The 57,671-nt window shown below is 39.7% G+C and carries 53 protein-coding genes, 2 tRNA genes, 2 pseudogenes and 1 riboswitch (2 of these 58 running past the window's edge); of the genes and pseudogenes, 52 read left to right on the plus strand and 5 right to left on the minus strand.

What is annotated here, in order from left to right:
- The 6 genes from QNH17_RS01305 to tsaD all read left to right on the plus strand — a co-directional run.
- A tRNA-Met gene (locus QNH17_RS01305) sits at nucleotides 1–27 on the plus strand (it extends 47 nt beyond the left edge of the window).
- A 3-nt stretch (nucleotides 28–30) separates the two neighbouring features.
- Nucleotides 31–107, plus strand: a tRNA-Asp gene (locus QNH17_RS01310).
- Between the two features lie 188 nt (nucleotides 108–295).
- Entirely contained in the window at nucleotides 296–751 is a 456-nt protein-coding gene (gene tsaE, locus QNH17_RS01315; RefSeq protein WP_283877036.1) for a tRNA (adenosine(37)-N6)-threonylcarbamoyltransferase complex ATPase subunit type 1 TsaE, read from the plus strand.
- A complete protein-coding gene (gene tsaB, locus QNH17_RS01320) occupies nucleotides 748–1,446 on the plus strand; it encodes a tRNA (adenosine(37)-N6)-threonylcarbamoyltransferase complex dimerization subunit type 1 TsaB (protein WP_283877037.1) in 699 nt (232 codons plus the stop codon). The genes tsaE and tsaB overlap by 4 nt, the downstream gene beginning before the upstream one ends.
- A gap of 21 nt (nucleotides 1,447–1,467) precedes the next feature.
- The gene (rimI, locus tag QNH17_RS01325; RefSeq protein WP_283877038.1) at nucleotides 1,468–1,917 is read left to right on the plus strand and encodes a ribosomal protein S18-alanine N-acetyltransferase; all 450 of its coding nucleotides are present in this window, start codon (nucleotides 1,468–1,470) and stop codon (nucleotides 1,915–1,917) included.
- Nucleotides 1,914–2,936, plus strand: a complete 1,023-nt coding sequence (gene tsaD / locus QNH17_RS01330; protein ID WP_283877039.1) for a tRNA (adenosine(37)-N6)-threonylcarbamoyltransferase complex transferase subunit TsaD — start codon at nucleotides 1,914–1,916, stop codon at nucleotides 2,934–2,936. The genes rimI and tsaD overlap by 4 nt, the downstream gene beginning before the upstream one ends.
- A 281-nt stretch (nucleotides 2,937–3,217) precedes the next feature.
- On the opposite strand, the gene QNH17_RS01335 is transcribed toward tsaD, so the two are convergent.
- Nucleotides 3,218–5,137 (minus strand): ABC transporter ATP-binding protein, encoded by a 1,920-nt coding sequence (locus tag QNH17_RS01335; protein ID WP_283877040.1) that lies wholly within the window; start codon nucleotides 5,135–5,137, stop codon nucleotides 3,218–3,220.
- 177 nt (nucleotides 5,138–5,314) lie between these two features.
- Here QNH17_RS01335 and moaC point away from each other — a divergent pair, with 177 nt between their 5' ends.
- From moaC to QNH17_RS01365, 6 genes are all read left to right on the plus strand, one after another.
- On the plus strand, nucleotides 5,315–5,812 hold the full coding sequence (moaC, locus tag QNH17_RS01340) for a cyclic pyranopterin monophosphate synthase MoaC (protein WP_283877041.1): 498 nt from the start codon (nucleotides 5,315–5,317) through the stop codon (nucleotides 5,810–5,812).
- Nucleotides 5,813–5,847: 35 nt separating this feature from the next.
- Entirely contained in the window at nucleotides 5,848–6,510 is a 663-nt protein-coding gene (locus QNH17_RS01345; RefSeq protein WP_283877042.1) for a redox-sensing transcriptional repressor Rex, read from the plus strand.
- Nucleotides 6,511–6,822: 312 nt separating this feature from the next.
- Nucleotides 6,823–7,446, plus strand: a complete 624-nt coding sequence (locus QNH17_RS01350) for a YhbD family protein (RefSeq protein ID WP_283877043.1) — start codon at nucleotides 6,823–6,825, stop codon at nucleotides 7,444–7,446.
- Nucleotides 7,447–7,458: 12 nt separating this feature from the next.
- Nucleotides 7,459–8,181, plus strand: a complete 723-nt coding sequence (locus tag QNH17_RS01355; RefSeq protein ID WP_283877044.1) for a bactofilin family protein — start codon at nucleotides 7,459–7,461, stop codon at nucleotides 8,179–8,181.
- A gap of 18 nt (nucleotides 8,182–8,199) precedes the next feature.
- Entirely contained in the window at nucleotides 8,200–8,913 is a 714-nt protein-coding gene (locus QNH17_RS01360; RefSeq protein ID WP_283877045.1) for a cytoplasmic protein, read from the plus strand.
- Nucleotides 8,914–8,925: 12 nt separating this feature from the next.
- Entirely contained in the window at nucleotides 8,926–10,440 is a 1,515-nt protein-coding gene (locus QNH17_RS01365) for an MDR family MFS transporter (protein ID WP_283877046.1), read from the plus strand.
- A gap of 295 nt (nucleotides 10,441–10,735) precedes the next feature.
- On the opposite strand, the gene QNH17_RS01370 is transcribed toward QNH17_RS01365, so the two are convergent.
- On the minus strand, nucleotides 10,736–10,954 hold the full coding sequence (locus QNH17_RS01370) for a YdiK family protein (protein ID WP_283877047.1): 219 nt from the start codon (nucleotides 10,952–10,954) through the stop codon (nucleotides 10,736–10,738).
- Nucleotides 10,951–11,673: a CPBP family intramembrane glutamic endopeptidase gene (locus tag QNH17_RS01375; RefSeq protein WP_283877048.1), complete on the minus strand. Its 723-nt coding sequence runs from the start codon at nucleotides 11,671–11,673 to the stop codon at nucleotides 10,951–10,953. The genes QNH17_RS01370 and QNH17_RS01375 overlap by 4 nt, the downstream gene beginning before the upstream one ends.
- Before the next feature lie 372 nt (nucleotides 11,674–12,045).
- Between QNH17_RS01375 and groES the strand changes: the two genes are divergently transcribed.
- From groES to QNH17_RS01435, 11 genes are all read left to right on the plus strand, one after another.
- Nucleotides 12,046–12,333: a co-chaperone GroES gene (gene groES, locus QNH17_RS01380; RefSeq protein ID WP_026565252.1), complete on the plus strand. Its 288-nt coding sequence runs from the start codon at nucleotides 12,046–12,048 to the stop codon at nucleotides 12,331–12,333.
- A gap of 107 nt (nucleotides 12,334–12,440) precedes the next feature.
- Nucleotides 12,441–14,075, plus strand: coding sequence for a chaperonin GroEL (gene groL / locus QNH17_RS01385; protein ID WP_283877049.1), 1,635 nt, complete (start codon nucleotides 12,441–12,443; stop codon nucleotides 14,073–14,075).
- Between the two features lie 1,139 nt (nucleotides 14,076–15,214).
- Nucleotides 15,215–16,885 carry an ABC transporter substrate-binding protein gene (locus QNH17_RS01390; RefSeq protein WP_283879401.1) on the plus strand — a complete coding sequence of 557 codons (1,671 nt, stop codon included), beginning with the start codon at nucleotides 15,215–15,217 and terminating at the stop codon, nucleotides 16,883–16,885.
- A 53-nt stretch (nucleotides 16,886–16,938) separates the two neighbouring features.
- Complete coding sequence (locus QNH17_RS01395) at nucleotides 16,939–17,895, plus strand: ABC transporter permease (protein WP_283877050.1); 957 nt, start codon at nucleotides 16,939–16,941, stop codon at nucleotides 17,893–17,895.
- 11 nt (nucleotides 17,896–17,906) lie between these two features.
- Nucleotides 17,907–18,830 carry an oligopeptide ABC transporter permease gene (gene opp4C, locus QNH17_RS01400; RefSeq protein ID WP_283877051.1) on the plus strand — a complete coding sequence of 308 codons (924 nt, stop codon included), beginning with the start codon at nucleotides 17,907–17,909 and terminating at the stop codon, nucleotides 18,828–18,830.
- Between the two features lie 10 nt (nucleotides 18,831–18,840).
- A complete protein-coding gene (locus tag QNH17_RS01405; protein WP_283877052.1) occupies nucleotides 18,841–19,818 on the plus strand; it encodes an ABC transporter ATP-binding protein in 978 nt (325 codons plus the stop codon).
- On the plus strand, nucleotides 19,815–20,780 hold the full coding sequence (locus QNH17_RS01410) for an ABC transporter ATP-binding protein (protein WP_283877053.1): 966 nt from the start codon (nucleotides 19,815–19,817) through the stop codon (nucleotides 20,778–20,780). Before QNH17_RS01405 ends, QNH17_RS01410 begins: the two co-directional genes overlap by 4 nt.
- A gap of 346 nt (nucleotides 20,781–21,126) precedes the next feature.
- Nucleotides 21,127–21,239, plus strand: a riboswitch (SAM riboswitch).
- 104 nt (nucleotides 21,240–21,343) lie between these two features.
- The gene (locus tag QNH17_RS01415) at nucleotides 21,344–22,723 is read left to right on the plus strand and encodes an LVIVD repeat-containing protein (RefSeq protein WP_283877054.1); all 1,380 of its coding nucleotides are present in this window, start codon (nucleotides 21,344–21,346) and stop codon (nucleotides 22,721–22,723) included.
- 313 nt (nucleotides 22,724–23,036) lie between these two features.
- Nucleotides 23,037–23,141, plus strand: coding sequence for a Fur-regulated basic protein FbpA (locus QNH17_RS01420; protein WP_283879402.1), 105 nt, complete (start codon nucleotides 23,037–23,039; stop codon nucleotides 23,139–23,141).
- Between the two features lie 231 nt (nucleotides 23,142–23,372).
- Nucleotides 23,373–23,654, plus strand: a complete 282-nt coding sequence (locus QNH17_RS01425; protein ID WP_349632558.1) for a hypothetical protein — start codon at nucleotides 23,373–23,375, stop codon at nucleotides 23,652–23,654.
- A 642-nt stretch (nucleotides 23,655–24,296) separates the two neighbouring features.
- A complete protein-coding gene (locus tag QNH17_RS01435) occupies nucleotides 24,297–24,752 on the plus strand; it encodes a DinB family protein (protein ID WP_283877055.1) in 456 nt (151 codons plus the stop codon).
- A 219-nt stretch (nucleotides 24,753–24,971) separates the two neighbouring features.
- Here QNH17_RS01435 and QNH17_RS01440 read toward each other — a convergent pair whose 3' ends face one another.
- On the minus strand, nucleotides 24,972–25,943 hold the full coding sequence (locus QNH17_RS01440) for a quinone oxidoreductase family protein (protein ID WP_283877056.1): 972 nt from the start codon (nucleotides 25,941–25,943) through the stop codon (nucleotides 24,972–24,974).
- A gap of 235 nt (nucleotides 25,944–26,178) precedes the next feature.
- Here QNH17_RS01440 and QNH17_RS01445 point away from each other — a divergent pair, with 235 nt between their 5' ends.
- Nucleotides 26,179–26,511: a winged helix-turn-helix transcriptional regulator gene (locus tag QNH17_RS01445; protein ID WP_283877057.1), complete on the plus strand. Its 333-nt coding sequence runs from the start codon at nucleotides 26,179–26,181 to the stop codon at nucleotides 26,509–26,511.
- 680 nt (nucleotides 26,512–27,191) lie between these two features.
- On the opposite strand, the pseudogene QNH17_RS01450 reads toward QNH17_RS01445, so the two are convergent.
- Nucleotides 27,192–27,296: pseudogene (locus QNH17_RS01450) on the minus strand (EamA family transporter); the annotation flags it as partial.
- Between the two features lie 408 nt (nucleotides 27,297–27,704).
- Between QNH17_RS01450 and QNH17_RS01455 the strand changes: the two are divergent.
- The 28 genes and pseudogenes from QNH17_RS01455 to celB all read left to right on the plus strand — a co-directional run.
- A complete protein-coding gene (locus QNH17_RS01455; RefSeq protein ID WP_283877058.1) occupies nucleotides 27,705–28,811 on the plus strand; it encodes an ABC transporter substrate-binding protein in 1,107 nt (368 codons plus the stop codon).
- Nucleotides 28,801–29,634: an alkaline phosphatase family protein gene (locus QNH17_RS01460; protein WP_283877059.1), complete on the plus strand. Its 834-nt coding sequence runs from the start codon at nucleotides 28,801–28,803 to the stop codon at nucleotides 29,632–29,634. Before QNH17_RS01455 ends, QNH17_RS01460 begins: the two co-directional genes overlap by 11 nt.
- A gap of 160 nt (nucleotides 29,635–29,794) precedes the next feature.
- The gene (locus tag QNH17_RS01465) at nucleotides 29,795–30,649 is read left to right on the plus strand and encodes an ABC transporter permease (RefSeq protein WP_283877060.1); all 855 of its coding nucleotides are present in this window, start codon (nucleotides 29,795–29,797) and stop codon (nucleotides 30,647–30,649) included.
- Nucleotides 30,646–31,521 (plus strand): ABC transporter permease, encoded by an 876-nt coding sequence (locus QNH17_RS01470; RefSeq protein ID WP_283877061.1) that lies wholly within the window; start codon nucleotides 30,646–30,648, stop codon nucleotides 31,519–31,521. Before QNH17_RS01465 ends, QNH17_RS01470 begins: the two co-directional genes overlap by 4 nt.
- A complete protein-coding gene (locus tag QNH17_RS01475; protein WP_283877063.1) occupies nucleotides 31,518–32,531 on the plus strand; it encodes an ABC transporter ATP-binding protein in 1,014 nt (337 codons plus the stop codon). The genes QNH17_RS01470 and QNH17_RS01475 overlap by 4 nt, the downstream gene beginning before the upstream one ends.
- Before the next feature lie 15 nt (nucleotides 32,532–32,546).
- A complete protein-coding gene (locus tag QNH17_RS01480) occupies nucleotides 32,547–33,329 on the plus strand; it encodes a DeoR/GlpR family DNA-binding transcription regulator (protein ID WP_283877064.1) in 783 nt (260 codons plus the stop codon).
- A 93-nt stretch (nucleotides 33,330–33,422) separates the two neighbouring features.
- Nucleotides 33,423–34,286, plus strand: a complete 864-nt coding sequence (locus tag QNH17_RS01485) for a Cof-type HAD-IIB family hydrolase (RefSeq protein ID WP_283877065.1) — start codon at nucleotides 33,423–33,425, stop codon at nucleotides 34,284–34,286.
- Between the two features lie 27 nt (nucleotides 34,287–34,313).
- Nucleotides 34,314–34,667, plus strand: coding sequence for a DMT family transporter (locus QNH17_RS01490; RefSeq protein ID WP_283877066.1), 354 nt, complete (start codon nucleotides 34,314–34,316; stop codon nucleotides 34,665–34,667).
- A gap of 4 nt (nucleotides 34,668–34,671) precedes the next feature.
- The gene (locus tag QNH17_RS01495; protein ID WP_283877067.1) at nucleotides 34,672–34,992 is read left to right on the plus strand and encodes a DMT family transporter; all 321 of its coding nucleotides are present in this window, start codon (nucleotides 34,672–34,674) and stop codon (nucleotides 34,990–34,992) included.
- A 20-nt stretch (nucleotides 34,993–35,012) separates the two neighbouring features.
- A pseudogene (dsdA, locus tag QNH17_RS01500) lies at nucleotides 35,013–36,353 on the plus strand (D-serine ammonia-lyase).
- Between the two features lie 691 nt (nucleotides 36,354–37,044).
- Entirely contained in the window at nucleotides 37,045–38,652 is a 1,608-nt protein-coding gene (gene dcuS, locus QNH17_RS01505) for a DcuS/MalK family sensor histidine kinase (RefSeq protein ID WP_283877068.1), read from the plus strand.
- On the plus strand, nucleotides 38,649–39,407 hold the full coding sequence (locus QNH17_RS01510) for a response regulator (RefSeq protein ID WP_283877069.1): 759 nt from the start codon (nucleotides 38,649–38,651) through the stop codon (nucleotides 39,405–39,407). The genes dcuS (QNH17_RS01505) and QNH17_RS01510 overlap by 4 nt, the downstream gene beginning before the upstream one ends.
- Before the next feature lie 334 nt (nucleotides 39,408–39,741).
- A complete protein-coding gene (locus QNH17_RS01515; RefSeq protein WP_283877070.1) occupies nucleotides 39,742–41,214 on the plus strand; it encodes an anion permease in 1,473 nt (490 codons plus the stop codon).
- Between the two features lie 25 nt (nucleotides 41,215–41,239).
- Entirely contained in the window at nucleotides 41,240–41,494 is a 255-nt protein-coding gene (locus QNH17_RS01520) for a hypothetical protein (RefSeq protein ID WP_283877071.1), read from the plus strand.
- Nucleotides 41,427–42,272, plus strand: coding sequence for a fumarate hydratase (locus tag QNH17_RS01525; RefSeq protein WP_283877072.1), 846 nt, complete (start codon nucleotides 41,427–41,429; stop codon nucleotides 42,270–42,272). Before QNH17_RS01520 ends, QNH17_RS01525 begins: the two co-directional genes overlap by 68 nt.
- Before the next feature lie 12 nt (nucleotides 42,273–42,284).
- Nucleotides 42,285–42,845: a Fe-S-containing hydro-lyase gene (locus QNH17_RS01530; protein WP_283877073.1), complete on the plus strand. Its 561-nt coding sequence runs from the start codon at nucleotides 42,285–42,287 to the stop codon at nucleotides 42,843–42,845.
- A 24-nt stretch (nucleotides 42,846–42,869) separates the two neighbouring features.
- Nucleotides 42,870–44,579, plus strand: a complete 1,710-nt coding sequence (locus QNH17_RS01535; protein WP_283877074.1) for an FAD-binding protein — start codon at nucleotides 42,870–42,872, stop codon at nucleotides 44,577–44,579.
- On the plus strand, nucleotides 44,579–45,538 hold the full coding sequence (locus QNH17_RS01540; RefSeq protein WP_283877075.1) for a succinate dehydrogenase/fumarate reductase iron-sulfur subunit: 960 nt from the start codon (nucleotides 44,579–44,581) through the stop codon (nucleotides 45,536–45,538). The genes QNH17_RS01535 and QNH17_RS01540 overlap by 1 nt, the downstream gene beginning before the upstream one ends.
- On the plus strand, nucleotides 45,535–46,413 hold the full coding sequence (locus QNH17_RS01545; RefSeq protein ID WP_283877076.1) for a CoB--CoM heterodisulfide reductase iron-sulfur subunit B family protein: 879 nt from the start codon (nucleotides 45,535–45,537) through the stop codon (nucleotides 46,411–46,413). The genes QNH17_RS01540 and QNH17_RS01545 overlap by 4 nt, the downstream gene beginning before the upstream one ends.
- A 33-nt stretch (nucleotides 46,414–46,446) precedes the next feature.
- On the plus strand, nucleotides 46,447–46,782 hold the full coding sequence (locus tag QNH17_RS01550) for a molecular chaperone GrpE (protein ID WP_283877077.1): 336 nt from the start codon (nucleotides 46,447–46,449) through the stop codon (nucleotides 46,780–46,782).
- A 318-nt stretch (nucleotides 46,783–47,100) separates the two neighbouring features.
- Nucleotides 47,101–48,294 (plus strand): NADP-dependent malic enzyme, encoded by a 1,194-nt coding sequence (gene ystJ / locus QNH17_RS01555; RefSeq protein WP_283877078.1) that lies wholly within the window; start codon nucleotides 47,101–47,103, stop codon nucleotides 48,292–48,294.
- Between the two features lie 145 nt (nucleotides 48,295–48,439).
- Nucleotides 48,440–50,044 carry a DcuS/MalK family sensor histidine kinase gene (dcuS, locus tag QNH17_RS01560; protein WP_283877079.1) on the plus strand — a complete coding sequence of 535 codons (1,605 nt, stop codon included), beginning with the start codon at nucleotides 48,440–48,442 and terminating at the stop codon, nucleotides 50,042–50,044.
- Nucleotides 50,037–50,744 carry a response regulator gene (locus tag QNH17_RS01565; protein ID WP_283877080.1) on the plus strand — a complete coding sequence of 236 codons (708 nt, stop codon included), beginning with the start codon at nucleotides 50,037–50,039 and terminating at the stop codon, nucleotides 50,742–50,744. The genes dcuS (QNH17_RS01560) and QNH17_RS01565 overlap by 8 nt, the downstream gene beginning before the upstream one ends.
- A gap of 122 nt (nucleotides 50,745–50,866) precedes the next feature.
- Entirely contained in the window at nucleotides 50,867–51,835 is a 969-nt protein-coding gene (locus QNH17_RS01570) for a 2-keto-3-deoxygluconate permease (RefSeq protein WP_256358533.1), read from the plus strand.
- A 221-nt stretch (nucleotides 51,836–52,056) separates the two neighbouring features.
- Nucleotides 52,057–53,772 (plus strand): NAD-dependent malic enzyme, encoded by a 1,716-nt coding sequence (locus QNH17_RS01575; RefSeq protein WP_283877081.1) that lies wholly within the window; start codon nucleotides 52,057–52,059, stop codon nucleotides 53,770–53,772.
- A 332-nt stretch (nucleotides 53,773–54,104) separates the two neighbouring features.
- A complete protein-coding gene (locus QNH17_RS01580) occupies nucleotides 54,105–56,030 on the plus strand; it encodes a BglG family transcription antiterminator (protein WP_283877082.1) in 1,926 nt (641 codons plus the stop codon).
- Between the two features lie 263 nt (nucleotides 56,031–56,293).
- Nucleotides 56,294–56,602, plus strand: a complete 309-nt coding sequence (locus QNH17_RS01585) for a PTS sugar transporter subunit IIB (RefSeq protein WP_026565245.1) — start codon at nucleotides 56,294–56,296, stop codon at nucleotides 56,600–56,602.
- Nucleotides 56,603–56,619: 17 nt separating this feature from the next.
- Nucleotides 56,620–57,671, plus strand: partial view of a PTS cellobiose transporter subunit IIC gene (gene celB, locus QNH17_RS01590; RefSeq protein WP_283877083.1) — the 5' portion only. It continues 289 nt past the right edge of the window; 1,052 of the gene's 1,341 nt are visible here — the first part of the coding sequence; its start codon is at nucleotides 56,620–56,622; the stop codon falls past the right edge of the window.

A 57,671-nucleotide genomic window follows, 5' to 3' on the forward strand; every position in this document is an offset into this window, starting at 1 on the left:
TCGCAGGTTCAAATCCTGTCCCCGCAATTTGGTCCGGTAGTTCAGTTGGTTAGAATGCCTGCCTGTCACGCAGGAGGTCGCGGGTTCGAGTCCCGTCCGGACCGCCATTTATATTGTAAAATGAGTACGAAACAAGGTTTCGTCTTTTTTTATGCCCTTTTTTGCTCAATTGTAAAAAATCAGGTAAACTACATATGGAATAGGCACCCTTAGGAGCAATCCTAAGGTTTTTTTTGCAGATAAATAAGGTAAAATGAAGATATGTGCCACGATGTTAAAATAAAAAGGTGATTGAATGAAACAATTTGAACGAATTACAACAGATTCTGAGGAGACTTCCCTATTTGCCGAAAGATTTGCTGGACGTTTACAACCAGGGGATGTCATCGCACTGGAAGGTGATTTAGGTGCAGGAAAGACAACCTTCACAAAGGGGTTGGCTAAAGGCTTAGAAATTAAGAAGACCGTCAACAGCCCGACATTTACCATTATTAAAGAATATAAAGGAAAATTGCCATTATATCATATGGATGTCTATCGGGTTGCGGATGCCTTTGAAGACCTAGGATTTGATGAATACTTTGAAGGGGACGGAGTGACGGTAGTGGAATGGGCCCATTTGATTGAAGAGCAGCTTCCCGAGGAAAGACTAACCATCTTCCTGTATCGTGAAGAAGGGGACCGGAGACGAATGGTTTTCAAACCACAAGGAAGAAGATATGAGCAATTATGTAAGGAGACATTTTCATGACCATATTAGCGATTGACACTTCTAATTATGCATTAGGAGTTGCGCTTTTAGACGAAAACCAAGTACTTGGTGAATATATCACTAATTTAAAAAAGAACCATTCAGTTCGAATTATGCCTGCTATTCAAACACTGATGAAAGATTGTGAGCGGGTGCCTGCTGATATAACGAAGATTGTGGTAGCCAAAGGACCAGGCTCCTACACAGGTGTTCGAATTGGGGTTACCATTGCTAAAACGTTAGCATGGACCCTAAACATACCACTTGTCGGTATTTCGAGCCTTGAAATCCTAGCAGCAGGTGTCAGCCGTTATTTTAATGGATTTGTTTCGCCTCTATTTGATGCTAGAAGGGGACAAGTGTATACCGGATTATACCAAAATGAAGGTAGTGAATTCCTAACGATTCAAGAGGATCGCTTGGTTATGTTAGCGGATTGGGCAGAGTCTCTAAAAGGGGCAGGTAAATCAATCTTATTTATCGGGAATGATTTATCACTCCATCAGGCAACAATCGCTGACCATTTGGGATCTCAGGCTGTTTTTGCAACGATTACGGAGCATAATCCTCGTCCATCTGAGCTTGCCCTTCTTGGCAGGGATAAACCTGGGGAGGACATACATTCTTTTGTTCCAAATTATATCCGTTTAGCTGAAGCAGAAGCGAAATGGTTAGAAGCGAAAGGAAAAATATGAAATGGATAGGAATAGAGAGTTATGGTAGATTCATTTGTTTTTCGTAACATGAGGGAAGAGGATATTGACCAAATCTTAGAAGTAGAGCATGCATCCTTTACGACTCCATGGAGTCGTGAAGCTTTCTATAATGAATTACACAATAATCGATTTGCTGTTTATATTGTCTTAGAAGAAAATAATAAAATTCTTGGATACTGCGGGGCATGGATTGTCATTGACGAAGCCCATGTCACGAATGTAGCAATCCTGCCTGAATTTAGGGGCCGAAAACTGGGGGAAGCTATATTGCGAAATATGATGTCAGTAGCCCGGGAGATGGGAGCAAAGAGCATGACACTTGAAGTGCGTGTGTCCAATCATGTGGCACAATCTCTATATCGAAAGCTAGGCTTTCAAAATGGAGGAATCCGTAAAAATTATTATTCTGATAATCAGGAAGATGGTTTAGTGATGTGGGTAAATTTATGATAAAAGATCAATGGATTATGGGAATCGAAACAAGCTGTGATGAGACTGCTGTCGCAATCATTAAAAATGGCCGTGAAATTGTTGCCAACGTTGTGGCATCGCAGATTGAAAGTCATAAACGTTTTGGTGGTGTTGTGCCGGAGATTGCTTCCCGCCACCATGTTGAGCAAATTACCATTGTTACGGAGGAAGCATTAAAACAAGCAAATATTACATTTGCTGAAATTGATGCAATTGCTGTCACAGAGGGACCTGGGTTAGTCGGTGCCCTGTTAATCGGGGTAAATGCTGCGAAGGCATTAGCTTTTGCTCAAAATAAACCATTAGTTCCCGTTCACCATATTGCGGGGCATATTTATGCAAATCGTCTGGTAACCGAAATGAAATTCCCGCTCCTTGCTCTCGTCGTTTCAGGCGGGCACACAGAGCTGGTTTATATGAAGGAACATGGTCATTTTGAAGTGATTGGAGAAACAAGGGACGACGCCGCAGGGGAAGCCTACGACAAGGTAGCGCGAACATTGAATATGCCATACCCTGGCGGACCTCATATCGATCGTTTGGCGCAGACTGGAAATCCGACGATTAACTTACCTAGGGCATGGCTGGAGGAAGGCTCCTATGATTTTAGTTTTAGCGGTTTAAAGTCTGCAGTTATTAATACGGTCCATAATGCTGAGCAACGCGGTGAAGTGATTGCCCCTGAAGACTTGGCTGCAAGTTTTCAAGACAGCGTCATTGAAGTGCTAGTCACAAAAACAGAAAAGGCTGTCGCGGAATACGGTGTGGAGCAAGTTTTAGTTGCCGGCGGGGTTGCCGCGAATAAAGGACTTAGACAGGCATTAGAGAAGGTTTTTTCACAGAAACCTGGGATTGATTTAGTCATCCCGCCATTATCGTTATGTACAGATAATGCTGCAATGATTGCTGCGGCGGGTAGTGTGATGTTTGAAAAGGGAATTCGAGCAAATTTGACGTTAAACGCCAATCCTGGACTTGATATTGGATTATATAATTAAAAACTCTTCTGGATAAGAAGAGTTTTTTTGTTGATAAGATTTTTTGAACATTCATTGAAATAAACTTAAATGTGGATAAGTGGACAGTTTTCTGTGTATAATGTGGATAAGTAGGGTTATAATTGTGGATATTGTGGAAAAGTAAAAAATGCATTGAAAATACTCTGTTTACAATGTGAATAAGATTGTGGAAAAGTGAATAATTTTTATAAAAGTGCATGTATCGAATGTTGTCGATATATGTCTTATTAGAAAGAAAAAAACCGAGCGATGCTCGGTTTTTACTCTGCCAGCTCCGCCCAAGCTTCCATTAGTTGCTCGAGTTCCGCTTTGGCTTTTTCATTTTTTAAATTGATTTCTAGTACTTTTTCATGGTTTTGAAAGATATCAGGATCACAGAGTTGCTGTTCGAATTCCTGAATTTGTTCTTCCAGTTCTTCTATTCTTTGTTCCACTTCTTCTAATTTTCGTTTCCGCTGGCGTTCTTGTTTCTTACTTTCCTTATCCTGTTGATAAGTATTTTTCTCAAATGTCTCCGATTGTGCAGATCCTTTTTGAAAATCCGCTAGTGCTAAGGCAGCAAGTTCTTCCTGCTCTAATTTCTTCTCTACATAATAATCATAATCCCCTAAATACTCTGTACTGCCATGGCGGCTCAGTTCTAAGACCTTTGTGGCAATTCGGTTAATAAAATACCTGTCATGTGAGACAAAAAGAATCGTGCCTGGGTAATCGATTAATGCATTCTCAAGAACTTCCTTGCTATCTAAATCCAAGTGGTTGGTAGGCTCATCCAAAATTAAAACATTGGCTTTTTCTAACATAAGCTTAGCCAAAGCAAGTCGAGCTTTCTCTCCGCCGCTTAAAGTGGAGACAATTTTCAAGACATCGTCACCGGAAAATAAGAAATTACCAAGAACCGTTCGAATCTCTTTTTCGTTTTTTAACGGATAATCATCCCAGAGTTCATTCAAAACACGTTTGTTGGAGGTTAATTCCGCCTGTTCCTGATCGTAATATCCGATAGAAAGGTTTGTTCCATAGAGAATGGTTCCATCTAGGGCCGGCAGCTTTTTAATAATGGTTTTTAATAAGGTTGATTTACCGATTCCATTTGGGCCCACTAAGGCAATGCTTTCTCCTTTATAGGCACGAAAAGAAATGGCTTCTGAAACCTTTTCACCCTTATAACCGACAGCAAGGGAATCAACCGTTAACACATCATTACCGCTTTGTTTTTCAATTTCAAACGAGAAATTTGCCGACTTTTCATCCCCTAAAGGCCGGTCCATCAGCTCCATCTTCTCTAACTTTTTACGACGGCTTTGGGCACGTTTGGTCGTTGATGCACGTGCTAAATTCCGGTTGATAAAATCCTGAAGATCCGCCACCTCTTGCTGTTGTTTTTCAAAAAGCTTTAAATCACGCTCATAATTTGCCGCTTTTTGATCAAGGTAGGAACTATAGTTGCCTGTAAAGCGTTGGATTTGCTTGCGGGAGACCTCATAGACCTGCGTAACCACCTTATCTAAAAAATAGCGGTCATGGGAGACAATTAAAATAGCCCCGTGATAACTTTGCAAATATTGCTCCAGCCAGGAAAGTGTATCAATATCAAGATGGTTGGTCGGCTCGTCCAATATTAAGATATCGGGCTTGGTTAATAGCAGCTTACCAAGGGCAAGACGCGTTTTCTGCCCGCCGCTTAAGCTGGATATCATTAAGGTCTTGTCTGGAAAATTTAATCCATGCAGGACCGAACGAAGCTCTGCCTCGTATTGATATCCACCCTGCTCTTTAAATTTCACTTGAAGATGGTCGTACTCTTTCAGGATTCTCTCGTACCTTCCATTGTCTTCAAATACACGGGGATCGGCCATTTGTTCTTCAAGGGTCCGGAGTGACTTTTCCATTAAACGCAGCGGTTCAAAAACAGTCAGCATCTCGTCCCATATTGACAAATTGGACTCTAAACCAGTATTTTGTGCTAAATAGCCAATCATTACTTCTTTTGGTTTGATGATTTCACCGCCATCATGCGACAAGTGGCCAGCAATAATCTTCAATAATGTCGATTTTCCTGCACCATTGCGCCCAACTAGAGCCACACGGTCTCGAGTTTGTAATTCTAATTTAATATTCGATAAAATAAGGTCAGCACCATAATATTTTTGTAGTTGATTAACCTGTAACAAAATCATCTCATTCACCTCTATTACATAGGTTAAGTGTACCTTATTCCCGGAATGTCGGCAATCAACTGCGAAGCAGATTAGCTTGATGAAAGTCTTAAAATCGACAAAAACCTTGAATTTCGTTCAAAGTTTCACAGACAGATAAGGAAAAATAGTGTATGATTTGAAGGGAGGATTTTTTATATGGCAGAATTTACGCATTTTAATGAAGAAGGCCGAGCAAAAATGGTCGACGTCAGTGATAAGCCCGAAACAGCGCGGACGGCAATTGCTCATTCCAGTATTATTGTTAAGAAAGAAATTTACGATAGAATTACGAATAACGAGATAAAAAAAGGCGATGTCTTAGCAGTGGCTCAGGTAGCTGCGGTCATGGCAGCAAAGAAGACGTGGGATTTGATTCCGATGTGTCATCCGATTCCCTTAACAGGTGTTAATATTTCTTTTTCCTGGGAACAGGAATCTGAAGAGAATTTTCGTTTAAATATTTCTGCAGCCGTTAAAACCAAGGGGAATACAGGAGTGGAAATGGAAGCGTTAACAGCTGCTTCTGCGTGCGCTTTAACGGTTTATGATATGTGCAAAGCCGTTGATAAAGGTATGGTGATTGGACCCACTTACCTTGTCGAAAAAACGGGTGGTAAAAATGGTGATTTTAAGAGACACGAAAAAGTTAAATGATTTTTAACTAAATTATCCATGGGGTGTGGGAGATTATGAGTAATGAAACAATGAAAATACCACAGGCGACAGCCAAACGGCTGCCCCTTTATTACCGATTTCTTAAAAACCTGCATTCTTCCGGTAAGCAAAGGGTTTCATCAGCCGAACTAAGTGAGGCTGTAAAGGTAGACTCAGCCACAATTCGCCGCGATTTTTCTTATTTCGGGGCATTGGGGAAAAAAGGTTATGGATATAATGTCAATTATTTGATTTCTTTCTTTCGTAAAACCTTGGACCAGGATGAACTGACAAAGGTTGCCTTAATAGGAGTAGGGAATCTGGGCACCGCATTTTTAAACTATAATTTTTTAAAAAATAATAACACAAAAATAGAATGTGCCTTTGATGTGGATCCAGAAAAAATGGGAACGACGATACGTGAAGTCCCGGTTTATCATATGGATGAATTGGAGAAGGTTTTATCTGAGGGAGATATATCCGTTGCGATATTAACGGTGCCAGCTCCAGTTGCACAGATGATTACTGATCGACTTGTGAGTTCAAATGTAAAGGGGATATTAAACTTTACGCCAGCACGCTTAAATGTTCCTCCACAAATTAGGGTCCATCATATTGACTTAGCAGTGGAACTGCAATCGCTTGTTTATTTTTTAAAGCATTATCCGACGGTGGAATTCGAGGAAGAAGAACAATAATTAGTTAAGAGCTTTTCACAAATTTGTGGAAAGCTCTTTTTTGTGTTTAAAACGCGATTTAGATATGTATTAAAAAGTGCGATGTCCTCACCCCTATTTTACTCATAAGTTAAAGAAAGCTAGAAGAGAAAAGGTCTTTCGCGTTAATCAACGTGAAGGGCTTTTTTTTATGAATCATGAGTATCCCCCTAGCTAAAGTAAAGCTAGGGTTATTTTTCTGTTTTTGATAATTAGGACAACCTAATATTTACAATTGTACTTTACAAACGTAACAGTGTTATGTTACATTGTTTCTGGAAAGGGGTTTTCATTATGAGTGAGGAGTTAATCTCAAAGAAAGACCTATTAGAATTAGCAGGAATATCCTATGGGCAGCTATATAGATGGAAACGAAAGGACTTAATCCCGGAAGAATGGTTTGTACGCAAGTCTACGTTTACAGGGCAAGAAACATTTTTTCCTAAGGAAAAGATCTTAGAAAGAATCGAAAAAATCCAAACGATGAAGGAGAACTTATCCTTAGATGAGCTAGCGGATATGTTCTCTCCAAATGTAGCAAATTTAAATTATAGCAAAGATCAATTAATAAGACGTAACATTGTTTCGACAGCTGTTGTCGATTTTTACTTAGAACATGAAAAGGGCAGTCTGGATTTTAATTTTACGAGGATTCTAGAAGTGTTTGTATTAGAGAAATTGCTTCAATCAGGTGAAATAAACCTAGATGAAGGGAAAATGGTCTTGCAGGTGTTAAAGGACCATGGAGCATTAATTAAGCAAAAAAGCTGTGAGTTAGTGATTACTAGGAAGTTGGGGATGTCATCCTGTCTATTACTCATAAATGCAGAAGAATTTCACTTTGAACGTGGTACGAAGGTAGTCACTGCACTGTCGCTGATGAAGTGCATGGAAGAGATTAAAGCGAAATTATTATAAAGGAGAATGACGATGGATACGAAAAGCAGAGGGGACTTGGTGATTAATGGCTTTGGTGCATCCAACGGGGGGCAGTTCCGCGTTGTTAAATTAAATGGCAGAGGGACGATTAACAGTGATTTAGAGTGTATGGAACTTGATTGTAATGGTTCAGGTATTCTATATGGCAATGTTATCTCTGAGAAAGTAAAGGTGAACGGGAATGGGAGGTTCAGAGGGAATCTCGAGGCCCAAAACCTATCGATTGATGGATCAGCACGGATCGATAAAAACCTAACAGTGGAAAAAATAAAGATCTCTGGTAAAGGAATGATAGGCGGCAGGGTCAAAAGTGAGGAAATAAAAATTCAAGGGACCTTTACGGTAAGTGAAGATTGTGAAGCGGAAATTTTTATAGCAGAATCGCAGTTTACGATTGGCGGACTTCTAAATGCCGACTATATCGACATAAAGATGTTTGGAGAATGTAAAGCAAAAGAAGTCGGCGGGCAAACGATTACGGTAAAGCAGAAAGGTTCATCCTTAGTCGGTAATTTGCTTAAATCCTTTTATAAACCACAGCTGGAAGCGGAATTAATCGAAGGGGACAAAATTGAACTCGAGAATACTACCGCTAAAATCGTCCGTGGAAACCAGGTAAAGATTGGTCCAAATTGTCAGATTGGTCTAGTTGAGTATACAGAGGAATTTTTTATGGATAAAAAGGCCGTTGTTGCTGAAAACAGAAAGATTTAATTAGGAGGGAAAAGCGAGATGATGGAAAGGAACGGAAATCTTATTATCAATGGATCGGGAAGCTACCCTGGCGGCCGTTATGATAAAATCAGTATCCGCGGGGAAGGGACCATAATGACTGATGTGGAATGTTCAGCTTTCAATGTTTATGGCACAAGTGAAGCCGCTGAAAATGTGAAAACAGGCTCAGTAAAAGTATTTGGTGAAGCTGAGGTCAAAAGGAATATGGAAGCCAAGGATACACTTGTAATGGGAACGATGATGGTCGGCGGCAATGCTCACATGAAAAAAATCAAAATTTTAGGATTGCTGGAAGTCGGCGAAGGACTTACTGGAGATGAGGCAAACATTAAAGGTAGTATTGCGGTGAATGGTGATGTAGAATATGAGACATTTGACTCAAGTGGTGGTTTTGAGATTAAAGGCTTACTAACGGCGGATACCATTAAGGTTGGTCTTCGGTTTGGGCAGAGCAGTGCCGAGGAAATCGGCGGCGGGAAAATCACCGTGAAAAAAAGGAGTAACACACTGCTGCCCTTTGGAAAAGAGATTGGGTTCCTTAGTGCAAAAGTGATTGAAGGGGATGACATTTATCTTGAAAATACAAAAGCAGATATTGTCCGCGGTAACAAGGTGAAAATTGGCCCCGGCTGTCAAATTGGAGTGGTAGAATACAGGGACGATTTTACACATGATTCAAAGGCAGCGGTAAAAATAACGACAAAGATATAAGGGAGAAATGTGATGGTAACGAAAGAGAGTAAATTAGGATTAGTGGTTGCGGGGTTATTGCTGGGGATTTTGATGGCATCGATGGATAATACGATTGTTGTTACAGCGATGGGAACGATTGTTGGCGATCTTGGGGGACTAGAAAGCTTTGTCTGGGTTGTTTCCGCGTATATGGTCGCTGAGATGGCGGGGATGCCTATCTTTGGTAAGCTATCAGATATGTATGGGCGAAAAAGATTCTTTATTTTTGGATTGATCCTGTTTATGGCTGGTTCGGCATTGTGCGGAACAGCTGAAACAATCACGCAATTAAGCATTTATCGGGCGATCCAGGGAATTGGCGGCGGAGCGCTGGTACCGATTGCCTTTACGATCATGTTTGACTTGTTTCCTCCTGAAAAGCGTGGGAAAATGGGCGGTCTGTTCGGAGCAGTATTTGGTTTATCGAGTATTTTTGGGCCATTGCTTGGGGCGTATATAACAGACTATATCAGCTGGCATTGGATTTTCTATATTAACATGCCTCTAGGGATTCTATCACTAATCTTTATTACCATCGCTTATAAAGAATCTCCAATTCACAAAAAACAAATTATTGATTGGTCGGGAGCTATAACCTTGGTTGGAGCGGTTGTTTGTTTAATGTTTGCGCTTGAACTTGGGGGACAGAAATATGACTGGGATTCTACGGTGATTTTGAGCTTGTTTGGTGGATTTGGGCTTCTGTTTTTAATCTTTTTATTTGTGGAGACTAAAGCGAAGGATCCTATTATATCGTTTTCGATGTTTAGGAACCGCTTGTTTGCAGGCAGTACGATTGTTGGTTTATTTTACGGGGCAGCCTTTATGGCAGCAACAGTTTACATCCCGATTTTTGTGCAAGGGGTGTATGGTGGAACGGCCACCAACTCAGGGTTGATATTATTGCCAATGATGCTCGGTTCGGTCGTTACCGCACAAGCGGGCGGTTTCTTAACAACGAAGATGAGTTACCGAAACATCATGTTTATCTCCGGAGTGATATTGATTGGCGGCTTATTGTTATTGAGCACGATTTCACCGGATACAAAGAGAGCGGTATTGACGCTTTACATGATAATTATCGGTTTAGGGGTCGGCTTCTCCTTTTCGGTGTTAAGCATGGCAGCGATTCATCCGTTTGGAATGGAACAAAGGGGCTCTGCCACATCGACAAGTAACTTTATACGTTCCTTAGGAATGACGATCGGGATTACGATTTTTGGTACGATTCAACGAAGTGATCTTAAAGAAGGATTGGAAAATGCTTTTGCTGGAATGGGACCGATGCCTAAGGGACAAAGTTTCGGAGATTCGCGGGCCTTATTATCGGAGGAAGCAAGAAAACTAATTCCCTCACCAATTCTCGACAAAATCACAGATGCACTCGCAAATTCCATCGTCCACACATTCACATGGGCACTCGTCCCAGCAGGTTTAGCTTTCCTATTTATCTTTATCCTTGGGAAAGAGCGGATGGTCATTAACAAGGGGCAAGTGTCGAAATAAGTGTTGAAAAAGTAACTGATTCAAATTAGGTGAAAAAAAGCCTTTTTGAGTCAGTTTTTTCGTGAAAAGCAAATTATTTGTGATGTGAGACTTACTTATGAGCATTGGTCCTGGATATTAGTAAAGTTTTTGCCTGTTTTTTTATGGGGTTTTCAAGTTGTGATTGGTTCTATCGGCGAATTTACTTGTCTAATCAGCGAATAGGAGAGTTTAATCGGCGAATTTGGACTTCCAATCAGCGAATTGAAAAAAGGTGTCAGGCACCATGTGAAGAATTCACATGAGGCCTGACACCTTAATTTTTTTTCTGATTCTTTTTCTTTAACTGATCTTTGTATTTGATGTGAAAGATGATCATTTTTAGGCCTGAGCCAAAGTCAAAGGTGGCTAATAATATAAGGAGGTAACTGAAAAACCCCCAGCCGTTGCTTTGAACATGATCAATGGCGAAGTAAGTAAATAAGCCGCCAAGTAGAAAGTATATCAATCCGGAAAACAGTGGTGATCGTCTCATAGAAATCCTCCGATAAAGTTTTGAACAGCCTCGGCTTGTCTTTGCAGCCGTTCAATATCGTCTTTATATATAGACTGAACCAAGACAACCATGGTATTCATCGCGACATGGGCAAATATTGGCACGAAAATGGATTTAGTCATGACATAAAGAAAAGCGAACGTAAAGCCCATCGCGGAATAAAGCAAAATGTGCTGGAATTCCATATGTGCAGCAGCAAAAATGACCGAACTAATAAGTGCAGAGATAAAGAAGTTATAGCGATTATGAAGCGATCCGAAAATGATTTTACGAAAAACGATTTCCTCTAAGATGGGTCCAATGATACTCGTAACAATAATCGCCAAGGGAAAAGCCTCGATAATCTTCAGAATCCCTTTTGTGTTTTCAGAACCCATTTCTACCCCTAATAGATTCTCAATGATTGCCGCAACATATTGGGCAAAAAGCGCAAGGAAGATGCCGGCAAAGGCCCAGATCACTGAATGGCCAATTGAACCTTCCTTTTTGCGAAAGCTGTGATCGTTCATTTCCTTCCGCAGCATTAAAAGAATGATTAATAAGGCAATTGTAAAACTAGCGAGGAGCCATGAAGGAACCGCAAGGCTTTGGTTAATCCCAAAATATTTAAATCCATACAAAAACAGTGGTACACCGATTAGACTGGAAAACTGCATGGCGATGTAAACAATTATGATCATCCAATAATTCCGTTTCAAATATCTAGTCCCCTTTAGATTCCATTTTATAAACTTTGCCGAGTAGGTCATTATAATCATCCATTTTCAAGGATGCCAAATCGCTCAAACCTTAATTTATACTATTCTTCATTTTACTCTTAAAACCAGGATTGTTTCAATTTAGAAACCTTTTTAAAAAAAAGGTATAGAATATCGTGGTTTTAGCATACTTAATAAGGTTGTCAGAAGGGATCATTCGACGGTTTCGCTTTTCGATTTTTTTTGTAAAATTTTATGCTTCACACTTGCAAAAGATTTTGAGATTCATTATTATAATAATTGTGTTAGCACTCATTAATAGAGAGTGCTAATAAGTCAGAATTACATATATCTTTGAGGAGGTTGTTTGATTTGTTAAGACCATTAGGTGATCGTATTATCATTGAGCTTGTTGAATCAGAAGAAAAAACTGCAAGCGGGATCGTATTACCGGATTCAGCGAAAGAAAAGCCTCAAGAAGGAAAAGTTGTTGCCGTTGGTACTGGCCGCGTACTTGAAAGCGGAGAGCGTGTAGCACTTGAAGTTTCTGTAGGTGATCGTATCATCTTCTCAAAATACGGCGGTACAGAAGTTAAATATCAAGGTACTGAATACTTAATCCTGCGCGAATCAGATATTCTTGCAGTCGTTGGCGCTTAATTAGAAAAAGTGCAGCGCCCTCTAATAGCTAATACGAGGGCGTTCGAGCCTGACAAATAGATAAGTTTACAATAAACAGTTAAACAATATGAGGAGGTTTTTAAACAATGGCTAAAGAGATTATGTTTAGTGAAGATGCACGCCGCAAAATGCTTAGTGGTGTTGATGCTCTAGCAAATGCAGTAAAAGTTACTCTTGGACCTAAAGGACGCAACGTGGTTCTTGAGAAAAAATTCGGTTCACCACTAATCACAAATGACGGTGTAACAATTGCAAAAGAAATCGAATTAGAAGATGCATTCGAAAACATGGGTGCAAAACTTGTTGCTGAAGTAGCAAGCAAAACAAACGATGTTGCCGGTGACGGTACAACAACTGCAACTGTTCTAGCTCAAGCGATGATTCGCGAAGGCTTAAAGAACGTAACTGCTGGTGCGAACCCAATGGGTATTCGTAAAGGGATCGAAAAAGCTGTTGCAACTGCTGTTCAAGAATTAAAAGCTATTTCTAAACCAATTGAAAGCAAAGAGTCAATCGCACAAGTTGCTTCTATCTCTGCTGCGGACGAAGAAGTTGGCCAATTAATTGCTGAAGCAATGGAGCGCGTTGGCAACGACGGCGTTATCACGATTGAAGAATCTAAAGGCTTCACAACTGAATTAGATGTAGTAGAAGGTATGCAATTTGACCGTGGTTACACTTCTGCTTACATGGTAACTAACACTGATAAAATGGAAGCTGTTTTAGAAAATCCATATATCTTAATCACTGATAAAAAGATTTCTAGCATTCAAGAAATCCTTCCAGTTCTTGAGCAAGTAGTCCAACAAGGCAAGCCGCTATTATTAGTTGCTGAAGATGTTGAAGGTGAAGCACTTTCTACTTTAGTAGTTAACAAGCTTCGCGGAACATTCAATGCTGTTGCTGTTAAGGCTCCTGGCTTTGGTGATCGTCGTAAAGCAATGCTTGAGGATATCGCAGCATTAACTGGCGGTGAAGTGATCACTGAAGAGTTAGGCCGTGAACTTAAAACTACACAAATCGGTTCTTTAGGCCGTGCGGCTAAAGTTGTTGTAACAAAAGAAAATACAACAATCGTCGAAGGCGCAGGAGATACTAATGAGATCGCTGCACGTGTGAACCAAATCCGTGTTCAATTAGAAGAAACTACTTCTGAATTTGACCGTGAAAAATTACAAGAGCGTTTAGCTAAACTAGCTGGCGGTGTGGCAGTAATCAAAGTTGGTGCTGCAACTGAGACTGAATTAAAAGAGCGCAAACTTCGTATCGAAGACGCATTAAACTCTACTCGCGCTGCAGTTGAAGAAGGTATCGTATCTGGTGGTGGTGTAGCCCTTCTTAACGTATACAGCAAAGTAGCTGAAATCCAAGCTGAAGGCGACGTAGCAACTGGTATCAACATCGTATTACGTGCGATGGAAGAGCCTGTACGCACAATCGCTCACAACGCTGGTCTTGAAGGATCTGTTATCGTTGACCGCTTAAAGCGCGAAGAAATCGGGACTGGTTTCAACGCTGCAAACGGCGAATGGGTAAACATGATTCAAGCTGGTATCGTTGACCCAACTAAAGTAACTCGTTCTGCATTACAAAACGCTGCATCTGTAGCTGCTATGTTCTTAACAACTGAAGCAGTTGTTGCTGACAAACCAGAGCCAGCTGGCTCAGGCATGGGTATGCCTGACATGGGCGGCATGGGTGGAATGGGCGGCATGATGTAATTAACATCTTAAAGCCTTGAAGAAGTGAGGTTTTTAATTAGAGAAGGTCTTTCATCAGTTTACTCAACTGGTGGGAGGCCTTTTCTTCCATATTGGCGGTCATATGAGCATAGATATTCATAGTCGTATTAATATTTAAATGTCCTTCCACTGTTGTATTTCTTTAATTCCTACTCCAGCTTTGAATAATAGTGAAGTGTGAGTATGACGGAATGAGTGAGGTGTAATGTTTTTTTAGATTCCTGTTTTTTCAACAGTCGTTTAAGTCGGGTCTCAACTAATTTTCTTAATTTTGGGTGTCCATCTCCACGAGAGAAAATAAATCCGTTATCCTGGTAACCAGACCGTTTTTTAATTTAATTTCATTCTGTTTAATCCGGTGCTTATTTAACATGTTAATCAGCATTTCATCAATCTTGATTATACGGACAGAACCCTTTGTTTTTGGTGTTAAATAAGACTGTTCCGAAGTCCTTTTTCATATTTCAAAATATGTTTGTGAAATACCTAGTTACTTTTGCTTGACTAAGAATTAGTTATGACTTTAAGTAATTCCAATATTTTTCAAAATATAGGTTGACAATTTCTCTAGCGGGCATTATATTTGTGTCTATAAAGAAAAAAGCCGAGTAAACTAGTAGGTTAAGTATGGATAAATGATTTCGATAAGCATATTATTCTGCACTTCACTTTTAGTCTATATTATTTTCATAGAATACCTTTGTAAAAATAAATTATTTTGCCGGTCGGACTACTGAAGGCTCCTATCTCAATTAAATGAGATTAGGAGCCTTTTTTGTTAGTTTTACCAGAATAGAAAGAAAAAAATGATGAAATATGCCGATTGGACCGCCAAAGGCTTTTCAAACAAATAGGCGCCTTTTTTATTAAAATCACGTCCAGTGATGTGGAAAGTATATGACTCATTGGTGGGAGGTGACATGTAGAGATCATATTTACATTAGAAGGACTTGCAGTTTTTATTGGTCATTTTTTCAAGAGGGCATTAAACACATCTATTTAGCCAGTCATTCAAGGAGAATGACTGACTAAATAAATGGTTGTTTAAAAGACAAAAAACAGGGGTGAAATAAGTGAAAAAGAGTTTTAAAAGTTTCTTAAGCATCATTTTTCTAGTGATGATTCTTTCAGCTTGTGCTCTAGACTCATCAAGTTCAAAACAATCTGCTGTACCAGAAAAGAAAGTAAATACGCCTGCAAAGGACACAGGAGTCAAAGAATTTAAGGCAACAAACCTTTCAGCATTACCTGAAAAGGCCAAATCCCGAAAGGATTTATTTATTGCAGGAATATCAGCCCCCGGCGGTGTTTTTTTACCGTATTTCTATGAAAATGGATGGGATGGGAATGCCACGAGTCCCATTTTTGCTCCATTGGTTGACCTGGATAAAGAAGGTAAGCCTGTTGGAATTCTAGCTGATAAGTGGGACGTATCCAGTGACCAGCTTACATATACATTTCATTTAAGAAAAGGATTAACATTTAGTGATGGCTCTCCTTTAACAGCGGATGATGTTGCCTTTACCTTAACATTGCTGCATGACCCAGCATATGAAGGATACCAAGATATATCTCTTGCTGCCATTAAAGGCGGTAAGGAATACAAAGAAGGAAAAGCAAAAACAATTGAAGGTATCAAAGTAAAAGATAAGCAGACTATTGAAATTACAACCACGGAAGTAAACGCGAAGGCGCTTCTTCTATTAGGCGGTCAAGTGTTATCAAAAGCCTATTATGGCAATGACTATGAATATGGAAAACTTGATTATTTAAAGGATCTTTATTCAAAACCGCTTGGTGCAGGTCCATACAAATTTATCAAATATGTCCCAGATCAAGAAATCCGTTATGAAGCAAACGAACATTATTATGCAGGGAAACCAAAGACAAAAAATTTAATCTTTAAAGTCATCGATACTTCGACCTCACTTCAATTATTTGAAACAGGAGAGCTTGATTATGCTAGCTTCTCTGCAGATGACGATACAGTAGGACAATTGCAAAGCTTAGGATTTGCTAATGTCCGAGTAGGTCCAGTTAACGACTTTGGCCTTATTTATGTAAATAATTCTCGACCACAATTTAAGGATAAGGAAGTTCGACAGGCGCTTATTTATGGTTTGGACCGTCAAAAGATTGTAGATGTCAAATTTAAAAATTATGGTGAAGTAGCTAATGTACCAGTTTCAAAGGTTTCATGGGCTTATAACGATGAAGGTATTAATAAATATGAGTTTAATGCTAGCAAAGCAAAAGAATTACTAGATCAAGCAGGTTGGAAGGTAGGAAAAGATGGAATTCGTGAAAAAGACGGAAAACCATTTGTTATTCACTACCTAACGAGAACGGCGGAAGACCCCATCATCCCTATTGCTAAGGAAAACTATGAAGATATTGGTATTAAATTTGAACCTGAGATTATGGACTTTAATGCATTAATAGCAAAGTTAAACAAAAAAGATTATGACTTTGCGTCCGTATCGACTTCACAAATTTTAGATCCAAGTGACCCTGTAGAAGAATTTGCTACGAATAACCCGAATAATGCTGCCGGTTATTCGAATCCAAAGGTAGATGAACTTATCAAAAAGGGGCTCAATACATTAGATATAGAAAAACGTAAAGAAATCTACCATGAGTTATATAAAGAATTGAGTGAAGATCCGCCTGTCATTTTGGTTCATTACCGTCAAAGTGCAAGAGCCATTAGTGGTCAAATCCAAGGTTTAATTCCTGATAATTACACAGGCATCGGTGCTAGCTTACCAAACATTTCGATTAAAAAGTAATGATTGAGTGCCTGGCCAAAAAGCTAGGCACTTTCAATGTTGGGGGAGTTTAAATGAAACAGTATGTATTACAGCGATTTTTACAAATGATCGTGATATTATTTGGAACATCTTTTATTATATTCTTCTTGTTTGCTATTCTTCCGGGTGACTTCATTGATTCCAATATTAGTTTGACACCGCAAAGGGCTCAAGAATTAAAGTCCCTTTACGGCCTGGACCAACCTATATTACACAGATATTTAAACTGGCTCGGAAATGCTCTTCATGGTGATTTCGGCTACTCATTAAAACATCAGGATAAGGTCCTATCACTTTTAAATAAATATGTCTGGAATTCTTTTTTTGTTGCCATTTTTGCTCTCATATTAACGTGGTCTATTGCTTTATTAACGGGTGTATTATCTGCGATCAAGCAATACTCTTGGTTTGATGGTGCCGTAACATTTTTGGTGTTTGCAGCGATGTCGTTTCCATCCTTCTTCATTAGTTTGCTCTTTATTAAATGGTTTGGAGTGGACCTTCAGATATTGCCGATTGGAGGAATGATTGATACGGGCAGTGATAATACAGGATTTTCCTATTTACTTGAAGTGGGAAAACATATGATTCTTCCAGTAACCATCTTAACCCTTTTAAGTGTCGGATCTTTGACCCGATATTTTAGAACAGGAATGCTTGAAGTGATTCGCCTGGATTATATTAGGACAGCTAGGGCAAAAGGCTTGAAAGAACGTGTCGTTATTTTTAAACATGCTTTAAAAAATGCGATACTTCCAGCGATTACACTTCTTGCATTTGAACTGCCCGGTCTTTTTTCCGGAGCGATTATCATGGAGCAAATCTTCAATTGGCCGGGGGTTGGAAGAATTCAACTAGAATCTGTAAGTTTCCGCGACTATCCCGTTTTAATGGCCTTTACAATGTTTTTATCTTGTCTGACTATCATTGGAAACTTTTTAGCAGATGTTACCTATGCAGCGGTTGATCCAAGAATTCGGTTGAGATAGGAGGAAATAAAATGGAAACACACAGTTTACTTGTAAAACAACAAATTTCGAAGTCAAAAGTTAAATCGCCATCTTTATGGAAGCAGACTTATCATCGCTTAAAGAAGAATAAAATGGCGATGGTCAGCCTTTTTTTTCTGGTATTTATGTTTTTGCTTAGCTTCATCGGGCCGTACTTCTCACCTTACATACTTGACAGAACCGACGTAGCCAATATGAACCAGCCGCCTAGTGCATCACATTGGCTAGGGACGGATAGTTATGGGAGGGATGTTCTGACAAGATTAATGATGGCAGGACAAATATCGTTAACGATTGGGATTGCCGCCATGTTCTTATCCATTATCATTGGCAGTTTATTAGGTGCCATTTCAGGTTTTTATCGTGGAATTGTCGATCTAGTGATTATGAGATTAGCTGATATATTGATGTCCATTCCTGGTTTACCACTCCTGTTGATGATGGGAGCCATACTATCTGAATGGAAGGTACCAGCTGAATATCGACTTTATCTCATCATGATTATGCTCAGCTTCGTTGGGTGGCCAGGTCTTGCCCGCCTAGTGAGGGGGCAAATTTTATCTTTAAAGGAGCAGCCTTTTATGCAAGCAACAGAGGTGCTCGGTTTAAGTGACCGTCGTAAAATATTCCATCATCTTATACCAAACACGGTCCCTATCCTCCTAGTTGTAGGGACCTTAAATGTGGCAGGTTCGATACTAAGCGAATCGGTTCTTAGTTATCTCGGGCTCGGTGTTGTTCCCCCCACACCGTCTTGGGGTAATATGATGGATGCAGCCAATAATTTTATGGATTTCAGAAAACGGCCTTGGCTTTGGATTCCACCAGGGACAGCCATATTCCTAACAGTGGTTTCGATCAATCTGCTTGGAGACGGACTAAGAGACGTGCTTGATCCAAAATTAAGAAGGTAGGTGAGGGGTTATGAGTGAAATGTTGTTAGAAGTAAATCATCTTGTCACGAACTTTCACACAGAAAACGGCATTGTTCAAGCAGTGAATGACGTTAGCTTCTCCATCCGTGAAGGTGAAACTGTTTGTATCGTTGGCGAGTCTGGCTGTGGTAAGAGTATAACCGCATTATCTTTGATGCAGCTCATTCCTGAAAACGGAAAAGTGGAAGGTGGAGAAATTCATTTTGCTGGTAATAATTTATTGCAATTAACGAAAAAGGATATCCGCCGTCTCAGAGGGAATGAAATTGGCATGATTTTTCAAGAGCCAATGACTTCTTTAAATCCCGTCTTTACGATTGGAGAACAAATGATTGAGTCGATTATGGAACATCTATTACTCAGTAAAAAGAATGCATATAAAAAAGCAAAAGAGCTGATCACGATGTTGGGAATTCCCAATGCAGAAAAAATGATTCAACTTTATCCTCATGAATTAAGTGGAGGGATGCTGCAGCGGATTATGATTGCTATTGCCCTTAGCTGTAACCCGAAACTAATTATTGCGGATGAACCAACAACTGCACTTGATGTTACGATTCAAGCTCAAATTTTGGATTTACTAAGAGACGTTAAAAAAGAGTTTAACACATCTATATTGTTAATAACCCATGATTTAGGGGTCGTAGCTGAAATGGCAGATTATGTCGTTGTCATGTATGCAGGAAAAGTAGTAGAAGAAGGACCTGTTCTTAAACTTTTCGCCGACCCGAAGCACCCTTACACAAAGGGCTTACTCAAAGCTAAACCTGTGATAGGCGAACGAAAGGAACGACTATATACAATAGCAGGTCAAGTACCTAATTTAACAGATTTAAAAGATGGATGTTATTTCGCTGATCGATGTGAGCATGTCAAGGAAATTTGCCGTAGGAAACAGCCAGTTTTAACGGACGTAGGTCAATATCAAAAGACGGCGTGCTGGCTGTATAAGGAAGGTGCAGGATGAGTGATACATTACTAGAGGTTAATAATCTAAAAAAATATTATACTTCATCAAAAGGTTTGTTTAAAAATTTTAGCGATTCAGTTAAAGCAGTTGATGGAGTAAGTTTTACGATTAAAAAAGGGGAAGTCTTCGGCCTGGTAGGTGAATCAGGAAGCGGTAAGTCTACCATAGGCAAAACCATATTACGCATTCAAGATAAAACAGCAGGAGAAGTAAAATATAAGGGACAGGACATCTTTGAACTTTCCAAAAAAGAACTACGTCATTTACGTGTCCAAACACAACTGGTATTCCAAGATCCATTTAGTTCATTAAACCCAAGAATCAGGGTAGGTGATGCTATTGGTGAAGCCGTGGTGGAGCACGGGATTGTTTCAAAACAAGAGGTCCGCGAGCATGTGTTAGAGGTTATGGAAAAGTGTGGTTTATCCCCTTTCCATTTTGATCGGTACCCACATGAATTTTCCGGAGGTCAAAGACAGCGTATTGTCATTGCCCGTGCTATGGCCTTAAATCCAGAATTCATTGTGATGGATGAACCTGTTGCATCTCTTGATGTATCTATACAAGCTCAAATCATTAATCTTTTTAGTGACCTCCAAAGGGAAAATGGGCTTTCATATTTGTTTATTTCCCATGATTTAAGTGTGGTCGAACATTTATGTACGAAAATTGCCATTATGTATTTAGGTAATATTGTGGAATTAGCATCAAAAGAAGAACTATTTAATCAACCACAACACCCTTATACCAAAGCACTCCTTTCAGCAGTTCCAATACCAGATCCAACGGCTAAAAGAGAACGTATTTTATTAAAAGGGGATATTCCAAGTCCCATTTATCCGCCTTCCGGTTGTAAATTTCGAACAAGATGCCCAGCAGCAACTAATTTGTGTTCGGGAAAAATACCAGAATATCGTGAAGTAGACAGAGACCATTTTGTTGCATGTCATTATGTTTAACGATGTTTAAACATTCAATAGAGATAAATTCAGGGCTAACCTGATCTTGTCTTTTTTTGGCTTAAATCCTTCACACTGGTAATGATGAATAGGAGGAGCCGTGTGCATTAATAGTGCAAGCATGGTTCTGTGGAGGAGGGAAAGTACAATTTACCGCAAGGTAGAAAGGCTCCGGAATAGGTTGAATGGATTAGAATCGGGATTTAGAAGTAATATCGATTACCTATTAAGAATGTTGTCTAATGTCATTTACTAATCCAAAAGATGTAAAATAAAAAAATATTAGAGTAATAAATTGACAGTTTGGGAAAGTATTGTCATAATACAAAGTAATTTGATAGGAATACTCTTATTAAGAGCGGTGGAGGGAATTAGCCCAATGAAACCCGGCAACCTCCTTACTGAATGGACAGTATGGAAATGGTGCTAAATCTAACAGCGAACGCTGAAAGATGAGAGGAATCGGATTTATTCGAAAAGCCTTCTGTTCTTTCACGAGTTCAGAAGACTTTTTTTACTGCCTCTTAAGAGTTCCAGTCAAAACCATATAGGGAGGAATTCATTTGAAAAGAAAATTTTTAGTAAGCTCATTACTTGTGACAGGACTGACGCTGTCATCCATCTTGCCTGTTTCATATGCACATGATGAATTAGGTGACATTAATATTGAGAAGGGTCAGCGTAATCTGGATGAAATCCGTTCTGTACCTGTCACAGAAGGAAGCAAAAATGTGAAGTATCTACATGAGACTGCTGCGGTTCCATTAAAAGAAATCAGAGATGGCGTGCAAAACAGAACTGCTGACGTCTATGCCCATAAAGGGTTTGCCTACACAGGTACCCATACGGCGAATGGTGGAAACGGCGGGGTGCGTGTCTTCGATCTGAAAGATCCATCCAACCCGAAAGAAGTGGCTGTGTTTGCTCATAATGATATCCCTGGCACTTGGCAGGAAAAAGTCATCGTCAAAACCGTTAATACAAAAGATTTTCAAGGAGATCTAGCAGTTGTTTCTGTTCAGCAGCTTGATGTGAAGAATCCGGATTCTAAGGGTGGATTCCTCCTGTATGACGTAACAAATCCATACGAACCTAAGAAGTTAGGATTCTATGAAGTGACGAAGAAAACAAAAGGAACACATGAATTATATTTAACTACGCAAGGAAATCGAGTACTTGTCCTAGCTGCAAACCCGTATGCGGATTACTATTCTCATGGCCTAGAGAAGGACTTCCAGCTTGTTGATGTCACGAACCCTTCTGAACCGAAAAAACTTTATGAGTTTGATCCGCGATCACTACCGGAAGTGAGCGAGGATTTTGACGGTTACAATTGGAACGCTCCAGATGGCAAGAAGCGTCCGGTATTCAACCATAGCGCATATGCAGATGAAACGGGGAAAACGGCATTTCTTTCATTTTGGGATTTAGGAACAATCATCCTCGATATCTCTGATCCTGAAAATGTGAAATATGAAGGAAGAACAACGTTTGCCTCTAATCAACAAGGCTCTGCACACTCGGTTGCACTTGCAAAAGGCGGCACGGTACTCGTGGAGACAAGAGAGGTTTACGCACCGATTAAACTAGGCTACGAAAAATCATACGGATATACACGACTCTTTGATATCAAGGATAAAAACGATCCGAAATTATTAAGTGAATTCAAAACAGACCTTACAGAAAATATCTCAGAAGACCCTAGCAAACAGGTTACGTTTGCTAAGACTGTTCATGATCCGAAAGTACAAGGAAACACATTGTATCTTTCGCATTATGCGGGAGGAATAAGAGCAGTCGATATCTCGAACCCAAGTGAACCTGTACAAATCGGGAAATATGTTCCTGCAGATGCCTACATATGGGGAGTGTTTGTAGATCAAAACTACGTACTTGCCTCTGATATGGGGAGTGGGCTAAAAGTTTTACAGAAGAAAAATTAAAATGAAGCTTAGTTGAACCAAAAAAACTAATCATAAGATCATCGGAAAACCGAAGGCTCCAGCTCCTACTTACCGTAGAAGATGGGGCTTTTATTTTATAAAAAAATGGTAAATATTTGAGAAGTCCTTGTGGTAGAAGTTCACAGAGAGACCCTTAAAGGGAGCGAAATTATTTATAACTGCTCTCTTGTTAGACAGCTATGCTAAATTTGTGTCCAAGAAATAAATTTAAAACAATCATTCTTATCAAGAGAGTCAGAAGTAAAGGTCGATAAAGGGGTGTATTAAAATGGGAAACATCATACGTTAAGTTATCGAGCAAAGAAAGCATGACTTAATCAGTAAACTAATGGATCAAGGCATCTATAAAAAGAACGACCAACAATTGTTTCAACTTACATTAAAAGAGTTCGAATAGGAAGTTGGACGTTCAATAGGGTTAATACGGATATTGAAGATAATATCTTAATTATTTAGGAGACAATTTCTAAATATCCCCTTTAAGTAAGGAGGGATATTCTACCCTAATAACTAAAAAGAATTGTTTACATGAAAAAAATTCTCCAAATAAGGGTGCATTTCTTCAGGAAGGAAAGGAAGGTTTGTAAAACAAACCTAAACCCCGCTAACAATTTAAAGGAAAGGGAACTTGTACATTACAGATGAATTTGACAATGTAAACCCAGATGAAGTGAACAAAAATTTAGGGGAAACGACAGGTACGAGCAGTACGCCACCGAAAACAGACAATGTACCAGCAAACGAAACGGTAAGTAGTAATGAAGATGTTAGTAAGGTGGATACCAATCATAATGGAAGTGTTACGATCGCTGAAGCCAAAGCTGCTGGCTTTAAAATGCCAATTACGCGTGACTCATGGCTCTATAAATATATGGACGATCGGGATGGTGATGGACTAGTAGGTGAGTAAACAAATCGGCTATATACACATATAACACAAAAATGAAGAAAGGCTGCTATTTTTGGCGGCTTTTTTCTTGTTGTTCTAACGGTGCAGGTTAGCTCGAGAAGGTACGTTATAAAATTTTAGGTAATTTATGGTCTAAAAGGAATTCCCTCTTTTATAGTTGAATTAATATGTATTAGATACATTTAAATGAAAGGAATGAAGTTACTGATACAAATAATTATCCTAGGGAGGAAATAAAGATGTTAGCGAAAATAAAAATAGGTAAATTGAAAACGGAAAATAAGAATCCAAATATACCGTCTTACTTGAATGCCCAAACGGTGATCAATTATCTATAGAATTTGATCATTCTTTAGAAATGGGCGGGTATATGCCTATAAAAGTTCATTGCAATGGAATAAGTAAAGGTGCAAAACTTGCCTGGTATACTCGACATGTTGAGAAGATCACAGTCGATGTTTTTTTAGAGACTATTGCAAGTGAAATAGATAAGAAATATAACTTATAAAATGCAAGAATAATTGAATGGGTATCCTTATTGGATCAGCTCTTTTTTTATGAAAATGGCTCTGTGAAATAAAGGATATTAATGACTTTAGACCAATATTGTTTTTTTGATACATATTGAAGGGGTGTATGAGTGTGGAAGATATAATTAATGCAATAAACCATTGGATACAAGCATTACCAAAGAAATACAACTCTATGTCTGATACAGAAATATCAAATCGCCCATTACCAAATAAATGGTCTAAAAAAGAGATATTAGGACATCTTTGTGACTCTGCAATAAATAATATTGATAGGTTTGTAAAAATTCAATATACGGAACAACCTTATGTCATCCAATCGTATAATCAAGAACAATGGGTCGCAGTGCAGAATTATCAAGAAAGACCACTTGATGAAATACTGACTCTTTTTCAAATCCTTAATAAGCAAGTGATAAATATCATTATGAATATTCCTGCCGAGAAATTAACCTATCTTTGTGATATTGGGAATACCCAAAAAACATTACAATGGCTTATACATGACTACCTTAACCATATGGAGCATCATATTAACAAGCAAATCTTAATTAAAGGAAACGACTAAATCTTAATTTAATTGAACTAACGGGGCATTACTGGGAGCTACAGTAATGCTTTTTTCTTCTTCAAGTAACGAACAGGATAGTTAAAAAAATTTTTCTCTTCAGAGAACGAAAAAACCCAATTTCCTCAATTTTTTAAATGGGAAATTGGGTTTATAGAATTTTGGAATTACCTTAGCTCAAGTACGGTTTCTTAATGATAGGCATCCTATATATATTACTTAGATAGTAAAAATGATTTTTCCAATTGCTTTTCTTGAAGTAAGACGTGAAAAAGCCTGACTCCATTGTTCTAGAGGGAACGTTGAATCAATCACTGGTCGAATTTTTCCTTCCTCAGCTAACTGAATTATATGTTGAAGTGCTGATTGAATAACCTCTTCTGGGATAGCGTAAATGCTGAATCCAATAAGCTTTGTCGCTTTCGCTAAAAGATCCATTAGATTAATTGTTGTTTCCATACCAGCTGCATACCCAATACTTACAACACGACCAGCTTCTGCTAAGGAATGAAGGAGCAGATTTGTTCCATTACCGCCCACTGGATCAAGTGCTAAATTGATACCCCGACCATTTGTCGCACGAGTAATGCCTTGGACAATTCCTTCTTGTGAGAGATTAATAATCGCTTCTGGTTGAGCCGTTGAAGCTTGTTTTGCTTTTTCATTCGATGATACTATAGCAATTGGTTTAGAACCTAATGCTTTGGCAAGTTGAAGTGCTGCATAGCCAACCGATCCTGTTGCTCCTGCTACTGCAACCCATTCATCTTTTTGGATTTCACCAGAGTAGGTTAATGCTAAATAAGCAGTTAAATAAGCAACAGATAAAGCAGCTCCTTCTTCAAAGCTAAAGTTCTTTGGAAGGGGAACTAGTTGGTTTTCAGGTACAACCATCAGCTCTTGGTGTGTACCGTTTTTGCTCACACCAAGCACTCCACCTTGAATAATTACTTTTGATCCTTTAGGAAACTTTGATGAATATTCTACAACTCCTGCCCCTTCATTTCCGAGAACAAGTGGAGGATTTTTAGCAAATGGTAGATGACCTGATTTAACTGTTAAATCAAGAGGATTTAACGCAGCAGCATATACCCTAACTAAAGCTTCCCCTTGATTGGGTGTTGGTTTGTCTCTTGTTTCAAGTACGATTTCAGCTTTTTCTCCAAATTTTTCAACAACTAGAGCTTTCATTTTATCAATGCCTCTCCCTATTTCATAAGTTTAATGATGTTTAATTGGATACATTGTTATCCATGTGACACACGATATTAATATTCATAATCAACTTGCTAAAAACTGATGTAGGTTTGCTAAAGTGATTATAATGTATAATAATTTTTAATATAAGTACGCACTATAAAGTGGCATAGTACCCATTAGGAAACTATTGATGAAAACAATTAAGTAATGGAGAAAAGATCAATATATGAACATAAAAAAAACTGATCCAGTAGAAGCTACCTTAGAATTAATAGGGGGAAAGTGGAAGCCGTTAATCATTTGGCGACTAACGGATAAAACTATGAGATTCAATGAATTAAAAAAATCGCTTCCAAACGTTACGCAAAAAATGTTAACTGAACAACTACGTGAAATGGAATCTCATGGACTTATTCATCGAAAGGTTTATGCTCAAGTACCTCCTAAAGTAGAATATTCACTTACAGAACTAGGAGAGAGTCTAGTGCCCTTTCTAGAATTCATGTGTCAATGGGGAACTAATTATCTTAAATATGTGAAGAATAAAGCAGAAAGTTAAAAGTATGGCTATATTGATTACTGATAATTCTCGATTATGCCAATGACAATATTTACCTTAATAATTTAAAGTTGCTGCGGCCCCCTTTTTATTATGAACGCAAAGATTGTGAAACAATGTACTTAAACAAACGGGTGCGTTAGGTGAAGAAGGATTGTCTACTCAAAAACGTTGATTTTAAGCCTTTTCTTATACACCGTTTCTTTCTATTTTATATGAAAATGAATGGGCGGCATGATGTAATTAGTGCTTAAAAACCTAGTTATATCAACGTTTTGACCGGTAGACGGACAAATTTGTCCGCATAAAGTACAAAAATAAAAAACAACTTTTGCGAGAAGACCTTTCGACATTTTGTTAAACTGTTGGGAGGTCTTTTCTTTTATATGAAAAGTAGCCTAGAAGTGTATCAAAAGTGTACGAAAATGGACCGTTTTTAATCGGTCCGGCAAGCGTTATCGATCTGCAAATTATTGTCCGGTGACAGGTCCGCTTAAGGTTTGATACGATTTTTTTAAATCATACATAGGAGTTGTACAGCATGTCGGAAGTAACGAAGTAAATGGCGATTAAAGAAAGATTTTGGTGTTTCATCGAAACAAAATAGCCGGATTTGGTGAGTATTCATTGAATGAATTAAGGAATATCACCAGTTAGTGATGGAATTACTTATGGAACATACTCACCGCAAAACCTGCAGCATAAGCGAGCTTTACGAAAGTGGATAATGCACCGTAACAGCAACCACCTAATAAAACAATAAATGAGTATTGCCAAGTTTTCATTGTCACTTCCCCTTTCAATCTATTAAAAACTATGATGTATCCATTAATTGGTTTTGAAATCCTCTGTTACTTTTCTAAATAAAAAAGCCACATAGCATAGAGATTCCTCTAGAAAAATCCAAAAACAAATAGATTTTAGTATACAAACTACTTTTATTACTAAACCAAATAGATAATGAATGTAACGTTCTTGTTGGAACTTATTCTGCAAAAAGAAGGACGCTGTGGATTTTTTTCTAAAAAGAACGTTTGACTGGGGGCATAAATAATATCCTTTGCTTTCTTTAACATTGAATTTACATTTTCTTAATGTGGGATTAATGTGGGATTAACATTGTGGGATTATGATTAAACCGTAACAAACAGCAAACAACGTTATAAATTCCACATTGAGGAGAGATACTTTTTATGAATGGAAAGAAGTGGTTCAAGTCGATTCGAGCTGTGATGTTGGGAATAAGTGTACTAGGATTAGCCGCATGTGCAGATACAAAGGAACCGGTTGCATCAAGTATTAAGGATCCCAACTCGTTAACCATGAAAGAAATCGAAACAAAGGCCAAAAAAGAAGGGGAAGTCAATAGTACCGGTATGCCTGATTCATGGGCCAACTGGGGAGAAACATGGGATGAAGTAATGAAAAAATACACATTGAAACACAATGATACAGATTTATCGAGTGCTGAAGAGATTGCTAAAATGGAATCGGAAAAAGAGAATGCTACCGCGGATATCGGTGATGTAGGGATGTCCTTTGGACCGGTTGCTGAACAAAAGGGATTAACACTACCATATAAAACTTCCTATTGGGATGAAGTGCCGGACTGGGCAAAGGATGATAACGGGGACTGGGTTGTCGGCTACCAAGGAACCATTGCCTTCTTAACAAATAAAGAATTAGTGAAAAATCCGCCAAAATCATGGGATGACATCCTAAAAGGAAACTACAAAGTAACCGTTGGAGATGTGCAGCGTGGAACACAGAACCAAATGGCCGTTCTTGCAGCCGCTATCGCTTACGGTGGCGATGAAAAAAATCTTCAACCGGGAATTGCCTTTTTTACGAAGCTTGCGAAGCAAGGACGTCTTAGCTTAACAGATGCCAAGCCTGCTAACATCGAAAAAGGGGAAGTAGAAGTGGCCCTTGTTTGGGATTTCAATGCCCTTGGTTATGCAGAACAAATCAATCGTGATCAATTCGATGTTACCATTCCGAAAGAAGGTTCAGTCGTAAGCGGCTATACCACGATTATTAACAAATATGCGAAGCATCCTTATGCCGCAATGGCCGCTAGGGAATATATCTTAAGTGACGAGGGACAAATTAACCTGGCTAAAGGATATGCCCGTCCTATCCGTGATAACGTAAAGCTCCCTAAAGAAGTAGCGGATAAAATGGTACCAAAAGATGAGTACAAGAATGCCAAACCAATCAAAGATTTCAAAGCTTGGGAAGAAACGGCTAAAACCCTTCCGCAGCTTTGGCAGGAAGAGGTGTTAGTCCATGTCAAATAAAGTAATAGCTATTGTTGTGGATGGGATGAGATACGATAAAGCCTGTGAGGCTCTTGGATATATTCAACATCTGGTAGAAACCAATCAGGCGGCACTATACAAGATTAAATCGGAGCTTCCTAGTCTTTCCCGTCCATTATATGAAGTGTTGCTTACTGGTACACCGGCATCGATGAACGGCATTACCTCGAATCAAGCTGTGCAGCTTTCCACCGAGAAAAGTCTCTTTCATCTGACGAAGGAGAACGGGTTAAGGAACGGAGCAGTAGCCTATTACTGGGTAAGTGAACTGTATAATCGCGCTCCATTTGTGTTTGTTGAAGACCGCGAGCAAGAGGATTCTTCTAAGCCGATTCAATACGGGAAATTTTATTGGGATGATGATTATCCAGACAGCCATGTGTTAATGGATGCGGAAGCTTTGCGCCGAAAGCATGACCCACATTTTTTATATATTCATCCGCTTGGTGTTGACGTAAAAGGGGAAGCTTTTGGTTCGGAATCCAAAGAATACCGTGAACAAATCTTAAAGATGGGAAGCTTGCTCGCACAGCTTTTGCCAATTTGGATGAACGAAGGCTACCATATTTTGATAACATCCGATCATGGCATGAGTGAATATGGGAATCACGGCGGCATAACGGATGGTGAGCGTGATGTACCGCTATTTATCATCAGTCCAAAAGTAGAGAATGGGGTCCACAATGAGGTCGTTCCACAATTGGCTTTTGCCCCGCTAGTTTGTGAACTGTTAGAGATCGTACCATCCGATAAAATGATCAACTATTCATTGCCAGGACTTAAGAGAAAAGTGAACGTTTAAATTTCCGAAAAAAGACTGCTGGGAATTGGTTTTACGATTTGGCTGTGTAAAGGTTATTTACCCATGTTGATTGGAGCAGAAATCAACAGGTAAGTATAACACAGCCTCCGATTTATAACCAATTCCCCTATTATAAGTGAAAATAGAGGAGAGAGAGGCCTTGCGAAAAATAAACAAACAAAAATTTTACTTATTAGCTCTCTTACTGCCATTTATTTTGTTTGTGATTGGGTTTGAAATCGGCCCATTAGTGGCCATGCTGAAGGATAGTTTTCATGCAGACGATGGAATTCAAGTTACGATTCAGCAATATGTAACGATTTTAAAAAGTAAATTTTACTTGCAATCGATTCAAAATAGCCTTGTCATTTCGTTGGTTTCTGCTGTCATTTCTGTGATCATCGCGGTGATCGCCGCCTATTCATTTACAAAGTTTTCGCAAAAAATCCAAAATCGCTTACTGATGATTGCCAATATGACTTCCAATTTTGAAGGCATTCCGCTTTCCTTTTCCTATATTATTTTACTTGGAAACAATGGATTGTTCACGCTGCTTTTTTCAAAGATGGGTTTAGATGTATTTGCAGGCTTTAATTTATATTCTTGGACAGGTCTCATTCTCGTCTATATTTATTTTCAAATTCCGCTCGCAGTTATGCTGATTTATCCATCGTATCATGGAATTAAAGAGCACTGGAAGGAAGCTTCATCTTTATTAGGCGGAACCAAAGTATCATTTTGGCTTCACATCGGGATTCCGGTTTTGCTTCCAAGCATTGCCGGTACCTTCAGTATTTTGTTTGCGAATGCGATGGGCGCTTATGCGACCGCCTATGCATTGGTCGGAAGCAACTATAATTTATTATCATTGCAAATTGCCTCTTTAGTCTCGAGTGACGTGACCTTAAAGCCGCAGCTAGGCAGTGCGATGGGCGTTCTTCTAGCTTCGACCATGATCGGGGCGATGTGGTTCAATAATCGAATGATGCGCCGCATTAGGAGGGATTTACGATGAAAACTTCACTGAGCTTTCATAAAGTAGTCGTTGGTTTACTTGTGATTTATTTATTAATCCCGCTGGCAGGATCGTTTTTATTCTCGATCGCCGGCAAATGGGATCACACCATTCTGCCTGAGAGTTTTACGATGAAATGGTATATCGAATTATTTCAAGATGAACGGTTTTACAGTGCACTGCAGCATACGTTGTTTTTAATTGTTGTAACGGTTGGTCTTAGTGTGGTGATTATGCTTCCAACTATATTTATCATTACCGTCTATTTCAGCAAATGGGAAGGATGGCTCCAAGCAGCCGCTATGCTTCCTTATGGAATCCCTCCGATTGTTGGGGCTGTGGGCTTGATCAGGGTCTATTCAAATGGACCGCTTCAAATTACCGGAACACCGTGGATTTTGGTTGGTGCTTATTTCATCACGATATTACCATTTATGTATCAAGGTATTCGTAACAGCCTTCGGACGGTGAATGCGGTCCAGCTTGTCGATGCAGCTGAATTACTGGGCGCTACCAAATTTCAGGCGTTGCGCACCGTCGTGTTTCCGAACATTATCTCTGGTATTTTGGTGTCTACCCTATTATCTGTCGCGCTGTTATTTAGTGAATTTGCGTTTGCGAATTTGCTTGTCGGAGGCCGATTTGAGACGATTCAAATTTATCTTGCTGACAAATTAAACAGCAGCGGTCACTTAACAAGTGCCATTGTGATTACGTATTACTCAATCATTTTACTGTTAACGGGAACGGTATTAAAACTTACGTTTAAAAAAGAAAAAGTTCCTGGCTTTTCTTCGAAAAAACGATCTGTATTATTTTTAAATAAACCATACCGTCAAAAAAATACAGCTTTAGAAGGTGATAATTCATGAGTTATGTAACGATTGATCAAGTGACGAAGGGCTATCATCAACAAGTCGTGTTAGAAAATATTTCGTTGACCTTAAAAAAGGGAGAATTTGCGACCCTTCTTGGACAAAGCGGATGCGGAAAAAGTACCTTATTGCGATCGATCGCCGGACTTGAAGACGTAGATTCAGGAACTATCTTCATTGATGGGAAGGATATCACTCATGTATCTCCGCGTCAGCGTGAAGTCGGTATGGTGTTTCAGTCCTATGCACTGTTCCCGAATATGAATGTTTTTGATAATATCGCCTACGGCCTTAAAATGAAGAAGGCAAAAAATATCAAATCAAGAGTAACGAAGATGATTGAACTCGTCGATTTAGTTGGAAAAGAGCAATCTTATCCACATCAATTATCTGGCGGTCAACAACAAAGGGTCGCTCTTGCCCGTGCGCTTGTCATGGAACCAAAAGTACTGCTTTTGGATGAGCCGTTAAGTGCATTGGATGCGAAAATCAGAAAAAACTTGCAAAAGGAATTAAAAAGGATCCAGAAAGAATTAGACATCACCACGATTTTTGTGACCCATGATCAGGAAGAAGCGATGACGATGTCGGACCGGATTTTTGTCATGAATAAAGGAAAAATTGTTCAGTCCGGTTCTCCAGTAGAAATTTATACTTCTCCAGTCAATACCTTTGTGGCGAAATTTATCGGAAATTACAATGTTTTGAGTATGGAAGTTTTCCACCAACTTGTTCACAGCACAGAGCTGAACGGGAAGGAAGTAGCCATTCGTCCGGAAGTTTTACAAATTGTTCCAGCTGATGAGGATCAGATGAGTGTACAATCGAACTGGGGAATTAAAGGGTTCGTAAAAGATGTTTCAATGACAGGTAATGTCCTGAGATATGAAGTAGAAACTGAAGGGGCAGCTTTACTTGTCGACGACCTTCATCACAAGGGGAAAATGCTTGAACAAGGGGAGCAGGTTCAGATTTTTGTACCGAAAAAAGAATGCATTATTTTATGATCTGGAGGAAGTCAAATGTCCGTTTTGCCAGAAGAACGAAAAAATGAAATTTTAAAAGAATTGAATAGAGAGGGAAAAGTAAAAGTCATCGACTTAGTGGAGCAGTTTCAGGTTTCGGAGGAAACAATCCGCCGTGACTTGATGCTTTTAGAGGAAAAAGGACTTTTAAAGAGGGTTTACGGCGGAGCGATTAAATCGGTTTTTCCATTTGAGGAGCCCCCATTCGCACATCGTACAACCGTGAACCAAGAAGCGAAAGTGAAGATAGGGAAAAAAGCAGTAGAACTTATTTCTAACGGTGATGTCATTGCCATTGATGTAGGGACCACCATGCTTGAATTTGCGAAATGTATTCAGGATAAAAAGGATATTACCATCATCACCAATTCACTTCCTGTTTCATCTGTATTGACCGAATCGCTCAATCAAAATAAGTTTACAGGCCAAATTTTATTACTAGGCGGACTATTGGATCCGAAGCAGCAGTCAATTAGCGGCAGTTTTACTGAACAGACCTTAGAACAATTTAATATTAATAAAGCGTTTATTTCTGCTGGCGGTGTTTCGATTCAAAATGGGGTTAGTAATTATCATTTGCATGAAACATTGGTTTCACGCAAGATGGTCGAGGTATCCAAGCAAGTAATCTTGTTAACCGATTCTTCTAAAATGGATGTTGATACTTTTTGTAAAGTTTGTCCTCTCAAAAAAGTAGATGTGTTTGTTTGTGAGCAAGCAATGCCAGAGGCATGGAAGAATCATCCACAATTAGGAAAACTCAATTGGATTCAGGCATAGTCGATTAAGTACAGGAAATATAGGGATGACAAGAGGGGGTTCTCTCTTTTTTTATTGGATTTATTAAAAAATGAGAAAAGGAGTTTCAAACTTATGAGCTTCATTTCGATTGATTTGGATGGGACATTATTAAACGGCGAGAATGAAATTAGTGAAGAAAATAAAAAGGCGATTCAATATGCCAAGGGCCGAGGTATTGAGGTCATTATTTCAACAGGTCGTGCTTATTTCGATGTTCAGACAATTTGTAAAAAAGCCGGGATTTCTCCCTATATCATCGGGACAAATGGTGCAACCACTCATTCGAAAGACGGAAAGGTTATTTCCTCTATTCCGATATCGAAAGAGCGAGTCGAATCCATTCTAAAGTGGCTGAATGAACGGGATTTTTATTATGAAGTGTTTACCGACAAAGCCATTTATACGCTAGAGAAGAGGAGAGAATATTTTTATCAAGAGATTCAGCGTATGAAAAGCACGGATTTATATAAAGAGACTGCAACAGAAGCGGAAAGACAATTGGATCAGTTTGGATATGTTCTTGTTGAAAACTATCCTGACATCCTAAAACAGGAGGAAGAAGTTTTTAATATTGTAGCCTGTTCTTTTGATCAAAAGAAACTAGCCGAAGCCTGGGACCGATTCAATATGATTGGTGAGTTAGGGGTAGTTTCATCGGCTGAACATAACATTGAAATTACGAATATTAGTGCTTCAAAGGGAAATGCCCTTGAAAAAATGGCGATTTTGATGAATGTGTCCTTAGAAAAATCTATGGCCATCGGAGATAGCAACAATGATTTATCCATGTTCCGGAAAGTTGGATACAGTGTAGCGATGGGAAATGCAAAAGATGACATTAAAGCTGTTTGTACCACAACAACCCTTAAAAATGATGACGATGGGGTGGCTCACGCGATTTATCAATTTATGGAGAACTACGTTCTTCAAAAATAAGTGTCATGTGTTGAAGGAGAGAACAATATGGCATGGATTTATATTTTAATAGCAGGATTGTTGGAAATTTGCTGGGTGATCGGTCTTAAATATTCACATGGATTTACCATTCTAATCCCCAGCATCATAACAGTAGTTATCATACTCTTTAGTTTCTTTTTGCTTTCAAAAGCGTTACATTCTATTCCCATAGGAACGGGTTACGCTATTTTTACTGGATTTGGAACGGTCGGTACAATCTCAGTCGGGATGCTTTTTTGGGGAGAGACTATTAATCTATCGAAAATATTTTTTGTGACGTTAATGATTGCAGGGATCATTGGATTAAAAATAAGCCCAGCAGGACCTAAAACAGCAAAGAAAATGAATATTGGGGGATGATTCAATGGCTTGGTTTTTTCTTGTTATCGCCGGCTTTGCCGAGATTGGCAGTGTGATTAGCATGAAACGAGCAGACGGGTTTAATAAATGGCTTCCTACCATAATTTGTTTAATTTGTGGGAGTTTAAGCTTTTATTTTCTTTCATTAGCTGTAACTTCCCTTCCATTGGGGACTGCCTATGCAATATGGACGGGTATGGGCACTGTTGGAGGTGTTTTAGCCGGTATGTTCTTCTTTCATGAGCCTAAAAGTCTGCGATCAACTTTTTGGATAATGTGTATTATTGCAGGGGCTGTAGGTGTTAACATAACATCTGGACAGTAACCTTATGGGGGATAAAAGCGATGAAAACGATTCAAGATTGGATAAACGAATATCCTTTAATAAACGAGTTAGTGGCTTTAAAGGAATTATTTTGGTCAAATCCTAAAAAGGAAGATTTCAAAACAGGATTAAAAAAACTTCCACTGAATGGGAATGATGTAAAAGATGCAGAGGAACGGTTAAAGCGGTTTGCTCCGTATATTGCAAAAGTTTTTCCAGAAACTAGTAAGCTGGGTGGAATCATTGAATCTCCTCTTGTCCTTATCCAGGCAATGCGTGAAAAGCGGTCGGACATGTATGGGACTCCATTAGAAGGGAGATTTTTGCTGAAATGTGACAGCCACCTTCCGATTTCAGGTTCGATTTAAGCGAGAGGCGGCATCTACGAAGTATTAAAACATGCAGAAACATTAGCGATTCAACATGGTTTATTGTCGGTAAAGGATGATTATTCGATCCTTGATAGTGAGACATTCCGAAACTTCTTTTCTGATTACTCCATTGCTGTAGGATCTACAGGAAACTTAGGATTAAGTATTGGCATCATGAGTGCCCAATTAGGTTTTAACGTAACGGTTCACATGTCTGCAGATGCAAAGAAATGGAAGAAGGATCTGCTCAGAAGCAAAGGAGTCACGGTCATTGAATATAAGGAAGATTACAGCAAGGCGGTCGAAGAGGGAAGAAAACAAACTCTAAGTCAACCAAATTGTTACTTCATTGATGACGAGAACTCTCGTGATCTGTTTTTAGGCTATGCAGTCGCAGCCAATCGACTAAAAAAACAATTAGAAGATTTAAGCGTAACAGTAGATGAAAACCATCCCCTTTTTGTTTACCTTCCATGCGGAGTAGGTGGCGGACCGGGAGGAGTGGCATTTGGCTTAAAACTTCTGTATCAAGATCGAGTCCATTGCTTTTTTGCCGAGCCAACCCACTCACCATGTATGTTACTTGGTTTAGTCACAGGGCTACATGATCAAATTTCAGTCCAGGATGTTGGAATTGACAATGTGACAGCGGCAGATGGGCTTGCGGTTGGACGGCCATCCCGATTCGTTGGTCAAACGATTGAGCCATTATTAAGTGGAAGCTATACGGTAAGCGACCAAGAATTATTTAAACTATTAAAAGCAATGGCTGATACAGAAAACATTCAATTGGAGCCTTCTGCATTGGCGGGTGCGATTGGACCTGTTAAATTATCAACGGAGAAAGACGGAAAATCCTACATTCACCAACAGCACTTAACAGAGCACATGAAAAACGCCGTCCACACTCATCTGGGCGACAGGGGTAGTATGGTTCCTAAAGAAATAATGGAGGAATATTTGAGTGCCTGTCACTCTGACGAAGAATAATAGGTTTTTACAGGGAAACACAGTTAAACAAAAGGGTCAGACTCCTACGATTAAGTAGTAGAGGTCCGACTCTTTTTTAATGGTTTTTAACCTAGTTTTTTTGATTTAGAAAGTTGCACACCGAACAAGGTACTGTAAAGTGTTTGAAGAAATTCACCCTTTCACTAACCTATTAGTATTGGCTCCTCCTACGCCTAATACCATGATAGCCACACATGCTATCCCCTCTGGTAACTACTATAGCCCATCATTGTTTCTTATCTATGTCCTAAATGTAATAAGCCTGTTAATGTTACGTTAAGTAATGATGAAGAACATTATAGCTTATTTCAATATATTTCCATCAATTGGGACGTACGGATTAGCCTATTAGTTTTATATTTTTATCATCCATCTCTCTGCCAAAAGTAAAAAACAGTCATAATTAAGAAAAAATATTACACAGTCTCTTCTGCGATTTAGACGTTCATTTTGTAGCCGGCGGGCATTAGGAGCTCCACTTAATTACCATTGCATAAAAAGAGGAGTTAATCGTATGAACCTATTTAACCTCCTTCAGTTAGATCAACCTGAACCATTTTTGTTCTTGGATGTTTAGGAGGTTTTCGCCTTCACAAAATTGAAACACTTTTTCGCCTTTAACACCATTACAATAAAGGAAAGTCATATAAGTTAAAGGGAGCCATTTCTAATGAAGTTAAAATTAAACCTCCCCCTCCGTTATAAAATCACGTTTCTAGTATGTGGGGTAAGTATTCTATGTTTATTAGTTACTAATTATTTTATACAGAGAAATTTTCAGCAAACAATCATCGCGAATATAGGAGAGAAAGCAAAGGTGGTATCTAAAACAGCTGCACTTTCTCCTGTTTTTGTCGATGGACTAAGCGGGAAAGTAAGTGACCCAACTATCCAGCAATATGCGGAGAAAATGCGGAAGGCAGCCAATGTTCCCTTCCTTGTTGTTTTAGATATGAATGGAATCAGAAAGTCCCACCCCCTGCCAAGTAAAATAGGCAAGAAATATGCAGGCGGTGATGCAGGGGAAGTCTTTAAAGGTCATGAACATATGTCAATTGCCAAGGGGACATTAGGAAAATCGTTACGATATTTTACTCCAGTCTACAGCCGGGACGGCAAGCAAATAGGAGCCATTTTGGTAGGTGTTTTAGTAGACGATGTGGAGCGACAAGTCGCGAAGAGTACAAGAGTGATCCTTTTCAGTATGCTATTAGGAATTATCGTTGGTTTAATTAGTGCGATCGTTTTAGCAAATAAAGTGAAGAAAATATTATTTGGAATGGAACCGGCAGAAATAGCCCATCAACTCGAGCAAAGGAGTGCAATTTTGGAGTATGCCCGTGAAGGGATTATCGCAGTTGATCAATCCTTAAGAATCACGCTCCTCAACATGGAGGCTTCCAGATTAATAAAGTTAATGGGAATTTATAACGATCCAATTGGAATGGAAATAGGACAGGTGATGCCTCAGTTTCAGTTGTCCTCATTGATAAGCGGCGGAGAAAAATTACTTGATAAAGAATACTCGTTTCGGGGTCTTGTCATTGTTGCCAACATTGTGCCCATATACGTAAATAAGCAAATCACTGGAGCTGTAGCCACTTTTCGTGACAAAACAGAAATCAAACAATTGGCTGAACAGCTTACAGGAGCAAGAGAATATGCGGAGGCACTAAGGGCACAAACGCATGAATTCATGAATAAGCTCCATGTCATCCAAGGATTGGTCACAATGAAAATTTATGATAAGTTGACTGATTACGTAAAACAAATCTCTCACTCTTTTCAAACTGAGGTTGGCTATTTATCGAAACGAATCAAAGACCCTGTTATTGCAGGATTTATCATTGGTAAAGCCAGTTACGCGAGGGAAAACGGAGCACAGCTTAAGGTCACAGAAAATAGCTATATTCCAAAACCAAATAATAATGATGTTATACAAGATTTAGTCACCATCCTAGGAAACCTAATTGATAATGCAATCGATTCCTTACAGGGCTGCAAAGAGAAAAAGGTGGAGGTAGAGGTGTGTCCGGATGAAAACAATCAACTCTCCATCATAGTTTCTGACACAGGAATGGGAATAAATAGGGAAATTCAAGAGCAGGTACTTGAAAAAGGTTTTTCCACAAAGGGAGATAACCGAGGAATAGGACTTTATTTGGTCTTTGAAACAATTAAGAAGTTAAATGGAAAAATGACGATTTCATCCGAACACCAACAGGGAACGACAATTCATATAACGATTTCATTGGAGGGAAAGGAGCAGGAGTTATGATTAAAACGGTTATAGTGGAAGATGATCCGATGGTAGCCGAAATCAATCGCCGTTATTTAGAACAAATCGAGGGATTTGAGCTTGTTGGAATGGCTGGAACTATAGAAGCTGCCCTATTTATCCTGGAAAAGAAAGAAGTTGACCTGCTTCTGCTGGATATTCATATGCCGGGCGAAAATGGCTGGGATTTAATGTCTAAAATCCGCGGCTTAGGAAGCGAAATGGACGTTATCGTTATTACTGCATCTTGCGACAAGGAAAGCATCAAGAAAGGGCTCCGATATGGCGCAGTAGACTATTTAATTAAACCGTTTGAGTTTGAGAGATTCCAGTCTGCGCTAATTACCTATCAAAAGGAACAAAGGGTGATGGATGACCAGGATCAGCTTAATCAAATGGATTTAGACCACTTATTACTTCATAAAGAACAATTGGTTTCAGAGGCATATGAGCTACCAAAAGGGCTGACGAAAGATACACTTTGCAGAGTATGGAAACAGGTCATCAAAATGGGCAGGGACGCTTGCTCTACAGAGGAGCTTGCTAGTAAAACTGGCATATCCAGAGTTTCAATGAGAAAATATGTCCATTTTCTGGCGGACATTCAGGTCCTGGAAACGGAAATTGAATATGGTGCGGTTGGTCGTCCTGTGTATATACACAGGATGACAAATGATGCCGGAAAAATGATGGCAGCCCGGCCGCTTAGTGAAAAATGTTTAAAGTGCAATGAAAAGTGCGCATCATATGAATAAAAATTCCAAAGCAGTGTCTCCCTTTCGAATGGAGGTACTGCTTTTTTACATTTATGAGATGACGTTAATAACTTTAGTTACAAAAGTTTTTAATAACTTCCATAAACTATAAACGGTCTGCCGAATCTATTATTCTTGAATTACAGATATAAGAAATATATTGGCGACGGGGGGATCAATGGTTAAAAAATTTATATCCGTACAGTTCAGCCGCTTCATTAGGAAACTTCTAATCTTGGATTAGCAGTTATTTTATTAAAGTACTTTGTGAAATATTTCACAAAAGTGAACATTTTGTGAACAAAGCAATTCAAACCTAAAAGGAGTTGATATGATGGCTATTCCTATTTCGAAATTACAGCAGCAACAGAAAAAAATTCAAGTAAAAGAAAAGCTTCCTACAGAGGTAAAACTAGTTCCATTATTAATAACCGTCGCAATTGGAGCGATTATTTGGTTCATTCATCCGCCTCATGGCTTGTCAGCCCAAGCATGGCACTTGCTGGCGATATTCGTGGCTACGATTGTCGGCTTAATCATCAAGCCACTGCCAATGGGAAGTGTTTCGATTTTGGCCTTAATGGCGACCGTCCTAACACAGACACTTACGATTGAGCAGTCACTTAGCGGATTTCAAAATACAACGATTTGGTTAATTGTTATTGCGTTTTTCATTTCACGAGGATTTATTAAAACAGGCTTAGGCACAAGGGTTGCTTATATGTTTGTGAAAAAGTTCGGGAAAAGAACACTTGGATTATCGTATTCGCTAATTGCCAGCGACTTGATTTTATCACCGGCGATGCCATCGAACACCGCTCGTGCAGGCGGCATCCTTCTTCCAATCATCCGCTCTCTATCCGAGGCCTATGGTTCAAAGGTAGGAGACGGAACGGAAAGAAAGGTGGGAGCATTTTTAACTAAGGTTGCTTTCCAAGGTGACATGATCACCTCAGCCATGTTCCTAACTGCGATGGCGGCCAACCCTTTGGCAGCCCAAATTGCCGGAGATATTACAGGAAAACACATCAGCTGGATGGGCTGGGCAACAGCAGCCATCGTCCCAGGTCTGCTTAGCTTAATTTTAATCCCTTATGTGATTTATAAGTTATATCCGCCAGAAATTAAAGAAACACCACAAGCAATGCAAATGGCAGCAAACAAATTAAAAGATATGGGTCCATTGAAAAAAGAAGAGTACTACATGATCGGGGTATTCCTCTTGATCTTAGCGCTTTGGATTTTTGGCACCAACTTAAACATCAGCGCAACTACAACAGCTTTTATTGGTTTAGGAGCACTGCTCGTTACACAAGTCCTTTCTTGGTCGGATATTAAAAAAGAAGAAGGAGCTTGGGATACGTTAATTTGGTTCTCTGTCCTTGTTATGATGGCAAGTTTCCTAAACGAATTAGGATTAATTCCATGGTTTAGTAAAACCATGCAAGGTGCCGTACACGGTATGCCGTGGATGTGGACATTAATTATTCTGTCTGTTGTCTATTTTTACTCTCATTATTTCTTTGCCAGCAACACCGCCCACGTAAGTGCGATGTACTCTGCTTTCCTTGCGGTATTGGTTGCAGCTGGAGCACCGCCGGTTGTGTCGGCTTTAGTGTTAGGTGTATTTAGTAACTTATTTGGCTGTATAACTCATTATAGCTGCGGGCCGGCACCGGTATTTTTCGGAAGCGGGTATGTGTCCCAGAATAAATGGTGGTCGCTTGGTTTCATCATTTCCATCATTCATATTGTCGTCTGGTTAGGCGTCGGCGGCATGTGGTGGAAAGTATTAGGTCTTTGGTAAACCAGTGTTGGAGGGTGCGAAGAACATGAAATCAACTTGCTGCTTTAAAAGCTTAGAGACACGGCATTCGCTCGAGCTTTACCATGGGTCTGATGATGATTATGAATTACGGATTCCATACTTGGTCTGTACAAAATGCGGATCGATTAACCTTCAATATATTGATGGAAGCGAAGAAACAGAGGTTGCTAAGATAACAGGAGGAGAACGCAATGCGAGAAATATCAGCGAAATTAATCACCAAAATAGTAAAAGAACTTTGTATGCAAGCGGCTTGTGACCTTCCGGGGGATGTAGAAGCTCTGATTGCGGCAGGTTTAGAAAAAGAAGAATCACAGTTTGGTAAATATAGCCTAGAAAAGATTTTAAAAAATGTGAAATTAGCGCGTGCCGAGCATGCCCCTATGTGCCAGGATACCGGCATGACCGTCGTATTCGTTGAGGTTGGCCAATATGCCCGAATCGTCGATGGTGATCTAAAGGCTGCCATCAATGAAGGAGTTCGTCAGGGATATGAGGAAGGCTACCTGCGAAAGTCGGTAGTAAAAGATCCAGTGTTTGACCGCAAAAACACAGGTGATAATACGCCGGCAGTCATCCATATGGAAATTGTCCCAGGGGACAAAGTAAAGCTTGAGGTGCTTCCCAAAGGCGCAGGGAGCGAGAATATGGGAGCCGTTAAAATGTGCAAGCCAGCTGAGGGAGTAGAGGGAGTGAAAGACTTTATCGTCAACTCAATCACACAGGCTGGAGGAAACCCTTGTCCACCGGTCATTGTCGGAGTCGGCATCGGCGGCACTATGGACAAATGTACGTTACTCGCGAAAAAAGCACTGGCAAGAAAAGCAGGTGAACCGAATCCTAATCCAGCCTACGCTGAGATGGAAGCGGAGCTCTTAGAGAGGATTAACAAGCTCGGTATCGGACCTCAAGGCTTTGGCGGGAAGGTAACAGCTCTTGCTGTTCATATTGAAACGTATCCTACTCATATTGCCATGATGCCTGTCTGTGTAACATTAAACTGCCATGCAGCACGTCATAAAGAAGCCATTTTATAAGGGGGACAGAACATGACTACGATAAAAAAATTGACTACACCATTAACATATGAACAAATCAAAGATTTACGGGCAGGCGACCAAGTATCGATCACCGGTGTCATCTACTCAGCAAGAGATGCTGCTCATAAAAATATGGTTGATGCCTTGAAAGAAACTCAACCTCTTCCGATCGATGTCGAAGGACAAGTCATTTATTACGCTGGACCAACTCCTGCTAAACCGGGGAAGGTCATTGGTTCCTGCGGCCCGACGACAAGCGGGCGGATGGATGCTTTCTCGCCGCAAATGCTTGACCAGGGCTTAAAGGGCATGATTGGTAAAGGCCCTAGAAGCCAAGAAGTGATTGAATCGATGAAAAGAAACAGGGCCGTTTACTTTGCAGCCATCGGCGGTGCGGCAGCCCTGATTGCCGATACGATTAAAAAGGTAGATATTGTCGCTTATGAAGAACTAGGTCCTGAGGCAATCCGCAGGATGGAAGTGACCGATTATCCTTGCATTGTCGCCGTGGACAGTGAAGGAAACGATTTATACAAATTAGGAGTAGAGAAATATAGATTAGTAGATTAAAACATGAATCGAGGAGAAACAACCATGCTTAGCTATGATGTCGTAATTGTAGGAGCGGGTGGGGCTGGTATGATGGCAGCCCTCTCCGCCAGTGAGGACAAAAGCCTTCGCGTTGCTTGCCTTTCAAAAATTTTCCCGACACGTTCCCATACTGGAGCGGCACAGGGAGGTATTAACGCAGCAATGGGCTATCGGGATGCCCATGATTCTTCTGAAAGCCATTTTCGCGATACGGTCAAGGGCAGTGACTTTTTAGCCGACCAGGATGCGGTTGAATTTTTTACCACAAATATGCCAAAGGTCATATCTGAACTCGATTATTTCGGGGTTCCTTTTTCAAGAGATGAGAATGGCCGGATTGCCCAGAGGCCATTTGGCGGTGCCTCCAGCCCAAGGACTTGCTATTCTGCCGATAAAACTGGACACGTAATCCTGCATGCTCTTTATGAACAATGTTTGAAAAATGGCGTCCAGTTCCACAACGATTGGTACCTGTTGTCTCTTTCTGTGAACAACGGTAATTTTGAAGGAATTGTCGCAATGGATATTCGCAGCGGTGAAATCCATTCCATTCAAGCAAAATCTGTTGTGATTGCCACTGGAGGCTTTGGCCGTGTGTATTGGAGCCGAACCACAAATGCAATTAATATGACAGGTGACGGAACCGCTGCCTGCTTTAATGCAGGAATTCCACTGAAGGACCCGGAATTTGTGCAATTCCACCCAACTGGTCTAGCTTCCACGGGTGTTCTTTTATCAGAGGCTTGCCGAGGAGAAGGCGGCTATTTACTCAATAAAGAAGGCGAGCGGTTTATGGCCCGCTATGCTCCAGAAAAAATGGAGCTTGGTCCGCGTGACTTAGTGTCGAGATCGATTGAGACCGAAATTAAAGAAGGCCGCGGTTTTGGCGAAGGAATGGGATCCTATGTCTTAATGGATCTTCGCCATTTAGGAGAAAAGAAAATTATGGAGCGCCTTCCGCAAGTAAGGGAACTGGCGTTGGATTTTGAAGGTGTCGATCTGGTTAAAGAACCGGTGCCGATTCGTCCAAGCTGCCATTATACGATGGGTGGTATTCACATCAGTGACTTTAAGACTTGCAGTACACCAATCGATGGCATTCATGCCGCAGGCGAATGCTGCAGCGTCTCGATTCATGGGGCCAACCGGCTTGGAGGCAATTCCGTGGCCGATGTTGTGCTTTTTGGAAAGTACGCTGGATTAGGTGCAAAGGAAAGTGCGAAGCGTCGTTCGTTTACTTCTACTGAAAAGTTGCTGCGTGATACAGACGAATGGGTGGAGAAGTTCAACAACATCCGCCAGAAAAAAACGGGTATTAATATGTTCAAGATTCGCGATGAGCTCGCGGAAACGATGTGGAATAATGTAGGTATTTTTAGAACGGAAAGTGATATGGAAAAGGCTTATCGAAAAGTGTCCGTGCTTTTGGAAGAATATAAAGATGCTATGATTGGAGACTCATCTGAAAAGTATAATATGGCCTTTATTAATTACGTGGAAATCGGAAATATCTTGAAGTTGGCTAAAGCCATTTCCATGGGAGCGCTAAATCGTAAAGAAAGCAGGGGTTCTCATTCTCGTGCGGATTACCCGACCCGTGATGATGCTAACTTCCTTAAACATACATTAATTTATCAGGATGGGGACCAATACCGTTTGGAATATAGCCCGGTGAAAATTACGAAATATCAGCCGGAGGAGCGAAAATACTAATGTATACAAACCTATATTTTAAAATTAAGAGATTTGATGGCGAAAGAGAATGGTATCAGGATTATAAACTGCCATATGAAAAAGGAAAAACCATTTTATGGGCTTTAACCACCATTCGGGAACAGCTTGATCCAACTCTCGTGTTTACATCCGCTTGCCGCCATGCCATTTGCGGAAGCTGCGCAATCAGAATCAATGATAATGCATTTTTAGTTTGTAAAACTTCACTGGATGAGGTGCTCGAGACGTTTCAGACGAATCGGCTAGTATTTGATCCTTTAAATAACTTTGAAGTTATCAAGGACTTAGCTGTCGCTTGGGAGCCTAAAATGGAGAAAATGGAACAAGTTAAGCCATGGCTGATCCCTTCTGAGGAGGGAAGCAAGGAAGAAGGTTTTATTCAGAGTGAAGAGGACTTCCACCAGATTGCAGCCCCAACGGATTGTATCCTGTGCGGAATTTGTGCTTCTGAATGTAATCAGCTCGCAGTCAATGATGGTACGTATTTAGATCCATTTATCCTAAACCGGGCCTACCGCTTTGCCGTTGATTCAAGGGACGCTGCCCCTGAAGAACATATTATGCCGGCTTTTGAAAATGAATTATGGAAATGCCTGCACTGCATGCAATGTGTGACGAATTGTCCAAAGGGAATTCCGTTGACCGAGCAAATCTCCTATCTTCGCCAAGAAACTATTAAGATGGGGGAGGTACGAAACCAAGGTGCAAAGCATGCCTTTGCATTTCATGATGACGTTAAGAAGAAGGGCCGTTTAAATGAAGTCATGCTCCCAGTCAAAACAGACGGCTTGATCACAACTGCGATGACAAAGGTACCGTTTGCTCTAAGGATGATTCGGAAAGGAAAAATCAATCCATTCCATATACCAAAAGAGGTAGAAGGGATTAAGGGAGTCAGAGAACTTTATAAGTTTGCACAGGAGGTAAGTGAATCATGAGATACGCATTTTTCCCAGGATGTACTCTCGAGTCTGCAGCAGAAGAGTTGATGATTTCTACGAAAAAGGTGGCCTCGGCTCTAGGAATCGAATTAATTGAACTGAACGGCTGGACTTGCTGCGGCGCGAGTCATATTCAAGATGTAGATGACCTTTTGGCCACATCGATCAATGCCCGGAATATTGCTTTGGCAGAAGAACTAAAGGTAGATAAGCTTATCACCGTTTGTAATACGTGTACCTTAATGCTTCGTACGGCCAAGCTGAAAATGGATAAAAATGAAAAGATGCGTTCTCGGGTGAATGAAGGTCTTAACCGGGCGGGAATGGAGTATAAAGGAACCGTTGAAGTAACCCATTTACTTTGGGCATTAATTCAAGACTATGGTTTAGAAAATCTAAAGGCGAAGGTGAAACGGCCGTTGACCGGCTTAAAGGTGGCCAATTTTTATGGCTGTCATATCCTGATGCCGCCAAATATTATGGGGTTTGAGAACCACATGAATCCGCAGTCGATGGAAATGGTTGCTAGTGTATTGGGTGCAGAAAGTGTTGATTTTGACCAGCGTCTTGCCTGCTGTGGCTTCCATGCTGTCTTTCCGGCAGAACGAGAAGTAATGGATCTTACAGGGAAGAATTGCTTATCACCTAAGGCTCAAGGTGCCGACTGTATTGTTACCCCATGTCCTTTGTGCCAAATGCAGCTTGATGCCTATCAGCCGGATGCACAGAAAGGCTTTGGTGAAGATATTACCATGCCAATCCTTCATTTACCGCAGTTAATCGGGCTGGCTCTAGGATTCTCTCCGGAAGAGCTCGCCATTCAAAGGCATGTTGTTGACGCAATTCCAATTCTACAAGAGGTATTGGTTTAGTCAAGGTTCTAGTCCGCTAAAAGGGGGAGTTATATGCAATATGTTTTGGATAAAAGAGCGAAATTGGTGGGGAGATTGGATAAAGGAAGTCTCTGGCTTCTAAATGTCCATGATGATTGGATTCATGACCAGTACGGTGAAAGCTATATTTTTCATGGGTTGATTTATTCTTCGCGCGAGCCATTTCATCCATTGTCGACATCGATTACCGGATATTTCCAAGATGAAGATACGAAGAAATGGATTAAGGTTCGGAATGGTGTAGCAGCCTTTAATCCAGAGAACATGGCTGACTCTTGGGCGGCTAGACTTGAAGATCTCATTAAAATTAAGTTTAAAACCGGTGTTTATAAGTACTTAAAGAAATAGGTTCACAAATAAGACCGCATTGGTGCTTCATGCGGTTTTTTTTAATTAAATTAAATGCGGGCCTTCTATTTTTGAAATACTTACGTTTTTTTTAATTACAAAAAAGCTTTCATTAATTAAATATTCTATTAAAGTAGTCTATTAATTTATAAGATTTGGTTATATTTATTGTGTCTTCAAGGTAAAGCGTTTTCAAAGTGGATAAGTAGTTTTCTCTAAGGTTGATTGTGAAATGGAGCACAGAACCATGGAAGGCTTTAAATAAGCTTTGGAATAATTTGGGTCGAAGTAATATTTCTTGAAAAGGGAGAGATAATCATGAAAACATTGCGTGACATGGCGTTACAAATGCATCGGGATAAACAAGGAAAATTAGAAGTGAAAGCAAAGGTAGAGATTAACAATGCAAATGATTTGAGCTTAGCGTATTCACCTGGTGTCGCAGAGCCTTGTAAGGAAATCTATGAAGATCCAAATAAAGTATATGAATACACGATGAAAGGCAACACCATTGCCGTCGTGTCAGATGGTTCGGCGGTATTAGGGCTTGGGAATATTGGTCCGGAAGCAGCGATGCCAGTAATGGAAGGCAAAGCAGTTTTATTTAAAAATTTTGCTAACGTAGATGCATTCCCTATTTGTTTAAATACACAGGATGTTGAAGAAATAATTGAAACAGTAAAGCACCTTGAACCAACATTTGGCGGGGTAAATTTAGAAGATATTTCAGCTCCAAGATGTTTTGAAATTGAAGAACGCCTGAAAAAAGAAACAAATATCCCTATTTTTCATGATGACCAACATGGTACAGCTATTGTAACGGTTGCCGGATTAGTAAATGCTCTTAAACTAGTCGATAAGAAAATGGACGAAATTAAAGTCGTAATAAATGGTTCGGGTGCTGCGGGTGTAGCAATTGCTCAATTGCTCAATCGTTTTGGTGTGTATGATGTCATTCTATGTGATACAAAAGGTGCCATTTATGAAAATCGTAAATATGGAATGAATTCAATTAAAGAAAAGATTGCTAGACAGACGAACCGTAACAATGCAGAGGGAAGCTTAGAGGAAGTGATTGTTGGTGCAGATGTTTTTGTTGGTGTATCTGTTGCAGGTGCAGTAACAAAGGAAATGATTTTAACCATGAGAAGGGATGCAATTATTTTTGCAATGGCAAACCCTGTTCCAGAAATTATGCCAGATGAGGCAAAAGCTGCAGGAGCAAAAGTAATCGGAACAGGACGTTCTGATTTTCCAAATCAGGTCAATAACGTGCTCGCTTTTCCAGGAATTTTTCGGGGAGCTCTAGATGTTCAAGCAACAGAAATAAATGAAGAAATGAAAAAGGCTGCCGTATACGCCATTTCTTCGCTCATTTCAGAAGAAGAACTATCAGAAGACTATGTGATACCTAACCCTTTTGATGAACGAGTAGCATCTGCGGTAGCAAAAGCTGTTGCAACTGCGGCAGTAGAAATAGGTGTAGCGAGGAAATCCTTTGTAACCGTCTAAACCCAAATTATGGCGGGTGCCATTATGCTAATTCGATGAATTATGATAAAGGCTGCTTAAAGCTCTTTATGAGCTTAGCGGTCTTTTGTCATTTTATGCTTAAGTCTTATACATACTAATCGTATGAAAATAACTGGAGGAGATTATGAAGAAAGGCAAACTTAGTTTACAAGCCATTATTATTATATTTGTATGCATTGTCGTCGCTTTATCACTTGGAATAACTGATTTCATTATAAGCAAAAGGATTACCTCCAGTGTGGAAGAGACACAAAAAGAAAAAGCCCTCAATGTTGCAAGGATGATTTCCTTAAGCCCGCTGGTGATTGATTCTTTAGATGAGGCAACTGGTGGTACCTCAATACAAGGTTTTGCCAATCAAGTTAAAGATAAAACGAATGTTAACTTCGTTGTCGTTATGGATATGAAAGGAATTCGGCTTTCCCACCCAGACCCCAGTAAAGTGGGGAAGCACTTCAGGGGAGGAGATGAAGGGCCCGTTCTTAAAGGAAATGAGTATGTTTCCATTTCAAAGGGAACTCTCGGTCGATCCATGCGGGCATTTACTCCAATAAAGAATTCACATGGAAAACAAGTAGGTGCGGTTGCTGTAGGAATTTCTTTAGAAAACGTTACAAAGGCGGTCCATAAAGGAAGGATGGGGATTGTTATTGGAACGTTAATTGGAATCCTAATAGGTGTAATCGGTGCAGTGGGTCTGGCAAGATACATCAAAAAAACCCTTTTAGGACTTGAGCCATTTGCTATTGCTAAGCTGCTTGAAGAACGTAGTTCTATGCTTCAGTCTGTGCGTGAAGGAATAATAGCCATCGACCAAGAAGGAAAAATCACACTTGTAAACAGGGCAGCCGGTAAGCTTTTTAAAAGAGCCGGTCTTGAAGAAAACCCTATGGGTATGAACATTGAAGCTTATTTGCCAGAGACTCGGTTAACTCGCATAATAAAATCGGGTGAAACGGAATTGGATCAAGAACAAAACCTGAATGGGGTGACCATTTTAGTAAACAGGGTTCCCGTGGTTGTGGGAAATGAGCCGGTGGGAGCAATCGCTACATTCCGTGATAAAACCGAAGTCCGATTGTTGGCTGAACAGCTCACAGGTGTGCGTAACTATGCGGATGCTCTCCGTGCCCAGGCACATGAATTCATGAACAAACTTCATGTCATTCTTGGCCTGGTTCGAACTGAACAATATGATACACTAGCCACCTATGTGAGTGAAACGGTCAACCACCGGAAAACAGAAATGGGTTCTGTAACGAAGAAAGTTCAAGACCCTGTTCTTGCCGGATTTTTAATTGGCAAACTAAGCTTTGCCAGAGAATCAGGTGCTTCTTTATCTTTTGATTGTGTAAGTGAACTTCCCAAGCCTGCAAACTCGGAAATCACACATGAGTTGATCACCATAATTGGAAATCTCTTCGATAACGCAATGGAGGCAATTGCGGACAGTCAGAGCAAAAAAGTCGACCTTAAACTTGATTATGCAGAGGATATTTTAACAATTGAGGTTAAAGACACAGGGATGGGGATGACGACATCACTCCAAAACAAAATACTGGATAAAGGGTTCTCAACCAAAGGAGAAAACCGCGGGTTCGGGTTATATCTTTTGGCACAGGCAATTGAAAGACTAGAAGGGGACCTGATTATTTCGTCCAAGCCTGGAAAAGGAACAAATTTTGCCGTGTATATACCTTACAAAGCAGAGGATGAATACAATGATTAATGTATTGATTGTCGAAGATGACCCGATGGTAGCAGAAATTAATAAACAATATCTTGCTAAAATTGATGGGTTTCGGTTGACTGCAACAGTCAATTCAGTAGCGGAAGCGATCCGATTTTTGGAAAAGAATGATATACAGCTTATTCTTCTGGATATTTTTATGCCGGGAAAGCAGGGCCTCGAGCTGTTAGCGTACCTTCGGAAAAATGACTTTGAAATCGATGTCATCATCATATCAGCGGCCTCAGATCTTGACCGAATAAAGAGGGCATTAAGGTATGGTGTTGTCGACTATTTAATTAAGCCTTTCGAGTTTGAACGCTTTAACGCTGCACTTGCTGCTTACCTTGAGCAAACTCGGTTCATTGATAAACAGGATTCGGTTAGTCAGCAGGAGCTCGATCACTTACTTTTGCACAGAGACGAAGCTGTTGTAGCAGAAGAACTGCCAAAGGGGTTAACGAAGGATACCTTAAAGCAGGTATGGGATGCGATTCATGGATTGAAGGACGGGCCTTTTTCTACAGATGAAGTAGCAAATGTGGTAGGAATATCAAGGGTTTCGGCAAGAAAATATCTAAATTTCCTAAAGGACTTAGGAATCCTTGAAGTCAAGGTTATCTATGGAACCGTCGGAAGGCCAGTATACCAGCATGAATATAACAAATTTAAAGAGCACTTAATAAAAAACTTTCTGTAAGCAGTTTTTGAAACTGCTTACTTTTTTTATTTACAAAAAGAATTATTAAACTTTCATAATATATGAAAACGGTTTAATGGGGAATATGATAGACAAGTAGCAAGACAAAGGAGGATATAAAAATGCAAATTCCAATAAAGAAAACGCTTGATAAAATTCCAGGCGGTCTCATGGTTGTTCCACTTTTTTTAGGGGTATTAACAAATACATTTTTTCCGCAGGTTTTACAAATTGGAAGTTTTACAACAGCTTTATTTAGTAAAGAAGCTTCATCAACCATTTTGGCATGTTTTATGTTTTTAATTGGTTCCCAAATTAATTTCAAATTAGCACCAAAGGCATTAAAAAAAGGTGCAATTTTATTAACAGGAAAATTTATCGTAGGTGCTGGTATTGGTTTAGCTGTAGCAGCGATTTTTGGGCCTGCCGGAATACTAGGATTAACACCATTAGCCATCCTTGCAGCGTTGTTAAATGCTAATGGCGGGTTATATGCATCTCTAGCTTCATCGTATGGTGATGAAACAGATGTAGGAGCATATGCGTTATTTTCTTTAAAAGATGGTCCATTTTTCACATTAGTGGCATTAGGTGCATCCGGCCTGGCCACCATTCCTTTTCAAACACTTCTAGGAGTATTAATTCCAATCGTAATTGGAATGATTTTAGGAAATATTGATCCTGATATGAGAAAGTTCCTTGGAAGCAGTAAATTATTATTAATCCCATTCTTCTCATTCCCATTAGGTGCCGGAATGAATCTTTCAACGATTGTAAAAGCTGGGGGGCCTGGGATATTACTAGGATTAATCGCTGCCTTCACTGGAATTGGAGCTTACTTCCTATTGAAGTTATTTAAAGAAAACCCTATCGTTGGTTTAGCAACAGGGTCAACTGCAGGTAATGCGGTAGCTACACCAGCGGTTGTGGCCGCAGCAGATCCAACCTTAGCTGCAGTAGCATCTTCAGCGACTGCACAAGTTGCAGCTGCGTGTGTTATATCTGCCATCGTCTGTCCGATTATTGTGAGCTATGTATTTAAAAGGTCCCAAAAGAAAAAATCGAAACCATCGATTGCAAGGGCAGCCTGATAAAGAGTAACGTTAATTTTAAAAACATAAAAAAGGTAGAAGATAGAACAAAGCAGTCAGCAGGTTTTTACTGTCTGCTTTGTTTAATTACAAAAAAGAATCATTAAATTAAAAAACCTAGTGTGATAGGGAAAATGTTATTAACATAGATAGGTAAGAAATCTATGTTCCGGTATTGTCCGAATAGCTATTTTAAGATAGAAAGAAGGAAACACCACACCATGAATATGCCTGAGAATGTTATTATTACCACTTTAAAAGGAAAAGAAGTTCTCACTAATCCTTTTTTGAATAAAGGAACGGCTTTTACGAAAGAAGAAAGGGAGGACTTGGGACTTGACGGTCTGCTACCTTCCCAAGTGCTTTCCCTTGATGAACAAGTAAATAGGGTTTATGAACAGTATTCGATGCGAACTACGAATCTATTTAAACACGGTCTTCTTTATGATTTATATAACCGCAATGTTGTTCTGTTTTACCGATTATTGAAAGAACACCTAGCAGAAATGCTTCCAATTATCTACACTCCTACTGTCGGTGAGGCGATCCAGTCATACTCTCACAGCTACCGCCGCCCGGGTGGCTTATATCTTTCAATTGATGATCCTGAGGGCGTTGAAAAGGCATTTCACAATCTTGGACAGCCCAAAAATGGCATTGATTTAATCGTCGTTACCGACTCTGAAAGCATTTTGGGTATTGGGGACCAAGGGGTAGGCGGTATTAATATTGCGATTGGTAAACTTGCTGTATACACAGCGGCAGCTGGGATTGATCCAAGCCGAGTTCTGCCAATCGTGCTAGATGTTGGTACGAACAATCAGGCTTTGGTTGCCGATCCTATCTATATTGGCAACAAATTCGCCCGTGTCCGCGGTGAGCGTTATGATCAATTCATTGATTTATTCGTTCAGACTGCAAGAAAGTTCTTTCCAGAGGTTCTTATTCACTGGGAGGATCTTGGCAATGTGAATGCGCGTAAGATCATGGACAAATACGGTGACAAAATCCTTACCTTCAACGACGACATCCAGGGAACAGGTGCAGTAACCCTTGCTGCTTTGATGTCTGGACTAAAAGTAACAGGAACTGCTCTGAAGGACCAGCGTATTGTTGTCTTCGGACCAGGGGCTGCTGGCATCGGTATTGCTGATCAAATCTCTGATTCCATGGTTCTTGAAGGGCTGACTAGAGAAGAAGCCTATGACCGTTTCTGGACCATTGACTATCGGGGGTTATTAACGGACGAAACACCAGACGTCCTGAACTTCCAGAAGCCTTATGTAAGAAAGGCGGATGAAGTCAGAAACTGGGATAAGAATGAGGACGGGCTTATATCATTAATGGAAGTTGTTCAGAAGGTGAAGCCAACCATCCTGATTGGTACTTCTGGACAAGCCGGTGCCTTCACCGAGAAAATTGTGAAAGAAATGGCCAAACACGTTGAGCGTCCTATTATCTTGCCAATGTCCAACCCGACCGCACTGACTGAAGCAGTGCCGGAAAACCTGATGAAATGGACTGATGGCAAGGCTCTAATTGCCACCGGCAGCCCGTTTGCCAATGTGGAGTACAACGGTGTTTCCTATGAAATTGGCCAGTCAAATAATGCATTTGTCTTCCCGGGTCTGGGCCTTGGAGCCATTGTGGCAAAAACTGAAGTGATCTCAAAAGGAATGTTCGCAGCAGCTGCCTATGCGGTTGCAAGAATGTCTGACGTCAGCACACCTGGAGCATCCCTGCTGCCATCCATTGAAAACCTTCATGAAGTCTCAAAATACGTAGCCATTGAAGTCGTTAATGCGGCGATATACGAGGGAATTGCAAGAGTGGATATCCAAGATGTGGAGACTGCTATTGAAGAGGCTATGTGGAAACCTGAGTATAAGGAAGTCAAGAGTGTAGGGATTTGGACAAACATTCATTCCTATGCATAAGTAAATAGTTAAATAAAATGCCTGTTAACATGAAGAATATAGAGGATTTAAGCAGAGGCTTCTCATAAGTTGAGTAAACTTATGGGGAGCCTCTTTTTTATGATTATTTTGAGATGAGCAGTTTTTGTAAATCATCCCAAAATCCAAGCCTATCCATTATTTTGTATAAATTTATTAATAATTTAAAGAAAATTGAACTTTTAGACGGGTAGATATAACATTCATTTTAAGAGATAAACTGTTATTATTATTTAATTAGTGGGCTATACCTCGGAAGATGGGAAGCAGTTAATTGTATGATGATCAACTCATTAAGAAAGGTGAGTAGATAAATGGTATCGAAACGACAGAAGGACATCGTGTTGTCTTTAATGAAGGAGCAAGAACCTGTTACAGCCGAATGGATGGCCAAAGAACTGGGTGTGAGTGATAGAACCATTCGTACCGAGATCAAAGAACTTCAATCACAATCCACTTCGCTAGGAATCATTATTGAATCAGTTCGAGGAAAAGGGTATCTATTAGATATAAAGGATTATGAAGTGTTTGAGCAGGAGTTTATTTCTAATGCGAATGATGCAATAAATGAAAGCCAATCTGATTTTTCCGAACAGGAAAATCGGGTTTTGTATATTTTAAAACGATTTTTATTAGAAAAGGAACCTATAAAATTAGAAAGTCTTGAAGAAGAGCTATTTGTTTCCAAGCCAAAGCTTCAAAATGACTTAAAAGTCGTCCGTGAATTATTGGAAAGTTATCATTTAAAGTTAGTTACTAGACCGCATCATGGTTCGCATGCAGAAGGCGATGAATATATGAAGCGGCTATGTTTTTCAAATTATATTTTACGGCGAAATAGCAACTTAAACATTGACAGTAATTCCTTTCAACTTTTGGATCAAAATCTGTTTGAAAGGGTAAAGGAAACGATCATAAAAAAAGTGAATGAATACAAAATTGAGGTATCAGACATTGCACTCGAAAATTTGGCAACCCATATCACAATTGGATGTAAGAGAATTGAAGAAGGATTTGTCATTGAAAACCTTGAACAAGATTTAATAGGAAAATATCCATTTGAAAAAATAGTGGCCAATGAAATTGTAAAAGAGGTAGAGGATTTTACGGGTTTGGAATTTCCCAAATCTGAGATCGACTATATTATTGTCCATTTGTTGGGGACAAAATTAATTCATAAGAATACGTTGAATGAATTTAGTAAATTTGATGAACTAGGCACCATCATTCATTGCATGCTGGAAAGATTGAAAACCGAATTAAATTGGAATTTCAAAGACGATTCCGAATTCATTCAAGCGCTGAGTTTGCACATTCGGCCTGCAATGAACAGGTTACGCTATAATATGAACATTCGGAATCCATTATTAGAGGAAATTAAACGAAAATATCCTAGTGCCTTTGAGGGGGCTGCCATTGCGAGCAGATGCATCGACGAATATTTGGAGAGAGAGGTAGGAGAACACGAAATTGCTTATATTGCCTTACATATCGGAGTGGCATTAGAAAGAATGAAGACAAGGCAGAAAAGGGCAAAACGGGTACTTGTGGTATGTGCATCTGGTGTGGGGAGTGCAAGGCTTTTGTTTTATCGTTTACGAAATGAATTTAATGATGAAATAGATATTGTGTCTACAACCAATTATTATCAATTAAAAGAATACGATCTATCGTCTATTGATTTTATTATTAGTACGATCCCTATAAAAGAAGAGATAGGCGTTCCGGTACTTGTCGTTAATACCTTTTTAGGGGAAGGAGATATTGCTAATATTAGGAAAGGTGTATCTTCTGGAAAAGAGTGTGAGAGTCAGAGCTATTTAGATATATCGAAAGTTTTTATTCATAAAGACTTGAAGGATAAAGAAAGCGTTATCCGTTTTATGTGTGATGAATTATACAAACAAAAACTCGTCTCCAAAGATTATGTGAATTTGGTATTGGAAAGGGAGGAGGTCGCTCCAACCAGCTTTGGGAATCTTGTGGCCATCCCTCATCCGCTTACGCCGGAAACAGATGAAACATTTTGGACCGTTTGCACATTAAAAAGGCCAATCGAATGGACAGACAAACATAGGGTTCAATTTATTTGCTTGTTGAACATAAGAAAAGTACCAGAGGGTGATCTGGATAGGATGTATAAAAGACTCATTGCCCTAATTGAAAACAGTACAACGGTCCAAAAAGTTATAAAGAGTGACTCAGCTGAAGAAATTATTAAGATATTAAATGAATCTTAACTTCTGAATAGGAAAAGAACGAGGGTATTCCAAAAGGAATTCCCTTTTTTAGTTTGGGGCTAAATTTTACATGACAGTAACTTCATTATTATTTTTCCGTTACCTAACGGAAAAAACCTTTCTGTAAAATTAAACGCTTTCAACGTAAACTATAAAACATAAAGAGGTTAAGCACTCTTAAAACAATGGCTAATTAGCTTGTTAGTTTAATTAATGTTTTGTTTTTCAGAATAACTTTTATGAATAATAGGAGGAATAAATCGATGAATATTTTATTATGTTGTGCAGCAGGAATGAGTACAAGTTTACTGGTAACCAAGATGGAAAAAGCAGCCCAAGAACAAGGCTTGGAAGGGAAAATCTGGGCAGTTGCAGCTAACTCAGTCAATCAACATATTGACAATGCGGATGTCCTTCTTTTAGGACCTCAAGTTAGATACCTTCTTTCAAATATGAAAAAGTTAGGTGAAGAAAAGGGCATTCCAGTGGATGCCATCAATCCAATCCACTATGGTACGTGTAATGGAGCCGAAGTTTTAAAAACAGCTATAAATCTAGCCAATAATAAATAATAAAAGGAGAAAAGAAAATGAGTAAATTCAACAACTTTCTAGAAGAGAAAGTCATGCCTGTTGCAGGAAAAATTGGTGCGCAAAGACACTTATTGGCTCTTCGTGATGGTCTTATTGCGACCATGCCATTCATTGTCATTGGTTCATTTTTCTTGATCGTGGCTAATTTGCCGATTCCAGGTTATGCTGATTGGATGACTTCTATTTTTGGCCCGACATGGGCTGCTAAATTAAGTTATCCAGTGGATGCAACTTTCAATATCATGTCAATTATTGCAGCGTTCGCGGTGGCTTACCGACTAGCAGAAAGCTATAAGCTTGACGCGATGAGTGCGGGTGCAATTTCAGTTGCTGCCTTCATGTTGACAACACCATTTAGTTTCTTATTTACTCCAGCTGGAGCAGAAGAAGGGGTTTTGGTAACTGGTGCAATTTCAAAAGCTTTCTTGAGCAGTAAAGGTTTGTTTGTTGCGTTATTGTTTGCAATTATATCAACAGAAATTTATCGTTGGGTCGTCAAAAAAAATATTGTTATTAAAATGCCAGCGGGTGTACCGCCTAGTGTTGGTAAATCATTTGCAGCATTAATTCCGGGATTTTTTGTTCTTCTTGTGGTTTGGGTAATCCGTTTACTTGTTGAAATGACTCCTTATCAAAGTATCAACGGCTTAGTTACGACCCTTTTAGGTGACCCGCTAAAATTGGTAGGGCTTACTCTAGGTGGAACCATTGTTGCTGAATTATTCGTAACTTTATTATGGGCTACTGGATTACACGGTACAAACATTGTTAAAAGTGTAATGGAACCAATTTGGTTTGGTGCGATGGGTGACAATATGACGGCCTATCAAGCTGGCCAACCTCTACCGCATATTGTTACACAACAATTCTGGGATAACTTCGTCCACATCGGTGGAACAGGTGTAACATTTGGTTTGGTTCTATCAATGGTCATGTTTGCTAAATCCCAACAAATGAAAAGTCTTGGTCGTTTGGCATTTGCTCCTAGTATCTTTAACATTAACGAGCCATTAATCTTTGGTATGCCAATCGTGCTAAACCCAATCAT

Origin of the sequence: Neobacillus sp. SuZ13 (assembly GCF_030123365.1) — a bacterium.
Lineage (GTDB): Bacteria > Bacillota > Bacilli > Bacillales > Cytobacillaceae > Neobacillus.

What these genes read in the sequence shown, in the direction of transcription:
- QNH17_RS01510 (WP_283877069.1), top strand. Translation starts at nt 38,649, where the DNA reads ATGATTAAAACGGTTATAGTGGAAGATGATCCGATGGTAGCCGAAATC.
- QNH17_RS01580 (WP_283877082.1), top strand. Translation starts at nt 54,105, where the DNA reads ATGGTATCGAAACGACAGAAGGACATCGTGTTGTCTTTAATGAAGGAG.
- QNH17_RS01495 (WP_283877067.1), top strand. Translation starts at nt 34,672, where the DNA reads ATGGCTTGGTTTTTTCTTGTTATCGCCGGCTTTGCCGAGATTGGCAGT.
- QNH17_RS01370 (WP_283877047.1), bottom strand. Translation starts at nt 10,954, where the DNA reads ATGAGACGATCACCACTGTTTTCCGGATTGATATACTTTCTACTTGGC.
- tsaD (WP_283877039.1), top strand. Translation starts at nt 1,914, where the DNA reads ATGATAAAAGATCAATGGATTATGGGAATCGAAACAAGCTGTGATGAG.
- QNH17_RS01550 (WP_283877077.1), top strand. Translation starts at nt 46,447, where the DNA reads ATGCAATATGTTTTGGATAAAAGAGCGAAATTGGTGGGGAGATTGGAT.
- QNH17_RS01485 (WP_283877065.1), top strand. Translation starts at nt 33,423, where the DNA reads ATGAGCTTCATTTCGATTGATTTGGATGGGACATTATTAAACGGCGAG.
- QNH17_RS01390 (WP_283879401.1), top strand. Translation starts at nt 15,215, where the DNA reads ATGATTCTTTCAGCTTGTGCTCTAGACTCATCAAGTTCAAAACAATCT.
- ystJ (WP_283877078.1), top strand. Translation starts at nt 47,101, where the DNA reads ATGAAAACATTGCGTGACATGGCGTTACAAATGCATCGGGATAAACAA.
- QNH17_RS01445 (WP_283877057.1), top strand. Translation starts at nt 26,179, where the DNA reads ATGAACATAAAAAAAACTGATCCAGTAGAAGCTACCTTAGAATTAATA.
- dcuS (WP_283877079.1), top strand. Translation starts at nt 48,440, where the DNA reads ATGAAGAAAGGCAAACTTAGTTTACAAGCCATTATTATTATATTTGTA.
- QNH17_RS01565 (WP_283877080.1), top strand. Translation starts at nt 50,037, where the DNA reads ATGATTAATGTATTGATTGTCGAAGATGACCCGATGGTAGCAGAAATT.
- QNH17_RS01410 (WP_283877053.1), top strand. Translation starts at nt 19,815, where the DNA reads ATGAGTGATACATTACTAGAGGTTAATAATCTAAAAAAATATTATACT.
- QNH17_RS01515 (WP_283877070.1), top strand. Translation starts at nt 39,742, where the DNA reads ATGGCTATTCCTATTTCGAAATTACAGCAGCAACAGAAAAAAATTCAA.
- QNH17_RS01350 (WP_283877043.1), top strand. Translation starts at nt 6,823, where the DNA reads ATGAGTGAGGAGTTAATCTCAAAGAAAGACCTATTAGAATTAGCAGGA.
- moaC (WP_283877041.1), top strand. Translation starts at nt 5,315, where the DNA reads ATGGCAGAATTTACGCATTTTAATGAAGAAGGCCGAGCAAAAATGGTC.
- rimI (WP_283877038.1), top strand. Translation starts at nt 1,468, where the DNA reads ATGGTAGATTCATTTGTTTTTCGTAACATGAGGGAAGAGGATATTGAC.
- opp4C (WP_283877051.1), top strand. Translation starts at nt 17,907, where the DNA reads ATGGAAACACACAGTTTACTTGTAAAACAACAAATTTCGAAGTCAAAA.
- QNH17_RS01535 (WP_283877074.1), top strand. Translation starts at nt 42,870, where the DNA reads ATGCTTAGCTATGATGTCGTAATTGTAGGAGCGGGTGGGGCTGGTATG.
- QNH17_RS01405 (WP_283877052.1), top strand. Translation starts at nt 18,841, where the DNA reads ATGAGTGAAATGTTGTTAGAAGTAAATCATCTTGTCACGAACTTTCAC.
- QNH17_RS01480 (WP_283877064.1), top strand. Translation starts at nt 32,547, where the DNA reads ATGTCCGTTTTGCCAGAAGAACGAAAAAATGAAATTTTAAAAGAATTG.
- QNH17_RS01395 (WP_283877050.1), top strand. Translation starts at nt 16,939, where the DNA reads ATGAAACAGTATGTATTACAGCGATTTTTACAAATGATCGTGATATTA.
- QNH17_RS01365 (WP_283877046.1), top strand. Translation starts at nt 8,926, where the DNA reads ATGGTAACGAAAGAGAGTAAATTAGGATTAGTGGTTGCGGGGTTATTG.
- QNH17_RS01490 (WP_283877066.1), top strand. Translation starts at nt 34,314, where the DNA reads ATGGCATGGATTTATATTTTAATAGCAGGATTGTTGGAAATTTGCTGG.
- QNH17_RS01335 (WP_283877040.1), bottom strand. Translation starts at nt 5,137, where the DNA reads ATGATTTTGTTACAGGTTAATCAACTACAAAAATATTATGGTGCTGAC.
- QNH17_RS01525 (WP_283877072.1), top strand. Translation starts at nt 41,427, where the DNA reads ATGCGAGAAATATCAGCGAAATTAATCACCAAAATAGTAAAAGAACTT.
- QNH17_RS01520 (WP_283877071.1), top strand. Translation starts at nt 41,240, where the DNA reads ATGAAATCAACTTGCTGCTTTAAAAGCTTAGAGACACGGCATTCGCTC.
- QNH17_RS01345 (WP_283877042.1), top strand. Translation starts at nt 5,848, where the DNA reads ATGAGTAATGAAACAATGAAAATACCACAGGCGACAGCCAAACGGCTG.
- QNH17_RS01570 (WP_256358533.1), top strand. Translation starts at nt 50,867, where the DNA reads ATGCAAATTCCAATAAAGAAAACGCTTGATAAAATTCCAGGCGGTCTC.
- QNH17_RS01460 (WP_283877059.1), top strand. Translation starts at nt 28,801, where the DNA reads ATGTCAAATAAAGTAATAGCTATTGTTGTGGATGGGATGAGATACGAT.
- QNH17_RS01530 (WP_283877073.1), top strand. Translation starts at nt 42,285, where the DNA reads ATGACTACGATAAAAAAATTGACTACACCATTAACATATGAACAAATC.
- groL (WP_283877049.1), top strand. Translation starts at nt 12,441, where the DNA reads ATGGCTAAAGAGATTATGTTTAGTGAAGATGCACGCCGCAAAATGCTT.
- tsaE (WP_283877036.1), top strand. Translation starts at nt 296, where the DNA reads ATGAAACAATTTGAACGAATTACAACAGATTCTGAGGAGACTTCCCTA.
- QNH17_RS01440 (WP_283877056.1), bottom strand. Translation starts at nt 25,943, where the DNA reads ATGAAAGCTCTAGTTGTTGAAAAATTTGGAGAAAAAGCTGAAATCGTA.
- QNH17_RS01545 (WP_283877076.1), top strand. Translation starts at nt 45,535, where the DNA reads ATGAGATACGCATTTTTCCCAGGATGTACTCTCGAGTCTGCAGCAGAA.
- tsaB (WP_283877037.1), top strand. Translation starts at nt 748, where the DNA reads ATGACCATATTAGCGATTGACACTTCTAATTATGCATTAGGAGTTGCG.
- QNH17_RS01455 (WP_283877058.1), top strand. Translation starts at nt 27,705, where the DNA reads ATGAATGGAAAGAAGTGGTTCAAGTCGATTCGAGCTGTGATGTTGGGA.
- QNH17_RS01540 (WP_283877075.1), top strand. Translation starts at nt 44,579, where the DNA reads ATGTATACAAACCTATATTTTAAAATTAAGAGATTTGATGGCGAAAGA.
- QNH17_RS01575 (WP_283877081.1), top strand. Translation starts at nt 52,057, where the DNA reads ATGAATATGCCTGAGAATGTTATTATTACCACTTTAAAAGGAAAAGAA.
- QNH17_RS01475 (WP_283877063.1), top strand. Translation starts at nt 31,518, where the DNA reads ATGAGTTATGTAACGATTGATCAAGTGACGAAGGGCTATCATCAACAA.
- QNH17_RS01585 (WP_026565245.1), top strand. Translation starts at nt 56,294, where the DNA reads ATGAATATTTTATTATGTTGTGCAGCAGGAATGAGTACAAGTTTACTG.
- QNH17_RS01355 (WP_283877044.1), top strand. Translation starts at nt 7,459, where the DNA reads ATGGATACGAAAAGCAGAGGGGACTTGGTGATTAATGGCTTTGGTGCA.
- QNH17_RS01470 (WP_283877061.1), top strand. Translation starts at nt 30,646, where the DNA reads ATGAAAACTTCACTGAGCTTTCATAAAGTAGTCGTTGGTTTACTTGTG.
- dcuS (WP_283877068.1), top strand. Translation starts at nt 37,045, where the DNA reads ATGAAGTTAAAATTAAACCTCCCCCTCCGTTATAAAATCACGTTTCTA.
- QNH17_RS01360 (WP_283877045.1), top strand. Translation starts at nt 8,200, where the DNA reads ATGATGGAAAGGAACGGAAATCTTATTATCAATGGATCGGGAAGCTAC.